Source organism: Klebsiella sp. HMSC16C06, from assembly GCF_001808325.1.
GTDB lineage: Bacteria > Pseudomonadota > Gammaproteobacteria > Enterobacterales > Enterobacteriaceae > Klebsiella > Klebsiella variicola.
The window spans coordinates 1-55,398 of record NZ_KV793000.1; the positions used below are offsets into that span (position 1 = coordinate 1).

Annotated in this window: 59 protein-coding genes and 2 tRNA genes (1 of these 61 only partly in view); 23 read left to right on the forward strand and 38 right to left on the reverse strand. The window is 57.9% G+C overall.

The window, feature by feature from the left end; all coding sequences use genetic code 11:
• Positions 1–234: 234 nt before the first annotated feature.
• Positions 235–606: a winged helix-turn-helix transcriptional regulator gene (locus HMPREF3142_RS11270; RefSeq protein WP_012543100.1), complete on the reverse strand. Its 372-nt coding sequence runs from the start codon at positions 604–606 to the stop codon at positions 235–237.
• 90 nt (positions 607–696) lie between these two features.
• Here HMPREF3142_RS11270 and HMPREF3142_RS11275 point away from each other — a divergent pair, with 90 nt between their 5' ends.
• The 4 genes from HMPREF3142_RS11275 (at position 697) to ytfE (ending at position 4,240) form a co-directional block, all read left to right on the forward strand.
• Positions 697–1,545: an SDR family oxidoreductase gene (locus HMPREF3142_RS11275; RefSeq protein WP_008807166.1), complete on the forward strand. Its 849-nt coding sequence runs from the start codon at positions 697–699 to the stop codon at positions 1,543–1,545.
• Between the two features lie 77 nt (positions 1,546–1,622).
• Positions 1,623–2,447, forward strand: coding sequence for an AraC family transcriptional regulator (locus HMPREF3142_RS11280; protein ID WP_012543102.1), 825 nt, complete (start codon positions 1,623–1,625; stop codon positions 2,445–2,447).
• A gap of 76 nt (positions 2,448–2,523) precedes the next feature.
• A complete protein-coding gene (locus tag HMPREF3142_RS11285) occupies positions 2,524–3,495 on the forward strand; it encodes a DMT family transporter (protein WP_032741379.1) in 972 nt (323 codons plus the stop codon).
• 82 nt (positions 3,496–3,577) lie between these two features.
• On the forward strand, positions 3,578–4,240 hold the full coding sequence (gene ytfE, locus HMPREF3142_RS11290; protein ID WP_012543104.1) for an iron-sulfur cluster repair protein YtfE: 663 nt from the start codon (positions 3,578–3,580) through the stop codon (positions 4,238–4,240).
• Between the two features lie 63 nt (positions 4,241–4,303).
• On the opposite strand, the gene cycA is transcribed toward ytfE, so the two are convergent.
• The gene (gene cycA, locus HMPREF3142_RS11295) at positions 4,304–5,707 is read right to left on the reverse strand and encodes a D-serine/D-alanine/glycine transporter (RefSeq protein WP_016160155.1); all 1,404 of its coding nucleotides are present in this window, start codon (positions 5,705–5,707) and stop codon (positions 4,304–4,306) included.
• Positions 5,708–6,012: 305 nt separating this feature from the next.
• Complete coding sequence (gene fklB / locus HMPREF3142_RS11300) at positions 6,013–6,633, reverse strand: FKBP-type peptidyl-prolyl cis-trans isomerase (protein WP_002886687.1); 621 nt, start codon at positions 6,631–6,633, stop codon at positions 6,013–6,015.
• Positions 6,634–6,851: 218 nt separating this feature from the next.
• Between fklB and HMPREF3142_RS11305 the strand changes: the two genes are divergently transcribed.
• Entirely contained in the window at positions 6,852–7,523 is a 672-nt protein-coding gene (locus HMPREF3142_RS11305) for a LysM-like peptidoglycan-binding domain-containing protein (RefSeq protein ID WP_012543105.1), read from the forward strand.
• Between the two features lie 108 nt (positions 7,524–7,631).
• Here HMPREF3142_RS11305 and rplI read toward each other — a convergent pair whose 3' ends face one another.
• The 4 genes from rplI to rpsF are packed head-to-tail and all read right to left on the reverse strand — an operon-like array spanning position 7,632 to position 9,070.
• A complete protein-coding gene (rplI, locus tag HMPREF3142_RS11310) occupies positions 7,632–8,081 on the reverse strand; it encodes a 50S ribosomal protein L9 (RefSeq protein WP_008807173.1) in 450 nt (149 codons plus the stop codon).
• Between the two features lie 41 nt (positions 8,082–8,122).
• A complete protein-coding gene (gene rpsR, locus HMPREF3142_RS11315; RefSeq protein WP_000135199.1) occupies positions 8,123–8,350 on the reverse strand; it encodes a 30S ribosomal protein S18 in 228 nt (75 codons plus the stop codon).
• A 4-nt stretch (positions 8,351–8,354) separates the two neighbouring features.
• On the reverse strand, positions 8,355–8,669 hold the full coding sequence (gene priB / locus HMPREF3142_RS11320) for a primosomal replication protein N (protein WP_002885722.1): 315 nt from the start codon (positions 8,667–8,669) through the stop codon (positions 8,355–8,357).
• 5 nt (positions 8,670–8,674) lie between these two features.
• A complete protein-coding gene (gene rpsF / locus HMPREF3142_RS11325) occupies positions 8,675–9,070 on the reverse strand; it encodes a 30S ribosomal protein S6 (RefSeq protein WP_008807174.1) in 396 nt (131 codons plus the stop codon).
• A gap of 341 nt (positions 9,071–9,411) precedes the next feature.
• On the opposite strand from rpsF, the gene HMPREF3142_RS11330 reads away from it, so the two are divergent.
• Both HMPREF3142_RS11330 and HMPREF3142_RS11335 read left to right on the forward strand, forming a co-directional pair.
• Positions 9,412–9,687 carry a YdgH/BhsA/McbA family protein gene (locus tag HMPREF3142_RS11330; protein WP_002885689.1) on the forward strand — a complete coding sequence of 92 codons (276 nt, stop codon included), beginning with the start codon at positions 9,412–9,414 and terminating at the stop codon, positions 9,685–9,687.
• 149 nt (positions 9,688–9,836) lie between these two features.
• Positions 9,837–11,030 (forward strand): MFS transporter, encoded by a 1,194-nt coding sequence (locus tag HMPREF3142_RS11335; RefSeq protein ID WP_008807176.1) that lies wholly within the window; start codon positions 9,837–9,839, stop codon positions 11,028–11,030.
• Between the two features lie 65 nt (positions 11,031–11,095).
• Here the strand turns inward: HMPREF3142_RS11335 and HMPREF3142_RS11340 are convergent, their stop codons facing one another.
• The 6 genes from HMPREF3142_RS11340 to ulaA are packed head-to-tail and all read right to left on the reverse strand — an operon-like array spanning position 11,096 to position 15,505.
• The gene (locus tag HMPREF3142_RS11340; protein ID WP_012969108.1) at positions 11,096–11,782 is read right to left on the reverse strand and encodes an L-ribulose-5-phosphate 4-epimerase; all 687 of its coding nucleotides are present in this window, start codon (positions 11,780–11,782) and stop codon (positions 11,096–11,098) included.
• Positions 11,782–12,636 carry an L-ribulose-5-phosphate 3-epimerase gene (locus HMPREF3142_RS11345; RefSeq protein ID WP_008807178.1) on the reverse strand — a complete coding sequence of 285 codons (855 nt, stop codon included), beginning with the start codon at positions 12,634–12,636 and terminating at the stop codon, positions 11,782–11,784. The genes HMPREF3142_RS11340 and HMPREF3142_RS11345 overlap by 1 nt, the downstream gene beginning before the upstream one ends.
• A 9-nt stretch (positions 12,637–12,645) precedes the next feature.
• Positions 12,646–13,296 carry a 3-keto-L-gulonate-6-phosphate decarboxylase UlaD gene (gene ulaD, locus HMPREF3142_RS11350; protein ID WP_008807179.1) on the reverse strand — a complete coding sequence of 217 codons (651 nt, stop codon included), beginning with the start codon at positions 13,294–13,296 and terminating at the stop codon, positions 12,646–12,648.
• 13 nt (positions 13,297–13,309) lie between these two features.
• Positions 13,310–13,777, reverse strand: coding sequence for a PTS ascorbate transporter subunit IIA (ulaC, locus tag HMPREF3142_RS11355; protein ID WP_008807180.1), 468 nt, complete (start codon positions 13,775–13,777; stop codon positions 13,310–13,312).
• Between the two features lie 9 nt (positions 13,778–13,786).
• Positions 13,787–14,092, reverse strand: coding sequence for a PTS ascorbate transporter subunit IIB (gene ulaB, locus HMPREF3142_RS11360; protein ID WP_002885682.1), 306 nt, complete (start codon positions 14,090–14,092; stop codon positions 13,787–13,789).
• A gap of 12 nt (positions 14,093–14,104) precedes the next feature.
• Positions 14,105–15,505, reverse strand: a complete 1,401-nt coding sequence (gene ulaA, locus HMPREF3142_RS11365) for a PTS ascorbate transporter subunit IIC (protein WP_012543107.1) — start codon at positions 15,503–15,505, stop codon at positions 14,105–14,107.
• Between the two features lie 366 nt (positions 15,506–15,871).
• Between ulaA and ulaG the strand changes: the two genes are divergently transcribed.
• Both ulaG and ulaR read left to right on the forward strand, forming a co-directional pair.
• Positions 15,872–16,936, forward strand: a complete 1,065-nt coding sequence (gene ulaG / locus HMPREF3142_RS11370) for an L-ascorbate 6-phosphate lactonase (RefSeq protein ID WP_049164731.1) — start codon at positions 15,872–15,874, stop codon at positions 16,934–16,936.
• A 107-nt stretch (positions 16,937–17,043) separates the two neighbouring features.
• Complete coding sequence (ulaR, locus tag HMPREF3142_RS11375; protein WP_008807183.1) at positions 17,044–17,799, forward strand: HTH-type transcriptional regulator UlaR; 756 nt, start codon at positions 17,044–17,046, stop codon at positions 17,797–17,799.
• On the opposite strand, the gene yjfP is transcribed toward ulaR, so the two are convergent.
• Complete coding sequence (gene yjfP / locus HMPREF3142_RS11380) at positions 17,796–18,512, reverse strand: esterase (RefSeq protein WP_016160153.1); 717 nt, start codon at positions 18,510–18,512, stop codon at positions 17,796–17,798. The two genes, ulaR and yjfP, sit on opposite strands and share 4 nt — an antisense overlap.
• Before the next feature lie 209 nt (positions 18,513–18,721).
• On the opposite strand from yjfP, the gene bsmA reads away from it, so the two are divergent.
• Positions 18,722–19,030, forward strand: a complete 309-nt coding sequence (gene bsmA / locus HMPREF3142_RS11385) for a biofilm peroxide resistance protein BsmA (RefSeq protein ID WP_008807185.1) — start codon at positions 18,722–18,724, stop codon at positions 19,028–19,030.
• 137 nt (positions 19,031–19,167) lie between these two features.
• Positions 19,168–19,443 carry a DUF1471 family protease activator YjfN gene (gene yjfN / locus HMPREF3142_RS11390; RefSeq protein ID WP_008807186.1) on the forward strand — a complete coding sequence of 92 codons (276 nt, stop codon included), beginning with the start codon at positions 19,168–19,170 and terminating at the stop codon, positions 19,441–19,443.
• Here the strand turns inward: yjfN and HMPREF3142_RS11395 are convergent.
• From HMPREF3142_RS11395 to HMPREF3142_RS11420, 6 genes are all read right to left on the reverse strand, one after another.
• Positions 19,434–21,071 carry an isovaleryl-CoA dehydrogenase gene (locus HMPREF3142_RS11395; RefSeq protein ID WP_016160152.1) on the reverse strand — a complete coding sequence of 546 codons (1,638 nt, stop codon included), beginning with the start codon at positions 21,069–21,071 and terminating at the stop codon, positions 19,434–19,436. The two genes, yjfN and HMPREF3142_RS11395, sit on opposite strands and share 10 nt — an antisense overlap.
• A 125-nt stretch (positions 21,072–21,196) precedes the next feature.
• Complete coding sequence (gene rlmB, locus HMPREF3142_RS11400; protein ID WP_023323505.1) at positions 21,197–21,928, reverse strand: 23S rRNA (guanosine(2251)-2'-O)-methyltransferase RlmB; 732 nt, start codon at positions 21,926–21,928, stop codon at positions 21,197–21,199.
• 82 nt (positions 21,929–22,010) lie between these two features.
• Positions 22,011–24,449, reverse strand: a complete 2,439-nt coding sequence (gene rnr / locus HMPREF3142_RS11405; RefSeq protein WP_008807189.1) for a ribonuclease R — start codon at positions 24,447–24,449, stop codon at positions 22,011–22,013.
• Between the two features lie 36 nt (positions 24,450–24,485).
• Positions 24,486–24,911, reverse strand: a complete 426-nt coding sequence (gene nsrR, locus HMPREF3142_RS11410) for a nitric oxide-sensing transcriptional repressor NsrR (protein WP_002885667.1) — start codon at positions 24,909–24,911, stop codon at positions 24,486–24,488.
• Between the two features lie 150 nt (positions 24,912–25,061).
• The gene (locus tag HMPREF3142_RS11415; protein ID WP_012543110.1) at positions 25,062–26,360 is read right to left on the reverse strand and encodes an adenylosuccinate synthase; all 1,299 of its coding nucleotides are present in this window, start codon (positions 26,358–26,360) and stop codon (positions 25,062–25,064) included.
• Positions 26,361–26,462: 102 nt separating this feature from the next.
• Positions 26,463–26,660, reverse strand: a complete 198-nt coding sequence (locus HMPREF3142_RS11420; protein ID WP_002885664.1) for a DUF2065 domain-containing protein — start codon at positions 26,658–26,660, stop codon at positions 26,463–26,465.
• 223 nt (positions 26,661–26,883) lie between these two features.
• Between HMPREF3142_RS11420 and HMPREF3142_RS11425 the strand changes: the two genes are divergently transcribed.
• Positions 26,884–27,174, forward strand: coding sequence for a hypothetical protein (locus HMPREF3142_RS11425; protein ID WP_008807192.1), 291 nt, complete (start codon positions 26,884–26,886; stop codon positions 27,172–27,174).
• A gap of 82 nt (positions 27,175–27,256) precedes the next feature.
• Here HMPREF3142_RS11425 and hflC read toward each other — a convergent pair whose 3' ends face one another.
• The 9 genes from hflC to nnr form a co-directional block, all read right to left on the reverse strand.
• Positions 27,257–28,261: a protease modulator HflC gene (gene hflC / locus HMPREF3142_RS11430; protein WP_002885662.1), complete on the reverse strand. Its 1,005-nt coding sequence runs from the start codon at positions 28,259–28,261 to the stop codon at positions 27,257–27,259.
• 2 nt (positions 28,262–28,263) lie between these two features.
• A complete protein-coding gene (gene hflK / locus HMPREF3142_RS11435; protein WP_012543112.1) occupies positions 28,264–29,526 on the reverse strand; it encodes an FtsH protease activity modulator HflK in 1,263 nt (420 codons plus the stop codon).
• A 65-nt stretch (positions 29,527–29,591) separates the two neighbouring features.
• Positions 29,592–30,872 (reverse strand): ribosome rescue GTPase HflX, encoded by a 1,281-nt coding sequence (gene hflX / locus HMPREF3142_RS11440; RefSeq protein ID WP_004146725.1) that lies wholly within the window; start codon positions 30,870–30,872, stop codon positions 29,592–29,594.
• 75 nt (positions 30,873–30,947) lie between these two features.
• Positions 30,948–31,256 (reverse strand): RNA chaperone Hfq, encoded by a 309-nt coding sequence (gene hfq / locus HMPREF3142_RS11445; RefSeq protein WP_002885659.1) that lies wholly within the window; start codon positions 31,254–31,256, stop codon positions 30,948–30,950.
• Between the two features lie 92 nt (positions 31,257–31,348).
• A complete protein-coding gene (gene miaA, locus HMPREF3142_RS11450; RefSeq protein ID WP_002885652.1) occupies positions 31,349–32,299 on the reverse strand; it encodes a tRNA (adenosine(37)-N6)-dimethylallyltransferase MiaA in 951 nt (316 codons plus the stop codon).
• Positions 32,292–34,151, reverse strand: coding sequence for a DNA mismatch repair endonuclease MutL (gene mutL / locus HMPREF3142_RS11455; RefSeq protein ID WP_023339446.1), 1,860 nt, complete (start codon positions 34,149–34,151; stop codon positions 32,292–32,294). The genes miaA and mutL overlap by 8 nt, the downstream gene beginning before the upstream one ends.
• 10 nt (positions 34,152–34,161) lie before the next feature.
• Positions 34,162–35,517 (reverse strand): N-acetylmuramoyl-L-alanine amidase AmiB, encoded by a 1,356-nt coding sequence (amiB, locus tag HMPREF3142_RS11460; protein ID WP_008807196.1) that lies wholly within the window; start codon positions 35,515–35,517, stop codon positions 34,162–34,164.
• A gap of 16 nt (positions 35,518–35,533) precedes the next feature.
• Entirely contained in the window at positions 35,534–35,995 is a 462-nt protein-coding gene (gene tsaE, locus HMPREF3142_RS11465; RefSeq protein WP_012543113.1) for a tRNA (adenosine(37)-N6)-threonylcarbamoyltransferase complex ATPase subunit type 1 TsaE, read from the reverse strand.
• On the reverse strand, positions 35,988–37,499 hold the full coding sequence (gene nnr, locus HMPREF3142_RS11470) for a bifunctional ADP-dependent NAD(P)H-hydrate dehydratase/NAD(P)H-hydrate epimerase (RefSeq protein WP_176747612.1): 1,512 nt from the start codon (positions 37,497–37,499) through the stop codon (positions 35,988–35,990). Before nnr ends, tsaE begins: the two co-directional genes overlap by 8 nt.
• A 13-nt stretch (positions 37,500–37,512) precedes the next feature.
• On the opposite strand from nnr, the gene queG reads away from it, so the two are divergent.
• Positions 37,513–38,652, forward strand: coding sequence for a tRNA epoxyqueuosine(34) reductase QueG (gene queG, locus HMPREF3142_RS11475; RefSeq protein WP_064171747.1), 1,140 nt, complete (start codon positions 37,513–37,515; stop codon positions 38,650–38,652).
• A gap of 270 nt (positions 38,653–38,922) precedes the next feature.
• Here queG and HMPREF3142_RS11480 read toward each other — a convergent pair.
• Both HMPREF3142_RS11480 and HMPREF3142_RS11485 read right to left on the reverse strand, forming a co-directional pair.
• Positions 38,923–38,998, reverse strand: a tRNA-Gly gene (locus HMPREF3142_RS11480).
• Between the two features lie 68 nt (positions 38,999–39,066).
• Positions 39,067–39,142: transfer RNA gene (locus tag HMPREF3142_RS11485), tRNA-Gly, on the reverse strand.
• 294 nt (positions 39,143–39,436) lie between these two features.
• Between HMPREF3142_RS11485 and HMPREF3142_RS11490 the strand changes: the two genes are divergently transcribed.
• Positions 39,437–40,168 carry a transporter substrate-binding domain-containing protein gene (locus tag HMPREF3142_RS11490; RefSeq protein ID WP_016160145.1) on the forward strand — a complete coding sequence of 244 codons (732 nt, stop codon included), beginning with the start codon at positions 39,437–39,439 and terminating at the stop codon, positions 40,166–40,168.
• Between the two features lie 40 nt (positions 40,169–40,208).
• Here HMPREF3142_RS11490 and orn read toward each other — a convergent pair whose 3' ends face one another.
• Positions 40,209–40,754 (reverse strand): oligoribonuclease, encoded by a 546-nt coding sequence (orn, locus tag HMPREF3142_RS11495; RefSeq protein WP_004206435.1) that lies wholly within the window; start codon positions 40,752–40,754, stop codon positions 40,209–40,211.
• A gap of 94 nt (positions 40,755–40,848) precedes the next feature.
• Here orn and rsgA point away from each other — a divergent pair, with 94 nt between their 5' ends.
• From rsgA to mscM, 3 genes are all read left to right on the forward strand, one after another.
• On the forward strand, positions 40,849–41,910 hold the full coding sequence (gene rsgA, locus HMPREF3142_RS11500) for a small ribosomal subunit biogenesis GTPase RsgA (protein WP_008807202.1): 1,062 nt from the start codon (positions 40,849–40,851) through the stop codon (positions 41,908–41,910).
• Between the two features lie 160 nt (positions 41,911–42,070).
• Positions 42,071–43,033: an archaetidylserine decarboxylase gene (gene asd / locus HMPREF3142_RS11505; RefSeq protein WP_012969117.1), complete on the forward strand. Its 963-nt coding sequence runs from the start codon at positions 42,071–42,073 to the stop codon at positions 43,031–43,033.
• A 24-nt stretch (positions 43,034–43,057) separates the two neighbouring features.
• Positions 43,058–46,387, forward strand: a complete 3,330-nt coding sequence (mscM, locus tag HMPREF3142_RS11510; RefSeq protein WP_032701134.1) for a miniconductance mechanosensitive channel MscM — start codon at positions 43,058–43,060, stop codon at positions 46,385–46,387.
• A gap of 37 nt (positions 46,388–46,424) precedes the next feature.
• Here the strand turns inward: mscM and yjeM are convergent, their stop codons facing one another.
• Both yjeM and epmA read right to left on the reverse strand, forming a co-directional pair.
• The gene (yjeM, locus tag HMPREF3142_RS11515) at positions 46,425–47,927 is read right to left on the reverse strand and encodes a glutamate/gamma-aminobutyrate family transporter YjeM (RefSeq protein ID WP_012969119.1); all 1,503 of its coding nucleotides are present in this window, start codon (positions 47,925–47,927) and stop codon (positions 46,425–46,427) included.
• A gap of 188 nt (positions 47,928–48,115) precedes the next feature.
• Positions 48,116–49,093, reverse strand: coding sequence for an elongation factor P--(R)-beta-lysine ligase (gene epmA / locus HMPREF3142_RS11520; protein WP_008807206.1), 978 nt, complete (start codon positions 49,091–49,093; stop codon positions 48,116–48,118).
• 275 nt (positions 49,094–49,368) lie between these two features.
• Between epmA and frdA the strand changes: the two genes are divergently transcribed.
• The 5 genes from frdA to HMPREF3142_RS11545 all read left to right on the forward strand — a co-directional run bounded on the left by frdA (position 49,369) and on the right by HMPREF3142_RS11545 (position 53,309).
• Positions 49,369–51,159, forward strand: coding sequence for a fumarate reductase (quinol) flavoprotein subunit (gene frdA, locus HMPREF3142_RS11525; RefSeq protein ID WP_008807207.1), 1,791 nt, complete (start codon positions 49,369–49,371; stop codon positions 51,157–51,159).
• Positions 51,152–51,886 (forward strand): fumarate reductase iron-sulfur protein, encoded by a 735-nt coding sequence (frdB, locus tag HMPREF3142_RS11530; protein ID WP_004177729.1) that lies wholly within the window; start codon positions 51,152–51,154, stop codon positions 51,884–51,886. Before frdA ends, frdB begins: the two co-directional genes overlap by 8 nt.
• Before the next feature lie 10 nt (positions 51,887–51,896).
• Positions 51,897–52,292, forward strand: coding sequence for a fumarate reductase subunit FrdC (gene frdC, locus HMPREF3142_RS11535; protein WP_002885530.1), 396 nt, complete (start codon positions 51,897–51,899; stop codon positions 52,290–52,292).
• A 10-nt stretch (positions 52,293–52,302) separates the two neighbouring features.
• On the forward strand, positions 52,303–52,662 hold the full coding sequence (frdD, locus tag HMPREF3142_RS11540; protein ID WP_002885526.1) for a fumarate reductase subunit FrdD: 360 nt from the start codon (positions 52,303–52,305) through the stop codon (positions 52,660–52,662).
• A gap of 113 nt (positions 52,663–52,775) precedes the next feature.
• Entirely contained in the window at positions 52,776–53,309 is a 534-nt protein-coding gene (locus tag HMPREF3142_RS11545) for a lipocalin family protein (protein WP_012969121.1), read from the forward strand.
• Here HMPREF3142_RS11545 and sugE read toward each other — a convergent pair.
• From sugE to efp, 4 genes are all read right to left on the reverse strand, one after another.
• Positions 53,306–53,623 (reverse strand): quaternary ammonium compound efflux SMR transporter SugE, encoded by a 318-nt coding sequence (sugE, locus tag HMPREF3142_RS11550; RefSeq protein WP_008807209.1) that lies wholly within the window; start codon positions 53,621–53,623, stop codon positions 53,306–53,308. The genes HMPREF3142_RS11545 and sugE overlap by 4 nt on opposite strands.
• Positions 53,624–53,765: 142 nt before the next feature.
• Positions 53,766–53,912 (reverse strand): lipoprotein toxin entericidin B, encoded by a 147-nt coding sequence (gene ecnB / locus HMPREF3142_RS11555; RefSeq protein WP_004206423.1) that lies wholly within the window; start codon positions 53,910–53,912, stop codon positions 53,766–53,768.
• A gap of 158 nt (positions 53,913–54,070) precedes the next feature.
• Positions 54,071–54,202, reverse strand: a complete 132-nt coding sequence (locus HMPREF3142_RS11560; RefSeq protein ID WP_002885511.1) for an entericidin A/B family lipoprotein — start codon at positions 54,200–54,202, stop codon at positions 54,071–54,073.
• A gap of 73 nt (positions 54,203–54,275) precedes the next feature.
• A complete protein-coding gene (gene efp, locus HMPREF3142_RS11565; RefSeq protein WP_002885506.1) occupies positions 54,276–54,842 on the reverse strand; it encodes an elongation factor P in 567 nt (188 codons plus the stop codon).
• A gap of 41 nt (positions 54,843–54,883) precedes the next feature.
• Here efp and epmB point away from each other — a divergent pair, with 41 nt between their 5' ends.
• Positions 54,884–55,398 carry the 5' portion of an EF-P beta-lysylation protein EpmB gene (epmB, locus tag HMPREF3142_RS11570; RefSeq protein ID WP_008807210.1) on the forward strand. 514 nt of this gene lie beyond the right edge of the window, so only the first 515 of its 1,029 coding nucleotides appear in the window; its start codon is at positions 54,884–54,886; its stop codon lies off the right edge, out of view.

A 55,398-nucleotide genomic window follows, 5' to 3' on the forward strand; every position in this document is an offset into this window, starting at 1 on the left:
GGTAGCCCGGATAAGACGCCAGCCGCTATCCGGGTACATCTCCCCGGTGGCGTTGCGCTTACCGGGGCTGGCTGGTAGCCCGGATAAGACGCCAGCCGCTATCCGGGTACATCTCCCCGGCGGCGCTGCGCTTACCGGGGCTACAAACCGGGGCTGGCTGGTAGCCCGGATAAGACGCCAGCCGCTATCCGGGAATATCTCCCCGGTGGCGGGGCTACAGGGAGTGATACATTTTCACTCCCCGTGGTTAGCCAACACCGCAGGCAGATTGCTCTCGATCCAGTCCGCCAGCGCCGCCACTTTCTCGCTCACCTGCAGGCCGAGCGGCGTCAGGCTATATTCAACGTGTGGCGGTACCACCGGATAAGAGACGCGGTCAATAAAACCATCCTGCTCCAGGGCCTGCAGCGACTGCGCCAGCATCTTTTCGCTGACCCCGCCCATTTTGCGGCGCAGATCGCTGAAGCGATGGGTCCCCTCGCGCAGCGCCACCAGAATCAACACGCCCCAGCGACTGGTGACATGTTTAAGCACATCGCGCGACGGGCACTGTTCCGCAAACAGGTTGCCGTTGCGCAGTTTCTCGCTCAGCGTCGGTTCGGCCATTTTCACACTTACCTTTTTGTACGTACTTACTAAAAGTTAGTTAAGGTGTTAGCTTACCACAACTGCCACTAAACACGAAGGAGAAGACCCATGATCGCCCTTACCGGTGCCACCGGCCAGCTTGGCCACTACGTTCTGCAAGACCTGTTAAAAACCGTCCCTGCCAGCCAGATTGTGGCAATTGTCCGCAACCCGGCCAAAGCCCAGTCCCTCAGCCAGCAGGGCGTCGTTGTCCGTCAGGCCGACTATAGCGACGAAGCGGCACTGACCGCCGCGCTGCAGGGCGTGGATAAACTGCTGTTAATCTCCTCCAGCGAAGTCGGTCAGCGCGCCGTTCAGCACCGCAACGTCATCAACGCCGCCAAAGCCGCTGGGGTGACATTCATCGCCTACACCAGCCTGCTGCACGCCGACACCTCACCGCTGGGCCTGGCCGCAGAGCATATTGAAACCGAGCAGATGCTGGCCGACTCTGGTATCGCTTACGCCCTGCTGCGCAATGGCTGGTATACCGAAAACTATCTGGCCAGCGCACCGCCGGCGCTGGAGCATGGCGTGTTTATCGGCGCCGCCGGCGAGGGTAAAATTGCCTCCGCCACCCGCGCGGATTATGCCGCCGCTGCCGCCCGCGTTATCGCCGGTGAAGGCCATGAAGGGAAGATTTACGAACTGGCGGGTGATAACGCCTGGACGCTGAGCGACCTGGCTGCTGAGCTGAGCACGCAAAGCGGAAAAAACGTGGTCTACCAGAACCTCAGCGAAGCCGATTTCGCCGCCGCGCTGAAAAGCGTCGGTCTGCCGGCGGGTCTGGCGGATATGCTGGCGGATTCCGATGTCGGCGCGTCGAAAGGCGGGCTGTTTGACGACAGCCGCACCCTGAGTACGCTGATCGGCCGTCCGACCACCTCCCTTGCTGAAAGCGTGAAAGGCATTCTGTAACCACCCCTGTCAGCTTTTGCGGTTGCGTCCCGGCGGTTCCTCTCTCATATTGAAGGGATAACCGTCGGGAGGCAGGCATGCAGGGCGTACCACCCCAATTTAGTGATGAAAAAGACCGCGCGCGCTTTCGCCATCTCGAACAGCTGCCCGGGGTGGAGCTTTACCACGCCCATATCTCTCGCTACGCCTTTGAACCCCATACCCACGAAGCCTTCGGCATCGGTGTGATTGAGCAAGGCGCTGAACGCTTTCGCTACCGCGGCAGCCAGCATATCGCCGCCGCGAACGCCATTGTCACCATGAATCCCGACGAGCTGCATACCGGCGAAGCGGAAACCGCTGACGGCTGGCGCTACCGGATGATTTATCTGGAGCCGGACCGTCTGGAAGCCATCACCGGGGTGCGCGACTGGTGGTTCAGCGAGGTGGTCCGCGAGGATCCCCTGCGTTCCCGACAGATTGGCCAGCTGATTTATGGCCTGTGGCATAGCGACGATCCGCTGGCCCAGCAGGGACTGCTGCTCGACCTCATCGACGCCTTCCGCCCTCTGGCCCACCATGCCTCTGCGCAGGGTGAGGCCGGGCATCGCTTCGACCGGGTGCGCGACTACCTGCACGATAACTATATGCGCCCCATCACCCTCGACGAGCTAGCGCAGGTGGCGGCGCTTAGCCCATACCACTTTCAGCGCCAGTTTAAAGCCCACTATCACGTGACGCCCCATCAGATGCTGATGGCCATTCGTCTGTGGCGCGCCAAAGCGTTTCTCACCCACGGTATGCCCGCCGCCGAAGTGGCGATAGCCGTCGGCCTCACCGACCAGTCCCACCTGACCCGCGCCTTCACCCTGCGTTACGGCATTACGCCGGTGCGCTATCAGAAGCAGGTCGCCAGGCGCTAATGCGCAATCTCATACAATATTCCTGCCCGGCCCCCTTCTACACTGCAGACCAACAGTGATGAAAACGGATGCAATGATGATTAGTGGTGTGCTGTACGCCCTGCTGGCGGGGCTGATGTGGGGATTAATTTTTGTCGGGCCTCTGCTGGTGCCAGAGTACCCGGCGATGCTGCAGTCGATGGGGCGCTATCTGGCGCTGGGCCTGATCGCCCTGCCGCTGGCGTGGCTCGGGCGCGCGCGTTTGCGCCAGCTGAGCCGCAACGACTGGTGGACTGCGCTGGGCCTGACGATGATGGGAAATCTTATCTATTACGCCTGCCTGGCCAGCGCCATTCAGCGCACCGGGGCGCCGGTCTCCACCATGATTATCGGCACGCTGCCGGTGGTCTTGCCGGTCTTCGCCAATCTGCTCTACAGCCAGCGCGACGGAAAGCTGCCGTGGCGGCGTCTGTTTCCGGCGCTGGTCTGCATCGCCGTGGGCCTGATCTGCGTTAACGTCGCAGAACTGCGCCAGGGGGTGCCTGATTTTAGCCCGTGGCGCTACGGCTCCGGCATCGCGCTGGCGCTGGGATCGGTGGCCTGCTGGGCCTGGTATGCCCTGCGCAACGCCCGCTGGTTGCGGGAAAATCCGCATCAGCCGCCGATGATGTGGGCTACCGCTCAGGCACTGGTCACGCTTCCGGTTTCGCTGGCCGGCTATCTCGCCGCCTGCGCCTGGCTGCACGGCCAGCAGGCCGGGTTTCCCCTGCCCTTCGGCCCGCGCCCGGCGGTGTTCATTACGCTGATGCTGGCCATCGCGGTGCTCTGCTCATGGGTCGGCGCGCTGTGCTGGAATATCGCCAGCCAGCGGCTGCCGACGGTGATCCTCGGGCCGCTGATCGTCTTCGAAACTCTGGCCGGGCTGCTGTATACCTTCCTGCTGCGGCAAAGTTTACCGCCGCTGCTGACCCTGAGCGGGATCCTGTTGCTGGTGCTCGGCGTGGTCTCCGCCGTACGCGCCAGACCGGAAAAACCGATGCTGCAGCCGCTGACGGACGAAAAAAAGTAGCCAGGCCTCCTTAAGGGGTATTCCCTCGCCAAAAAGATGCATTTAAAATACATCTTATATTCCTGATGACGAGGTAACTGCTATGGCTTTCCGTGACCAACCTTTAGGCGAGCTGGCGCTGACCATCCCGCGCGCCTCCGCCCTGTTCCGTCAATACGATATGGATTACTGCTGCGGCGGCAAACAGACCCTGGCGCGCGCTGCATCGCGGAAAGCGCTGGATGTCGCGGTGATTGAAGCCGAGCTGGCGAAACTGGCCGAGCAGCCCCTCTCCCGCGACTGGCGCGCGGCGCCCCTCCCGGAGATTATCGACCATATCATCGTCCGCTATCACGACCGGCACCGCGAACAGCTGCCGGAGCTGATCCTGCAGGCCACCAAGGTTGAACGTGTGCATGCCGATAAACCGAACGTGCCGAAAGGGCTGACCAAATACCTGACCATGCTGCATCAGGAACTCTCCAGCCACATGATGAAAGAGGAGCAGATCCTGTTCCCGATGATCAAACAGGGGATGGGCGCCCAGGCCGGGGGTCCGATCAGCGTAATGGAAAGCGAGCACGATGAAGCGGGTGAACTGCTGGAGGTCATTAAGCACATCACCCATAACGTGACGCCGCCGCCGGAAGCCTGCACCACCTGGAAGGCGATGTATAACGGTATCAACGAGATGATTGACGATCTGATGGAGCACATCAGTCTGGAAAATAACGTACTGTTCCCGCGCGCCCTTGCCGGAAAATAAAAAGGCGCCCGCAGGCGCCCTCGACATTGTCCGTCTTACTTTGGCCACTCCGGGTGGCCTTTTTTATTTCGACAGACGTTTTTTGCCGGCAAACAGCCAGCCCGCGCCCAGCAGAACAAACCACAGCGGGGTGACCATCAGCGCTTCACGGGTATCATCTTCCAGGGTCAACAGCACCAGTACGAAGACGAAGAAGGCCATGCACACCCAGCACATGAATTTGCCCAGCGGCATCTTGTATTTGGACTTTTCATGCAGCTGCGGGCGCTTTTTACGGTAGACCAGATAAGAGCAGAGGATAATCGTCCAGACGAACATAAACAGGATCGCCGACACCGTGGTGATCATGGTGAACGCGGCAATCACGCTCGGGTTGACCATCAGCATGACCACACCGCCCAGCAGGCACATGCAGGAGAAGGTTAAACCCTTCGCCGGCACCGCACGCTTCGACAGCTTGGCGAACATCTTCGGCGCCTGACCATCCTGCGCCAGACCGAACAACATACGGCTGGTAGAGAACACGCCGCTGTTGGCCGAGGAGGCTGCGGAAGTCAGCACCACAAAGTTGATCAGGCTCGCCGCCGCCGGCAGGCCGACCAGCACGAACAGCTCAACGAACGGGCTCTTGCTCGGCACCACGGAGCTCCACGGCGTCACCGACATAATCACAATCAGCGCGAAGACGTAGAACATAATGATACGCAGCGGGATGGAGTTAATCGCCCGTGGCAGGGATTTCTCCGGGTCTTTGGTTTCGGCGGCGGTGGTCCCCACCAGCTCAATCCCCACGAAGGCGAACACCGCAATCTGGAAGCCGGCAAAGAAGCCGCTCAGCCCTTTCGGGAACCAGCCGCCGTCATTCCACAGATGGGCGAAAGAGGCTTCGACGCCGGTCGGCGATTTGAAATGCATCATGACCATCACCAGGCCGACGACGATTAGCGCCACAATGGCGACGATTTTGATCATCGCGAACCAGAACTCCATTTCGCCAAACATTTTGACGGTGGCCAGGTTCAGGCCCAGCAGCAGCAGGATCACCGCCAGCGAGGCGACCCAGTCGGAGAGTCCGGGAAACCAGAACTGCGCGTAGGCGGTGATCGCCACTACGTCCGCCATTCCGGTGACGACCCAACAGAACCAATAGGTCCAGCCGGTAAAGTAACCCGCCCACGGCCCCAGCAGATCGGCCGCAAAATCGCTGAAGGATTTATATTCGAGGTTCGACAGCAGTAATTCGCCCATGGCTCGCATAACGAAAAACAGCATAAAACCGATAATCATATAAACAAAAATAATAGATGGCCCGGCAAGGCTGATAGTTTTGCCAGAACCCATAAATAACCCAGTGCCGATCGCCCCGCCAATCGCAATCAGCTGAATATGTCGGTTTGTGAGATTTCGCCGTAGCGATTGTTCAGTCGGCTCCTGCTCAATAGCAGCGACTTTAACCTGATCTACCATGTGATTTCTTCCTGTTGTACCTGTCTGTGTTGTTCAGGCTCTGATGGCCCGTCGTCTGTCATTAACCCCAGCAAGGGCTAGTCGATATTAGGTAAGAATCGGAGGGATGAATACTATGATTTAGATATAATGTTAATTTTATGTTTAAAGTGAGTGTTATATCACTCATCCACCGCGAAATAGCTCACAAAAATACACCCATACGCGATGAATGCAAAACATAATTCTAATTAATTTTTAACTTAAGGATTTTACGCTATTTTTGCGGCTTCCCCCACCTCAGGGGAAGAGGAAGCCTCTGCTGTTTAGATAATATCCAGCAGTTCAACTTCGAAGATCAGGGTGCTGAACGGAGGAATCGACGCGCCAGCGCCGCGTTCGCCGTAGGCCAGGTTGTGCGGGATCGTCAGTTCCCATTTAGAACCGACCGGCATCAGGGTCAGCGCTTCAATCCAGCCGCCGATCACGCCGGTCACCGGGAATTCAGCTGGCTCACCACGGGCGACGGAGCTGTCGAAGACGGTGCCGTCGATCAGTTTGCCGGTGTAGTGCACGCGTACGCGGTCGGTACGTGCCGGGATCGGGCCTTCGCCCTGGGTCAGTACGCGGAACTGCAGACCAGATTCGGTGCTATTCACACCCTCTTTCTCGCGGTTTTCATCGAGGTATTTCTGGCCGTCGGCGGCCATGGCCTGGAAACGTTCGCGGCGTACGGCGTCAGCACGCTCGTGGATTTCACGCAGCGCACGGTGAACGGCTTCTACCGGCACCTGCGGCTGGTTACCTTCCAGCGCATCAGCGATACCCGCTACCAGCGCTTCCGGCAGCAGCCCCTGCAGGCCGGATTCGCTCAGCTGTTGTCCAACCTGCAAGCCGATACCGTAACTTGCCTGCGCTTCGATAGTGTCAAAAGTTGGGGTTGCCATCGTTGTTCCTTTTTGGGTGATAAACATCAAGAGAAAAGCGTGCGAAAGCATAACAGCCATAGCGAAATGGGTAAAACTTTGTCGGCGGATGATGACAAATCTCAGCGAAAAAGAAACAATAGGCGGCATCAGGTTAACTTCACTTTGTTCCGGTCATCAGGACGTTAGCCATCTATACTCATATGCAGGATAAAAATATGCGGAGCAGGAGGAAAGCCATGCCCGGGCGCGTTGAACTGACATCTATTCTGGCGAAAATCTGGCACGCTCCGGATGATTTTCGCCTCCTGGACCCGCTGCCTCCGATGCACCGCCGGGGTATCATCGCTGGCTTCCTGTTAGTCATTATCGGTATTCTGCTCCCCGCCGACGATAACCAAAGCCCGGCCTCCACCAGCCGTGAAGCGAATCTGAACCTGCAGTCACAGTCCCAGCCGCAAGCTGGCGGCAATCAGGCCGTTCCGCTCCCGCCGATCACCAATACGCCGACCGTAAGCGATGCCGATCAGATGGCGCCCGTCGCCCCGGAGCCGATTCAGGACGAGCAGCCAGATCAGGCGCAGACGCAGCAGCCTGCTTCCCAACCGTATCAATCCTCGCAGCAGCAGTCCGCACCGGGCATTGAGCAGCAGTGGCGGACCTATCGCATCGAGTCAGGCAAAACCCTGGCCCAGCTGTTCCGCGATCATGGGCTGCCGGCCACCGACGTCTACGCGATGGCGCAGGTTGAAGGCGCTGGCAAACCATTAAGCACGTTGCAGAGCGGACAGACGGTGCAAATTCGGCAGAACGCCAACGGCGTAGTCACCGGCCTCACTATCGATACCGGCAACGGCCAGCAGGTGTTGTTTACCCGCCAGTCGAACGGCAGCTTTGTGCGTGCGCGATAGCGGAGAAGACGACAGCAAGCGTTACGCCGCCGCAAAATGAAAGGCGCTAAAAAGCAAAACGCCGGCACAAGGCCGGCGATTTGTTGTTACCAGAACGTCAGAGGCCGATTACTCAGCAACCACGTTGATGATAACTTTAGCGAATACTTCGCTGTGAACCTGGAAGTCCACTTCGTGCTCGCCAACGTTACGCAGAACGCCGTTCGGCAGGCGAACTTCGCTCTTAGCAACTTTAACGCCTGCTGCAGTAACAGCGTCAGCGATGTCGCGAGTACCGATGGAACCGAACAGTTTACCTTCGTCGCCAGCTTTGGACGCGATGGTTACGGATTCCAGGGCGTTGATCTGCGCAGCACGAGCTTCAGCAGCTGACAGAACGTCAGCCAGTTTGGCTTCCAGTTCAGCGCGACGTGCTTCGAAGAATTCAACGTTTTTCTTGGTAGCAGGAACAGCTTTACCCTGCGGGACCAGGAAGTTACGAGCGTAGCCCGCTTTAACGTTAACCTGATCACCCAGGCTACCCAGGTTTGCTACTTTATCAAGCAGAATAACTTGCATTACCTTATCCTCTCAAAGTCGTATTAATGGACCGTGACCGATTACTGATGACGATCAGTGTACGGCAGCAGGGACAGGTAGCGAGCGCGTTTGATAGCGCGAGCCAGCTGACGCTGGTATTTTGCACGGGTACCGGTGATACGGCTCGGGACAATCTTACCGCTTTCGGTGATGTAGTTTTTCAGCGTAGCGATATCTTTATAGTCGATCTCTTGAACGCCTTCCGCGGTGAAACGGCAGAACTTGCGACGACGGAAATAACGTGCCATATGGCTAGTCTCCAGAATCTATCAATTCAATCTGCTCGGCATGCAGAACCATTTTGCTCAAGCCGTTCTTTGCCTTATGGCAAGAGATGAACCCTCGAACGGTTACTGCGCTACCGACCGTTATACTGTGAGTAATGGCCTGGTTTTCGTGACCGCTAATAATAACGGGCATTTGACACCATGCCTGCCGGTGAAAACCGGCTTCCTCCTGCACTGAACGATGCTCAAGCACGAACTGGCAGTGAGGAATTCCTGACGGGCTGACCTTACGAAGTGGAGTCCTGCAAATAATGCCGGACAGCTCCAGACGGTTGGTCATCAGGATTACTCTTCAGAATCCCCAGCTTCAGAATCATCTGCGGTTTCGTTGGCGAAATCTTCGCGACGCTCACGGCGCTCGTCTTTCGCTTTAACCATCGGAGATGCTTCGGTAACAGCGTGCTTAGTACGCATTACCATGCTGCGGATAACGGCGTCGTTGAAGCGGAAGTTAGTTTCCAGCTCATCGATCGCTTCCTGCGGCGCTTCAACGTTCAGCAGAACGTAGTGAGCTTTGTGCAGTTTGTTGATCGGATAAGCCAGCTGACGGCGGCCCCAGTCTTCCAGACGGTGGATCGTACCTGCTGCTGCAGTGATTGCACCAGTGTAACGTTCGATCATGCCCGGAACCTGTTCGCTCTGGTCAGGATGGACCATAAAAACGATTTCGTAATGACGCATCGAATTGCTCCTTACGGATTATTCAGCCTCCTGTCTGGGTCAGCCGCGGCCCATGGAGGCAAGGAACGTGTTAAAGGGCGGCTGAAAAATTGACGCGTCATTCTAATGGCGCCCCCCCAGGAACACAAGCGGATTTGCACAAATAATTCGCACTAAGCGCCAAGTGGCGCTAAGTGGGTGATTTAAAATTAACCAATAAAGGAAGCGGCATTTTTTTGAACGACTGCATCAGAAAAGGTCGCCATGCGACGAACGCGCAGCGATTACACTTATATCAGAGCCAAACGACCACAGGAGAGCCCCCGAGTCAGCGTCAGGACTGTCAGTCAGGAGCGTAGTATATGAAACTGAAAATCATCGCCATGATGGCTGCGCTTTTCTTCAGCGCCAACGCGCTGGCAGCTATCCAAATCACCGAACGTCAGGCCCGCAACATGGACGACGTGCAGAGCCTCGGCGTTATCTATATCAATCACAATATGGCCACTGAGCACGAGGCCGAGCAGGCCCTTAGCCAGATGAGCGATGCGCAGGGGGCGAAATACTTTCAGCCTATCCTGATGCACGAACCCGAAACCAACGGCCCGCTTCGCGCCAGCGCGGTGATATACCGTTAGCGCCAGGCCGACTCTTCGCCTCTCTTCGCGAGGGGCGAAGCGAGGTTTTCACCTAAACGCAATTGAGAATTATTTTACAAACCGACTTATCAGCGCCATCGCAACCTGATTTAATCAGCCACTCGCCATTTGATAATCAGGAGTGATTGATGGTTCCGCGTTTCGCCACCTTAGGCCGTATCCCCAAAGGCGTTTGGGTACTCGGCGGCGTCAGCCTGCTGATGGATGTCTCCTCCGAGATGATCCACAGCCTCTTACCGTTGTTTATGGCCACCACCCTCGGCGCCAGCGTGATAATTATCGGTCTTATCGAGGGACTGGCGGAAGCCACCGCCCTGATCCTGAAAGTCTTCTCCGGCGTGATCAGCGACTATGTCGGCAAGCGCAAAGGACTGGCGCTGCTGGGATACGGCCTGGGCGCGCTCAGTAAGCCGCTGTTTGCCATCGCCCCCACCGCCGGAGTGGTGTTTAGCGCCCGCATGATTGACCGCGTAGGCAAAGGTATTCGCGGCGCGCCGCGCGATGCGCTGGTTGCCGACGTCACCCCGCCGGAGATCCGCGGCGCCGCCTACGGGCTTCGCCAGGCGCTGGATACCGTCGGCGCCTTTCTCGGCCCGCTGCTGGCGGTGCTGCTGATGTTTATCTGGGCCAACGATTTTCACGCTATTTTCTGGGTGGCGGTCATTCCCGCCGTGCTCTCCATTCTCCTGCTCGGGTTTGGCCTGCAGGAGCCAAAATCCGCCATCGCACACAAACGCAGCAATCCGCTGAAGCGCGAAAACCTGAAAAAGCTCTCCGCCGCCTACTGGTGGGTAGTCGCCATCGGCAGCATCTTCACCCTCGCCCGCTTCAGCGAAGCCTTTCTGGTGCTGCGCGCCCAGCAGATGGAGATCCCGCTGTTTACCATCCCGCTGGTGATGGTGGCGATGAACCTGGTCTACAGCCTCACGGCTTACCCGTTCGGTAAACTCTCAGACAGCATGAGCCACAGCAAACTGCTGCAGTGGGGACTGCTGGTGCTGATCCTCGCCGATATCGTGCTGGCGCTCAGCGGCCACTGGAGTACGCTGCTGCTCGGCGTCGCGCTGTGGGGGATTCATATGGGAATGACCCAGGGCCTGCTGGCAGCGATGGTTGCGCATACCGCGCCGCCGGAACTACGCGGTACGGCATTCGGTATGTTCAACCTGATGAGCGGCCTGGCGCTGCTGCTGGCCAGTACCGGCGCAGGGGTACTGTGGGAAACCTTCGGCGCCGCCTCGACGTTTTACGCCGGCGCGATAATTTGTATGGTCACGCTCATCGGCATGCGCGTGATGCCGTCGGCCTATCGTCAGGGCTAAAAAAACGGCTCCGGGGCCAGACCAGTTGCTTCACCGTGAGGGGTGAAAGCCCCGGAGCGCGCTATCTACTTTTGCCCATAGTAGGCGTTTGGCCCATGCTTACGCTGAAAATGCTTATTCATCAGCCAGCTATCGATGGGCTGCAACTGCGGATTAATCCCGCGGGCAATCCACGCCATGCGCGCCACTTCTTCCATCACCACCGCGTTGTGTACCGCCTCGTGGGCGTCTTTGCCCCAGGCAAACGGCCCGTGCTGATAGACGACGATCCCAGGCGTATGCAGCGGATTCGACGCGCCCAGCGTTTCGATAATCACCTGCCCGGTGTTCAGCTCGTAAGCCTCGTCCACCTCCTGTGCGCTAAGCGCCCGGGTACAGGGGATATCACCGAAGAAGTAGTCCGCATGGGTGGTGCCAAGCGCCGGGATCGCCAGCCCCGCCTGCGCCCAGGCGGTGGCATGCGTCGAGTGGGTATGCACCACTCCGCCAAGGTCGGGATAACGACGATAGAGCGCCAGATGGGTGGCGGTATCAGAGGAGGGGCGATACAGCCCTTCCACCACGTTGCCCTCAAGATCCACGACAACCATATCGTCCGCCTTCATGGTCTCATAGGCGACGCCGCTGGGCTTGATCGCCACCAGCCCGCGCTGCCGGTCAATGGCGCTGACATTGCCCCAGGTGAAGGTCACCAGACCGTAGCGCGGCAGATCCATATTGGCCTCGAACACCTGCTGTTTCAGCTGTTGCATTACGCCGCCTCCATCAGGCCCGCGCGGGCCATCCGCGCCTTCACCCAGTCACGTGCCTTCGCCACCTCCGCCAGCGGATCAGCGCTGGTTTCGCTCCACATCTCAATCAGATACGGTCCGCAGTAGCCGGTCTGCTTGAGCGTTTCGAAGCAGCGTTCAAAATCGACCACCCCTTCGCCAAACGGCACGTTTTTAAAGACGCCAGGTTTCGTGTCTTTGACGTGTACCGCCACGATATGCCCGCTCCCCGCCTTCAGTTCCATCTGGACGTCGTTATCCCACGCTGACAGATTGCCGATATCAGGGTAAAGCTGGAACCACGGATTATTCAGGTAATGGGCGTAGCCTAAGGCCTTACTGATCGAGTTCATCAGCGGGTAATCCATGATCTCCATCGCCAGCGTGACCTGGGCACGGCTGGCCATTTCGACGCTCTGTTTCAGGCCGTCGCGAAAGCGGCGGCGCGTCTCATCGTTCGCCTGCTGGTAATAGACGTCGTAGCCTGCCAGCTGGATCACCCGGATCCCCACATCCTGCGCCAGCTGGATGGCTTTACGCATAATTTCCAGCCCCTGATGACGCACCGCGTCGTCTTCACTACCCAGCGGAAAACGGCGATGGGCGCTAAGGCACATCGATGGTACCCGGACGCCGGTGTCAGCCACCGCCTTGACCAGCGCCAGACGCTGCTCGGGGCTCCAGTCCAGTCGCGCAAGGCGCACGTCCGTTTCATCGAGAGACATTTCCACAAAATCAAAGCCCAGCGCCTTCGCCAGCTGCAGCCGCTCCAGCCAGCACTCCCCGGCGGGGAGCGCTTTTTCATAGATGCCGAGCGGAATGGATTTCGCCAACATAACCGCTCCTTAACCCCACAGCTGGGCGATAGAGCGTTTAAACTGGCGCGCCGCTTCCACCGGCGAGGCGGCATCGCGGATGCTGCGCCCGGCAATAAAGACGTGAATAGGGATACCCGCGAACAGCGGCAGGTCTTCCAGCGCCAGACCGCCGGTGACAGTCACTTTGAAGCCCATATCGGACAAACGTTTAATCGCGCTGATATCCGCCTCGCTCCACGCCACGCCTGCCGCCTGTGCGTCGCGGCTGCGGTGATAGACCACCTGCTGAATACCCGCCTCGCGCCATGCCTGCGCCTGTTCCCAGGTCCAGAAGCCGGTCAGCTCAATTTGCACATCGCCGTTAAATTCTTTGGCGACGTCCAGCGCCCCTTTGGCGGTATTGATATCGGCACAGCAGATCACCGTGACCCAGTCGGCGTTGGCTTCAAAGCACATCCGCGACAGGATCTTGCCGGCGTCGGCAATTTTGGCGTCCGCCAGCACGATTTTATGCGGATACAGCGCCTTCAGATCGCGCACCGCACGCACCCCTTCGCCGACGCAAAGAATAGTACCGACTTCAATGATATCCACCTCTTCGGCGATCAGGCGGGTCGTTTCATAGGCACTGGCCAGCGTTTGGTTGTCCAGAGCGACCTGTAACATAGGTAATGACATGATGGTGTTCCTTTTAAACAGCCGCCGCGGTGGCGTTTTTGATTAAATCCAGCACTTCCTGCTCGCTACGGCAGGCGCGTAAACGGTCGAAATTGGCTTCATCGTCAAACAGGTTAACGATCTGCATGATGCCCACCTCCTGGTGGGTGGTGGCGTCAACCGCCGCCATGGTGATCAGAATGTCGACCGGGTCGTTATCTTCATGGTTGAAAATCAGCGGTTTTTTTAGCGTCACCAGCGCAAAGCCGGTTTTCTTAACGCCCTCTTCCGGCCGCCCGTGCGGCATCGCCAGCCCCGGCGCGATAACAAAATAGGGGCCATGTTGCGCGACGCCGTCGAGGATCGCCTGGTAGTAACGCGGTTCCACGACGTCGGCGGCCACCAGCAGATCGACGCCGATTTTCACCGCCTCCTGCCAGGTTTCCGCTTCCGCCTGCAGGCGAATGGAGTGGTTCTGCGCCAGTGAGTCATGCAGTTTCATGGCCGCTCCTTATTTCACGTCCTGCGGGAAGTGAGCTTTGATCACCTCCAGCAGTTTTGGGCCGAAATCCGCCGGCGACAGCATATTGCGTACGCCCACCACGTGTTTATTGCCGGAGACGGTAATCTCCCCCGCGATATGGGTTGAAGCGATGATGATATCCGCGCCGTTCAGTTCGCTTTTGTATTCACCTACCGCGCAGCTGTTTACCGTGTGGTCGATGTTGGATTGCGTCAGGAACTGATCCACCTTCATTTTCATGATCATGGAACTGCCTTGCCCGTTGCCACACACAGCCAGAATACGTACGGTCATAATCAGAACTCCTTATTGGGCAGAGGCCTCTGCCAGTTGTTTTTCCGCGTCTTCCTCGGCACGCAGCGCGCGGCCGGCGAAGAACATATAAGCCAGTGCAATCAGGATGATGACGGCCATAAACGCCAGCCCGATGGAGGCGAAGCCCTGCATCATCGGCGGCGCCAGAATCGACCAGTCCGCCATCCCCATCCAGGCGCTCATACCGGTGAGCTTCACCGCCCATACGCAGCCGAAAATTTCAACCATGCCCATCACCAGGCAGATCTTGAGCGCCGCACGCCAGCCGCCGAAATGGTTGGCAAAAACGCCAATCGTCGCGTTGGAGAAGAACATCGGGATAAAGCCTGGAATAATCAGAATTGAAGAGCCGATGCCGACCAGAATGCCGACGGCAATCAGCTGGCCGATGGTGCCCCACATAAAGCCCCACACCACCGCATTCGGCGCAAAGCTGTAGATCGCGGCGCAGTCAATCGCCAGCACCGCGCCGGGGATCAGGCGTTGCGAGATGCCGTTGAAGGCTTCGGACAGTTCGGCGACGAACATCCGCACGCCCTGGGTAATGATGAAAATGGCCACCGCGAAGGAGAAACCGGTCTGCAGGATATAGACCGTCCAGTGGGTTTTGCCCGCCATCGCCTGCACCACATCAATACCGAAGGAAAGCAGGATCGCGCCAAAGAAAATGGTCATCACAATCGCGGTAGAGACGATGTTGTCGTGGAAGATATTCAGCCAGCCGGGCAGCTTGAGGTCTTCGACGCTCTCCTCTTTTTTCCCCAGATACGGCGCCACTTTGTAGGCAATCCACGAGGCAAACTGCTGCTGGTGACCGATGGAAAAACCGCAGCCGTCGGTGACCAGTTGGGTAGGCTTGAACATCATGTTGGAGGTGATCCCCCAGTACAGAGAGACCAGTACCGCGGTGCAGATAATGGTCGTCCACATCCCGTAACCAAAGATGAAGAACGAGACCGCAATCAGCCCCGCCTGCTGAAACATGATATGGCCAGTCAGCATGATGGTGCGGATACCGGTAATGCGGCGCAGCAGGACGTAACAGATGTTCAGCGCCAGTGCCAGGAGCACCGCATACCCTACCCAGCTGTAGGCCTCGCCCATCCGGTCGATGGTCGCCATCATCGAGGCGTAAGTATCGGAAATCGCGCCATTGATGCCATAGACCTCTGACATTTTCGCCACCACCGGCTTAAAGGTGCTGGTGAGGATGCCGGAACCGGCTTGTAACAGCATGAAACCAATGATGGTTTTGATCGTACCTTTGATAATCACGCTGACGCTTTTACGCAACAGGATATAGCCAAGGCAGGTCACGATACCCAGCAGCAGCGGGGCATTGGTCATGACCTGATTAAAGAAGACGGTAAAGATGTTGTAGAGGATCTCCATAACACACTCCAGAAGAGGAAGGCTTTGAACGCGCATGTCGCTCAGCAGTTGTCGTCGCCCTCACTCTAATAATCAAAAATAATCACAACAAGATTGAATTTGATTAAATGTGACGTACGCCGCAATAATCCTCACTTTCACTCTGGTCATTACCAATTATGTACGTAGACACACAAATAAACATTTTTAAATCATATAGATAAAACAACATCTAACGTCAATTTGAGCGGATGGAGCCCGGAAATTATGCGCGACGCCTCGCAAAAATGCAGGAAAACGAGATTGCAATCTTGAAAACACAGTGACAACATAAATCAAAACCAATCAAATACTGATCACTTTTGAAAATGCATGAGGAAGACCGCGATGAGTAAAGTCCAAACCATCACCCGAGAATCATGGATCCTGAACACTTTTCCGGAATGGGGTAGCTGGCTGAATGAAGAGATTGAACAAGAGCAGGTTGCGCCAGGCACCTTCGCCATGTGGTGGCTGGGCTGTACCGGCATCTGGTTAAAATCCGAGGGTGGGGCTAACGTCTGCGTCGATTTCTGGTGCGGCACCGGTAAACAGAGCCACGGCAATCCGCTGATGAAAACCGGCCATCAAATGCAACGGATGGCGGGGGTGAAGAAACTGCAGCCGAACCTGCGCACCACGCCGTTCGTGCTCGATCCGTTCGCCATTCGCCAGATTGACGCCGTACTGGCGACCCACGATCATAACGATCATATTGACGTCAACGTCGCCGCCGCCGTGATGCAGAACTGCCCGGCCGATGTGCCCTTTATTGGGCCGAAAACCTGCGTCGACCTGTGGATCGGCTGGGGCGTACCGAAAGCGCGCTGTATCATCATGAAGCCCGGTGATGTGGTGAAGATCAAAGACATTGAGATCCACGCGCTCGACGCGTTCGATCGCACGGCGCTGATCACCCTCCCGGCGGATCAAAAAGCCGCCGGCGTGCTGCCGGACGGCATGGACCAGCGCGCAGTCAACTATCTGTTTAAAACACCGGGCGGCAATCTTTACCACAGCGGCGATTCCCACTACTCCAACTACTACGCGAAGCACGGCAACGAGCATCAAATTGACGTCGCCCTCGGCTCGTATGGCGAGAACCCGCGCGGCATCACCGACAAAATGACCAGCGCCGATATCCTGCGTATGGCAGAGTCGCTCAACGCCAAAGTGGTGATCCCGTTCCACCATGATATCTGGTCAAACTTTCAGGCCGATCCGCAGGAGATCCGCGTCCTGTGGGAGATGAAAAAGGATCGTCTGAAGTACGGCTTCAAGCCGTTTATCTGGCAGGTCGGCGGCAAATTTACCTGGCCGCTGGATAAAGACAATTTCGAATATCACTACCCGCGCGGCTTCGATGACTGCTTCACCATTGAGCCGGACCTGCCGTTCAAATCCTTCCTGTAAGCCGCCTCCGGCAGGCACTGCCTGCCGGAAATACCCCGCCGCAGGGTTAGTATTTTCACATGATTTCAAATATCATCTTTGCCGTTCACTTTTAATCGGATTCGCTCATGACGGAAGCGCAAAGGCACCAAATTCTGCTGGATCTGCTCGCCCAAACGGGGTTTGTTACCGTAGAGCAGGTGATGTCGCGGCTCGGGATCTCACCCGCAACCGCCCGACGTGATATCAACAAGCTGGATGAAAGCGGCAAACTGAAAAAGGTTCGCAATGGCGCGGAAGCCATTAGTGAGCAGCGCCCCCGCTGGACGCCGATGAATATCCATCAGGCGCAAAACCTGGATGAAAAAGTGCGTATCGCACGCGCCGCTTCGCAGCTGATCGCGCCGGGGGAAAGTATCGTCATTAACTGCGGCTCCACCGCCTTTCTGCTGGGGCGGGAACTGTGCGGTAAACCGGTGCAGATCATCACTAACTATCTGCCGCTGGCTAATTACCTGATCGACCAGGAGCACGACAGCGTGATTATCATGGGTGGACAGTACAACCGTAGCCACGCCATCACGCTCAGCCCCCACGGTAGCGAAAACAGCCTGTATGCCGGACACTGGATGTTCACCAGCGGCAAAGGACTCACCGCCGAAGGGCTCTACAAAACCGATATGTTGACCGCCATGGCCGAGCAGAAAATGCTCAACGTGGTCGGCAAACTGGCGGTGCTGGTCGACAGCAGCAAGGTCGGCGAGCGCGCCGGGATGTTATTCAGCCAGGCCGGGCAAATTGACGTGGTGATCACCGGGAAACAGGCTGATGCCGCAATCCTCAAACAGCTTGAGGATCAGGGCGTCAGCGTGATCCGCGTTTAAAGATGCTGGCGGAAAAAGGCGACCGTCGCAGCCAGCGCCTCTGGCGTAATGCGATGGCGGACGCCCTTTTGCCAGACGCAGGTCAGCCTGGCGGTAAGATCGCCTTGCCGCAGCGCCTGCTCAAGACGGAAGGTCTCTTCCGGCGGCACCACATCGTCAGCGTCCCCATGCCAGAGCAACAGCGGTCGCCGGGCAAGGGACGCCAGCTGATGGCTGACATCCCATTCGCGGAGACTGTCAGCATCAAAGCCAGGCGAGGGAAACAGGGTTTGCGACAGCGAACGAAAATAGCCCGACCCCATCAGACAAGCGACGCTGTTCAGTTCGGGATGGTGCGTCATGATGCCCAGCGCCGTCATCCCTCCCATCGAGGCGCCAGCCACCGCCAGCCGCTCTCCCTCCAGCCATCCCTCGGCGATAATCGCCTCGCGCAGCGCGGGAAACTCCCTGAAATTCTGCTGCAGGATCGGCCAGAAGCGCTGCATCCGCCCGGCCTCGTCGCCCTGATAACGCGCCCCATGCTCCGGCGCATCCGGCATGATCACCCGGAAGCCCGCCTCGGCCAACGCCACCGCAAAGTAGCTGTAAACCAGCTTCGAGGAGGTAAAGCCATGATAAAAGACGATACAGGGCAAGGGTTTATCCAGACTCTCCTGCGGGCAGGCATGCAAAATTTCACCGCCGCCGAGGTTGCGCATTTCTAGTGCAATCATTTATCGTCTCCCTTCTCTATCGTGGTAAGGCGTCATGGGAAAATTCATTCACCGGGCAACCCAGTTTGCTACGATTCATAATGTTGAGAACCCGGTTACGCTTTCACAACATTTTCATTCGAAAATCGCGTCAGAGATAACAGTTCGGGAACATTCCCCGGCAATCCTGTTAAGGCTACCACTACACTATCACTATCAGGAAACGAGATATGGTTATGCGCAGGTTTTCACCGTGGTTACTGGCTATCGTCCTCAGCGGGTGTAGTGCCCTGCAGGGAACGCCGGAAGCCCCGCCGCCCGCCACCGACCATCCGCAGGAGATCCAGCGTAACCAGACGGCTGGCCTGCAGAAAATGGCCACGGTGAGTGTGCTGATGTACGGTTCGCCGATGGATGTCGAAGCGGCGCTGAAGGCCAAAGCAGAAGCGGCCAAAGCCGATTACTACGTCATCATCATGATCGATGACACCATGGTACCCGGCCAGTGGTATTCGCAGGCGATCCTCTATCGTCGATGACGAGGCGGCGTCTTTAAATCTGCTTTACACAGCTTTGCGTCCATTCACGTTCTCCTGTGCATAATAACGTTCGGCCAGCCACCTGGCAGGACGTTAGCAACGGACTGCCCTTGGGACTACGTGAAATGGAGCTGACGATGAAACGATCTTTTACCCTACCCAGCCTGCTGTTTACCGCTGCGACGGCCAATACGTCCGCGCAGTCAGCCGAATTCGCCAGCGCGGATTGCGTCACTGGCCTGAATGAAATCGGTCTGATCTCCGTCACTAATCTTTCCGGCAGCCAACAGGATGTGGAGCACGCCATTGCCCGCAAAGCGGACGAGCAAGGCGCCTCCTGGTATCGCATTATTCAGATGTACGAAGAACAACAGCCGGACAGCTGGCGCGTTCAGGCCATTCTCTACGCCTGAGGCGCCTGGCGCCCGCGCCCCATGGCCCGCAGCAGCAGGTCGTCGAGGGTCGGCGCATCAAGACGCATGCCGCCGCGGGTGTCGAGCATCATCCGACACCAGGCTTCAGCCAGCGGCGGCGAAGCGTGGCGCAGCATCTGCGCCCCCGCGCCAAGACGATAGACCAGCCGGGCAATCTCTCTCCCCTGCTCTTCGGCGGGCCGTCTCAGCAGCTGCTGCAGTTGACGCCACGCGCGGTCGAGATGGCGATTCTGTCCTTTCACCTCCGCGCACTCTGCCGCCAGCAGCTCCATCGCCGCCGGCTGCTTGCTGAGCACCCGCATGACATCGAGACACATAATGTTGCCGGAACCTTCCCAGATGCTGTTGACCGGCATCTCACGGTAGAGGCGCGGGAGTTCGCTCTCCTCGCAATAGCCGATGCCGCCGAGCACTTCCATCGCCTCGGCGACAAACGGGATGCCGGCCTTACAGATGGCAAACTTGGCCGCCGGCGTAAACAGGCGCGCCCATGCGCTTTCCCGGGCATCCTCCCGACGGTCCCAGGCGCGAGCCAGGCGAAACAGAAACGCGGTTTGCCCCTCCAGACGCAGCGCCATTTGCCCCAGCAGCTGGCGCATCATTGGCTGATCGACCAGGTTTTTGCCAAACGCCTGACGCTGTAGCGCGTGATACAGCGCCACCGAGAAGGCGCGACGCATCAGGGCATGGCTGCCCAGCGCGCAGTCAAAGCGGGTCAGGCCGCCCATCCTGAGGATCTGCCGCACGCCGTCGCCCTCTTCGCCCACCAGCCAGCCGCAGGCATCATAAAACTCCACTTCACTGCTGGCGTTGGAGCGGTTGCCGAGCTTCTCTTTTAAGCGTTCAAGACGCACGCCGTTGCGCTGCCCGTCGGGCAGCAGACGCGGCACAAAGAAGCACGACAGTCCCGCGGGGGCCTGGGCCAGCACCAGGTGGGCATCGCTCTGCGGCACTGAGAAGAACCACTTGTGTCCCACCAGCCGGTAAAACCCTTCCGCCGTTTTCTCCGCGCGGGTGGTATTGCTCAGCACATCGGAGCCCCCTTGCTTCTCGGTCATCCCCATGCCGATCAGCAGGCCGCGCTTCTGGCCGCCAGGCGCGAGGTGGGGATCGTAACGGTCGCTCAGCAGCGGCGACAGCCAGTCGCGAAAGGGCGCGGGCAGGGCGTGCTGCAGCAGGGGCGTCGCGGCGAAGGTCATGGTAATCGGGCACAGCGTCCCGGCCTCCACCTGGGCATGAAGCAGAAAGCGGGCGGCACGCGCCACAAACGCGCTTTCGCGGGCATCCTCCTGCCAGGCGAGGTTATGCACCCGGTTCGCGCACAGCCCCTGCATCAGCAGGTGCCAGGCGGGATGGAAGCGTACGTCGTCCAGCCGGGCGCCAGTGGCGTCATAGCGCAGCAGCTCCGGTGGGTTACTGTTGGCCAGGCGTCCCAGCTCCAGCGATTCGGCGGTCCCCAGCTGCTGGCCAATGCTGGCGAGCAGATCGCCATCCCAGCCGGCGCCTTCGCGGACCACCGCTTCACGCAAGGCGGTATCGGACAGGAAAAGATTGCTGTTATTCAGCGGAGTCGGTTGATTAAAAACGGTGTGCGTTTGCCAGTGCATCGTGTCTCCCTCCATCAATGGCGATAGCCATAAGTATGGTTTTCCAGGGGGATTCTCGCCCGCGAAAGCGGTCACAAAAAAGCCATCCCGGAGGATGGCTTTTTTGGATTCGTCGACGGTTCAGCTTAGCTGCGCTGGCGCACCGCTTCAAACAGGCAGATGCCGGTGGCCACCGAGACGTTCAGCGAGGAGACGCTACCCGCCATCGGGATGCTGATCAGCTCATCGCAGTGCTCGCGGGTCAGACGACGCATACCTTCACCTTCAGCGCCCATCACCAGCGCCATTGGGCCGGTCATTTTGCTCTGGAACAGCGTATGGTCGGCTTCGCCAGCGGTCCCGACGATCCAGACGTTCTCTTCCTGCAGCAGACGCATGGTACGCGCCAGGTTGGTCACGCGGATCAGCGGGACGTTCTCCGCCGCGCCGCAGGCCACTTTCTTCGCCGTCGCATTCAGCTGAGCGGAACGATCTTTTGGCACGATCACCGCATGCACACCAGCGGCATCAGCGCTACGCAGGCAGGCGCCGAGGTTGTGCGGATCGGTTACGCCGTCGAGGATCAGCAGGAACGGCTGATCGTGCTGCGCCAGCAGATCCGGCAGATCGTTCTCCTGATACTGACGTCCTGGCTTCACGCGGGCAATGATCCCCTGATGCACCGCGCCTTCGCTCTTCTCATCGAGGAACTGGCGGTTGGCCACCTGAATCACCACGCCCTGCGCTTCCAGGGCATGGATCAGCGGCAGCAGGCGCTTATCCTCACGGCCTTTCAGAATATAAACTTCCTGAAAACGCTCAGGTGCGCGTTCCAGCAGTGCCTGCACCGCATGGATGCCGTAAATCATTTCACTCATTGATGTACTCGTTTTAGGTTCTGTTATCCGTCCCCTTCACCCCGTTCTGCGCCAGCAGACTTCTGGAGTGAAGGGACGTCAATCACTCGGCGATTTTCTTCTTTGCCGCGCGCTTGGCTTTGGTCGCGGCGGCGATTTTCTGTGTTTTCGCCGACGGTTTTTTCGCTTTCTTCTCGCCTTTGGGCTTCGCTTTAGCCTGGTCTTTTTCTTTGCGGAACGCGCTATCCGGCTCGAAGTTCACCTGTTTACCCACCTGGCGGCGACGGCCACCCGGTTTGCCAGAGGTGCTCTTTTTCGCTTTCTCACGGGCGGTTTTGCCAACATTACGCGGCGCACGCTCGCTGGAAATCAGGCTGAAATCAATCTTACGCTCATCCATGTTGACGGCTTCCACGCGGACTTCCACGCGGTCGCCCAGACGATAAGTCTGGCCGCCGGACTCGCCGATCAGCCGCTGGCCAACCTGGTCAAAACGGTAATAGTCGTTATCCAGGGAGGAGACATGCACCAGACCATCGATAAACAGATCGTTCAGGCGGACAAAGAAGCCAAAGCCGGTCACGCTGGCGATGACACCGGAGAAGGTGTTGCCCACCTGATCCTGCATGAAGTCGCACTTCAGCCAGTCGGACACTTCACGCGTCGCTTCGTCGGCGCGGCGCTCGGTCATCGAACAGTGCTGGCCCAGCTGGAGCATCTCTTCCATGCTGTAGTGCCAGCCGCCGGTCTCGGTGCTATTCCCTTTATGTCCCTGCTCTTTTGCCAGCAGATACTTGATGGCGCGGTGGAGCGACAGATCCGGGTAGCGGCGAATCGGCGAGGTGAAGTGGGCGTATGACTGCAGTGCCAGGCCAAAGTGGCCACGGTTTTCCGGATCGTAGACCGCCTGCTTCATGGAGCGCAGGAGCATCGTTTGCAGCATTTCGGCATCCGGACGATCGGCAATGGAGGTCAACAGTTCGGCGTAATCGCGCGGCTCCGGCTTGTTGCCGCCCGGCAGCTCCAGTCCCAGCTCAGCCAGCACGGTACGGAACGAGGTAATCGCTTCGGTGCTTGGCTTATCGTGGATACGGAACAGTGCCGGCTCCTGCGCTTTCTCAACGAAACGCGCGGCGGAGATGTTCGCCAGGATCATACACTCTTCAATCAGCTTATGCGCATCGTTACGCTGAGTCTGTTCGATACGCTCAATACGGCGTTCGGCATTGAAGATGAATTTAGCTTCTTCACTTTCAAATGAGATACCGCCGCGCTCTTCGCGGGCGCTCTCCAGCACTTTGTAGAGGTTATGCAGCTCTTCAATATGCTTCACCAGCGGCGCGTAGTGTTCGCGCAGCTCCTGATCGCCCTGCAGCATATGCCACACTTTGGTGTAGGTCAGGCGAGCATGTGAACTCATCACCGCTTCATAGAACTTAAAGCCGGTCAGGCGGCCTTTTGACGAAATCGTCATCTCGCACACCATACACAGGCGATCTACCTGCGGGTTCAGCGAGCACAGGCCATTCGACAGCACTTCCGGCAGCATCGGCACCACCTGCGACGGGAAGTAGACCGACGTCCCGCGGCTACGCGCTTCACCGTCCAGCGGCGTACCGGGGCGCACATAGTAGCTCACGTCGGCGATAGCCACCCACAGACGCCAGCCGCCGCCGCGTTTCTTCTCGCAGTACACCGCGTCATCGAAGTCGCGGGCATCTTCGCCATCAATAGTGACCAGCGGCAGAGAGCGCAGATCGACGCGTCCGGCTTTCGCCTCTTCCGGCACCTGCTCTTTGAGGCCGGAAACTTGTTTTTCCACCGCCGGCGGCCAGACGTAAGGAATTTCATGGGTACGCAGCGCCATATCGACGGCCATGCCGGTGCCCATGTTGTCGCCCAGCACTTCGACGATTTTCCCGACCGCTTTGGTGCGGCGGGTTGGGCGCTGGGTCAGTTCGACCACCACCACGTAGCCCATCCGCGCGCCCATAATATCTTCAGGCGGGATCAGGATATCGAAGCTCAGGCGACTGTCGTCCGGGACGACGAAGCCGACGCCAGCGTCGGTGAAGTAGCGGCCAACAATCTGGCTGGTTTTCGGTACCAGCACACGAACGATGCGCGCCTCGCGGCGGCCCTTACGGTCCGCACCCAGCGGCTGGGCCAGCACCTGGTCACCGTGAATACAGGTTTTCATCTGCTCTGACGACAGATACAGATCGTCCTTGCGCCCTTCAACGCGCAGGAATCCATAGCCATCACGGTGGCCAATAACGGTACCTTTGAGGAGATCAAGACGCTCCGGCAGCGCATAGCACTGGCGGCGTGTGAAGACCAGCTGACCGTCGCGCTCCATCGCGCGCAGGCGGCGGCGCAGCGCTTCTATTTGTTCTTCGCCCTCAATATTCAACTCGATGGCCAGCTCATCGCGGCTGGCAGGCTTTTCCCGTTTGGTTAAATGTTCGAGGATAAATTCCCGGCTCGGGATGGGATTCGCGTACTTCTCAGCTTCGCGTTCCTGGAATGGATCTTGTGACATATCGGTTCCTCCGTTGTCATCTCCGGCAGAGTGGCGTCACTCCACCAGTAATAATTTATAAAGCGGTTGATTCTTCTCAACCAAATCAGCCAGCGTATAGTTATCCAGCTCCTTGAGAAAACTCTGCGCGGCTTCAGCTAGCGCCTGTTTCAGACGACAGGCTGGTGTAATGTGGCAAAATTCGCTGCTGCAGTTGACCAGCGATAAGGGTTCAAGGTCGCGCACCACGTCGCCCACGCGGATCTGCCCTGCTGGTTTACCGAGGCGAATGCCCCCATTCTTCCCCCGCACGGCAGTCACGTAGCCCATGCGGCTTAACTGATTGATTATTTTAACCATATGATTACGGGAGACGCCATAGACCTCGGTCACTTCCGAGATGCTGGTCATGCGTCCTTCCGGCAGCGACGCCATATAAATCAGCGCGCGTAATCCGTAATCGGTGAAACTCGTTAACTGCACATAAACCTCAGGGAAAAGAAAACAGGGTATGTCGAGCGACATCATTATTATTGATGATAAACCAGCCAGCGCTCAGGCCGCTAATTTATTTGAAATGGGGCGGGCGAACAGCAAAAACAAGGGCGCCCGAACGGCGCCCCTTGAGAGTGATTACGCGTCGAACGGGTCGCGCAGAATCATGGTCTCGGTACGGTCTGGACCAGTAGAAATGATATCCACCGGCACGCCGGTCAGCTCTTCAATACGCTGAATGTAGTTCAGCGCTGCCTGCGGCAGACCGCTGCGCTCTTTCACGCCGAAGGTGGTTTCGGACCAGCCCGGCATGGTTTCGTAGATAGGCTCGATACCTTCCCAGTTGTCGGCAGCCAGCGGAGTGGTGGTCACTTCACGGCCGTCCGGCATACGGTAGCCGACGCAGATTTTCACTTCTTTCAGGCCGTCCAGGACGTCCAGTTTAGTCAGGCAGAAGCCGGACAGCGAGTTAATCTGCACCGCGCGGCGTACTGCAACCGCGTCCAGCCAGCCGGTACGACGACGACGACCGGTGGTGGCGCCGAATTCGTTACCCTGCTTGCAGAGGAACTCGCCAGTTTCATCAAACAGCTCGGTCGGGAACGGACCCGCGCCTACGCGAGTCGAGTAAGCTTTGATGATACCCAGTACGTAATCCACATAACGCGGACCCAGGCCAGAACCGGTCGCCACGCCACCCGCGGTGGTGTTAGAGGAAGTTACGTACGGATAGGTACCGTGGTCGATATCCAGCAGGGTACCCTGCGCGCCTTCGAACATCACGAAGTCGCCGCGCTTACGCGCCTGATCCAGCAGATCGGAAACATCAACGACCATGCCGGTGAGGATGTCGGCAATCGCCATGACATCGTCCAGCACTTTCTGGTAGTCAACCGCTTCTGCTTTGTAGAAGTTCACCAACTGGAAGTTGTGATATTCCATCACTTCTTTCAGTTTGTCAGCGAAGGTGGCTTTATCAAACAGGTCGCCAACGCGCAGACCGCGACGAGCAACTTTATCTTCGTAAGCCGGGCCGATACCGCGACCGGTCGTACCGATAGCTTTCGCACCGCGTGCTTTCTCACGTGCGACGTCCAGCGCCACGTGATAGTCGAGGATAAGCGGGCAGGCTTCGGACAGCAGCAGACGCTCACGAACAGGGATACCACGGTCTTCCAGACCTTTCATCTCTTTCATCAGCGCAGCCGGAGACAGCACAACACCGTTACCGATGATGCTGGTTACATTCTCACGGAGAATACCTGATGGAATAAGATGGAGGACGGTTTTTTCACCGTTGATTACGAGAGTATGGCCTGCGTTATGGCCACCCTGGTAGCGCACAACATATTTAGCCCGTTCTGTCAGGAGATCGACGATCTTCCCTTTACCTTCGTCACCCCATTGGGTGCCCAGTACGACGACGTTGTTACCCATTTTTCAAAATCACCGTTTGCTTAAAAATGGATTCTACCATCGCTTTTTCAGAGTTACAGCACTTTTTGCATCCAAAATAAGGCAAATCCGACCACTTTTTGATCAGCCAATCGATTTCCTCAACATGTAGTAGATCACAATCCCTGCAACCACAAGTCCGCCGCCAAAGCGGCGCAATAAATTATCCGGTAACTGGCTCAGGCTGGCGACCATTTTGCGCCAGGCGCGAGGATAGAGCAGCGGGCCGAGCCCTTCGAGTACTAAAACCAGCGCCAGCGCCAGCCAAATGGTGGAGTTCATTATCAACCCTAATTGAAAAGTATTATCGTCGCCCTCGCGGGCGTCATCGGCCAGCATGGTGAATTCATTCACTCATTTCACATTGTCCCGTATTTCATCTTCATTATGAACTGGCAAGGTGAAACAAAATTCACAACTAATTGTATTGCTGCATATTTTTTAAATTGTAACTATGCCGTCGCGTACTACAACCCGGTACGTCTACATAATCAGGAAGATTATCATGAGAGAATTAACCGCGTTTGAAATCGAAAATGTGAGCGGCGCAGGCTGGTTACAGGATGGCCTGGCTTCTTTAGGCAGCAAGGTCGGCGCCGCCGCATGGACGATGGGTACCGATGCCCTGAGCATCAACCTGCCGCTGATTGGCACCCTCAATCTGGCCGACCTGGCGCCAGACCTGGGCAAAACCCTGGGCGAAAGCGTTGGGTCGACTATCGGTGGCACCATCGAAAGTGCGCTGGCGAGCCTGCCGGTGATCGGTGGCCTGCTGAACAAACTGCTCGGCAACTAATTCACGCCCCCGCAGTATGAAAAAAGGCGCCTGAAACAGGCGCCTTTTCGCGTTAGCACTTCAGGCTTACACCCTCTGCGGCTTATTTACGCGCCGAATCCGGTGAACGCATATAGCGGAAGAAATCACTGTCCGGGCTCAGGACCATCACATCCTGGTTGCTCTGGAAGCTCTTCTCATAGGCACGCAGGCTACGGATAAAGGAGTAGAAGCCTGGATCCTGGCTGAACGCGTCGGCAAACAGTTTTGCCGATTCCGCATCGCCTTCACCACGCAGGATACGACCCTGGCGCTCGGCTTCCGCCAGCGTCTTGGTGACTTCGTAGTCTGCGGTCGCGCGCAGTTTCTCAGCTTCTTCCTGACCCTGTGAACGGTGGCGACGAGCAACCGCTTCACGCTCCGCGCGCATACGGTTATAAATCGCTTCCGACACTTCTGCCGGCAGGTTGATCTGTTTGATACGCACGTCGACAACTTCGATACCCAGCGCCGCCATACTGTTCGGGTTGATCACCTGCACTTTGCCGTTGGTTTCCGCTTCCACCCGCTCAGCGGCTTTGGCGATAGCGTCATCAGCCGCCGGGGTGCTGACCTCGTCTTCCGTGCCAGCAGAACCCGAGTTCAGCGCATCGCGCACTTCCAGCGTCAGGCGGCCACGGGAGTCGGTGACGATGTCTTTCACATCCAGACGACCAATTTCAGAACGCAGACGGTCAGAGAATTTACGCTTCAGCAGCACCTCGGCCTGGGAGACGTCGCCGCCGCCGGTTGCCAGGTAGTAACGGCTGAAGTCACTGATGCGCCACTTGATATAGGAGTCGACGATCAGGTCTTTTTTCTCTTTGGTCACAAAACGGTCAGCCTGGTTGTCCATGGTCTGGATACGCGCATCCAGCATCTTCACCGATTCGATAAACGGGATCTTGAAGTGCAGGCCCGGCGCATACACCAGCGGCTTGTTTTCGTCGTCGCGCAGAACTTTACCGAAACGCAGCGTAATCCCGCGCTCGCCTTCCTTTACGACAAAGACTGACATGTAGAGCACTACCAGCACGATGACAATGATCGCGATAACAGATTTACGCATCGTTATTCCCCCTGACGCTGGTAGTCGTTACGCTGCGCGTTAGCGCGGCGTTGGTCCATAATGCTACCCCCGGTTGAGCTCGAGGTTGATGAGGTGCTGGCGCTGCCTGTGCTGGATGCAGGTGGCAGACGCAGCAGATCGCTGGCGTCACTGCTATCGCTCTTTGCTGCCGGCGCGGCGGCGCCTTTCAGCATCTGGTCAAGCGGCAGAACCATCAGATTGCCGTTTTTGCTGTCATTGACCAGCACTTTACGGGTGTGGCTCAGCACTTTTTCCATGGTTTCGATATACAGACGCTCGCGGGTAATTTCCGGCGCGGCTTTGTATTCCGGCAGGAGCTTAGCAAAGCGAGCCACTTCACCCTGGGCTTCCAGGACGGTCTGGGTCTTGTAGGCACGCGCCTCTTCAAGGATACGCTGCGCCTGGCCATTCGCCCGCGGCTGTACTTCGTTGGTATAAGCTTCCGCTTCACGGATGTACTGCTGCTCGTTCTCACGCGCGGCAATGGCATCGTCAAACGCCGCCTTCACCTCTTCCGGCGGACGTGCCGTCTGGAAGTTGACGTCAAGCAGGGTGATCCCCATGTTGTACGGGCGGATAGTCTCTTCCAGTTCGCGCTGGGTATCGCTACGGATCACAGTACGACCTTCGGTCAGAATGCGATCCATAGTGTATTTGCCGATCACGCCGCGCAGCGCGCTGTCAGTCGCCTGACGCAGACTGTCATCCGCGCTGGTAACGCTAAACAGATAGCGTTCCGGATCGGTGACGCGGTACTGCACGTTCATCTCAACGCGCACGACGTTTTCGTCAGAGGTCAGCATGACGCCGGAAGCGGCCAGTTCACGTACCGACTCCACGTTTACCGCCTGAACGTTATCGATAAAGGTCGGTTTCCAGTTCAGGCCTGGCTCAACCAGATGGCTGAACTTACCAAAACGGGTCACGACGCCGCGTTCGGCTTCTTTAATGGTATAAAAACCGCTGGCCGCCCAGATAATCACTGCCGCCGCGGCAACGATGCCGACAATACGCCCGCCCATCGGTCCGCGAGGGGTCTGCGCGTTATTACCACCGCCCAGTCCGCCCTTGCCGCCGCCGAGCCCGCCAAGTTTTTTACTTAACTTGCGGAAGATATCATCCAGATCCGGCGGCCCCTGCTCGCGACCACCTTTGTTGCCATTTCCCTCAGAGTTGCCGCCAGGTTTGCTGCTCCCCCACGGGTCGCGGTCCTGTCCGTTATTACCGGGCTGATTCCACGCCATGTATATGCTCCATATTTGTTTTTGATATCCCCACAGGGGTCAATATCTTCAGGCAAGCTGCAAGGTTAAACCACATAGTCAACAAGCGTTGGCTCTTGCTTACAGAGGCGCCGCCAGTCAACGATCGGCATGCGCACCTGCAGACTCACGCTGCCGTCATCCTCCATCCACTCTTTTTCTATCGCCTGAAGCTGATAGAAACGGCTTCTCAGTCGCCCTTCTTTCGGCGGTAAGCGCAGCGTATGCTGGGCCACTTCACCGGAAAGACGTTCCGTTAATGCCTGAAAAAGCAGTGGTACGCCAACCCCGGTCTGGGCTGAAAGCCAGACCCGAATCGGTTTATTTTCATCGTCGCGATCGATGCGCGGTTCAAAATCGTCAAGCATGTCGATTTTGTTCATCACCAGCAGCGCGGGGATCTCATCGGCTTCAATCTCAGCGAGAACCGTATTTACCGCATCAATGTTTTCCTGCACACGGACATCCGCCGCGTCAATCACATGCAGCAGCAGCGTCGCCTGACGCGTCTCCTGCAACGTCGCTTTAAACGCGGCTACCAGATCGTGCGGCAGATGGCGAATAAAGCCGACGGTATCGGCCAGTACCGTTTCGCCGACGTCAGGGACGTCAATGCGGCGCAGCGTCGGGTCCAGGGTGGCGAACAGCTGGTTCGCGGCATAGACCTCGGCAGCGGTGATCTGGTTAAAGAGCGTTGATTTTCCGGCGTTGGTGTAGCCCACCAACGACACGGTTGGAATATCGGCTTTCGCGCGCGACCGCCGCCCCTGCTCACGCTGTTTCTCAACTTTTTCCAGTCGCGACAGGATCTGCATGATGCGGTTACGCAATAAACGACGGTCGGTTTCGAGCTGGGTTTCACCCGGGCCACGCAAACCAATCCCGCCTTTCTGTCTTTCAAGGTGGGTCCAGCCGCGGACGAGACGGGTTGCCATATGGCGCAACTGCGCCAGCTCAACCTGCAGTTTCCCTTCATGGGTGCGCGCGCGCTGGGCGAAAATATCTAAAATAAGACCGGTGCGATCGATAACCCGGCATTCGCACAGACGTTCCAGGTTGCGTTCTTGCGCCGGACTCAGGGCATGATCGAAGAGCACGACCGACGCGCCGGTCGCTTTAACGGCTTCCGCAATTTCGACTGCCTTACCTTCACCAACAAAATACTTCGGGTGCGGTGCTTTACGGCTACCGGTAATCACCTGCATTGCTTCGACACCGGCGGAAGAGGCCAGAGTTTCAAACTCCTGGAGATCTTCCATATCTTTGTCTTGCGAAAAATAGATGTGTACCAGTACCGCCTGCTCACCGGCGTCATAACGGTCAAACAAGCGTAAACCCCTTATAAAATACCAGCGGGGAACACAGAAAACCTGGCTCCCCGGCGTGGAAAAACAGCACTGGCCTTATTCGGCGTCGTCGCTGTCTTGTTGCGGCGCAGAAGAGCCCTGCGCGCTACCACCGTGGTGATAGTTACTGGAACCGCCGCCAGCATTATTGCTGTGGTGAGACACCGGGCGAGACGGGACAACAGTAGAAATTGCGTGCTTATAGACCATCTGGCTGACCGTGTTCTTCAACAGGATCACGAACTGATCGAAAGACTCAATTTGCCCTTGCAGCTTGATACCATTCACCAAATAAATAGAAACCGGAACGCGTTCCCGACGCAAAGCGTTCAGGAACGGATCTTGTAAAGATTGCCCCTTAGCCATTCTCTCTTTTCCTTATATGTATGCTTGTTTTGTACTCAGAACCTTACGATTCTTAAAAAAAATTACGCACGATACCGTTCAATTGTACACGTTCAGTTCTGGCTCGCACCAACAACCTGTAATACTTTGTTGAGCGCTTGTTCAGGTTGTTCACTGTCTAACCAGTGCACACCTTCCCAACCGCGCAGCCAGGTGACCTGACGTTTGGCTAACTGTCTCGTGGCGCAAACACCTCGATAAACCATCTCATCATAAGGGATCTCGCCATTGAGGTATGACCACATCTGGCGGTATCCAACACAACGGATGGAAGGCATATCCGTATGCAAATCTCCGCGGGCAAAAAGCGCCCGTACTTCTGCTTCAAAACCTGAAGCTAACATCTGATGAAAACGCTGTTCTATGCGTTGATGGAGCAGTTCACGGCTCGCCGGGGCGATGGCGAACTGATGCACCTGATATGGCAGAGCGTCTCCTGACGTTTGCGTCAGTTCCGTTAAAGTTTTACCCGAAATGAAAAAAACTTCCAGTGCCCGGGAAAGCCTTTGCGGATCATTTGGATGAATACGCGCAGCAGCCACGGGATCAATTTCCTGTAATTGCTGATGTAACGCGTTCCACCCCTGCTCTGCGGCCTGCTGCTCAATCCGCGCTCTGACCTCTGGGTCAGCCGACGGTAAGGGCGACAATCCTTCCAGCAACGCTTTGAAATACAACATCGTTCCGCCGACTAACAGCGGAATACGCCCGGCGGCGACAATATCGGCCATCGCCGCCAGCGCGTCGCGGCGAAAATCAGCCGCGGAATAGGCTTCTGCGGGATCCAAAATATCCAGCAGCCGGTGCGGCGCAGCGCTAAGCTCCGCGGCATCCGGTTTGGCAGTGCCAATATCCATTCCCCGATAAATGAGGGCGGAATCAACACTAATCAACTCTACTGGCAAAACTTTACGTAAGGCTATCGCCAGCGCGGTTTTACCTGAGGCCGTCGGGCCCATTAAAAAAATTGCCTTGGGCAGGCTCGCCTCGGTTACATCATTCATCTTTCAGGGCATTCATCGCCGAATGGAGATCTACAGGTTGTAACAGGCCGCCCGGCGGCGTTTTCACCAGCTGCGGGCAAAGACGTTCGACGTCCGCCAGCAGCGCAATCGCCTGCGCCATATTCCATGACGCCTGTTCGCTCGTCAGATTACGCGCCATCCATTGGGCGATGTTGCCGACGTCGAATGCGTTTTGCTGCGCCAGGTAGCCTATCAGTTCAGGAATCAAGATTTGTAAATTTTGTTGTCTTAAGGGTAAAGGGACCGCGCGCACCGTCACGTGCAGGGCATCGGTATGAAGCTCGATCCCCAACTGCGTCAGCGCCGACTGCGCAGCGGCCAGCGCCCGCTTCTCCCCTTCCGTGACTTTTAACCGCAACGGGATCAGCAGCGGCTGGGCACATACCGCTTCCGTACCCGGCGTCAACTGCGCCTGGCGCAGCCAGCGCTCGGCAACGGTCAACGACAGCAGCGCCAGACTGCCCTCGCGCTCCAGCAGCGCGCAATCGCCGCCGACAATCGTCAGCACTCTGCCAAAACTCTGACTGTGACCAGCCAGTTCCGCCGGGGCGGCGGACGGCTGCGCGGGTCGCGGAGCGGCGGGCGTGTCGAGCAACTGACGATAAAGCGCGCCCTGCTGCTTCTGGTAACCGGGCTGCGCATGCGGCCAGCTCGCGCCGCCAGAACTGCCGCCGGAGGCAGCCGGCTCACGCGACGATGTGATGCTGAATCGGGTTGCCGGTTCACGCGCTTCCGACGGCCGAGCAAACTGGTTGCCGCCTGCGGCGATGCGGTTCTCCGGCATCTGGCGCGGCGTCGGCGGGTCGTCTTTTTCCGCCAGCGGCGCATCAAGCTGCTGCTGCAGCACGCTCAGTACGCCCTGGTAGATAAAGTCATGCACCAGGCGAGACTGATGGAAACGCACCTCATGCTTGGCCGGATGGACGTTCACATCCACCTGATGGGGATCGATCTCCAGATACAGCACAAACGCCGGCTGCTGATCGGCGCCCAGCTTGTCTTCACAGGCCTGGCGGATAGCATGATTGATCAGCCGGTCGCGCATCATCCGGCCGTTGACGTAACAGTACTGAATTTCCGCCAGCGCCGGGGTGGTATGGAGCGGATCGGCAACCCAGCCGCGCAGGGTCAGATCGCCATGCTGCCACTCGATCGCCAGCGCATGTTCGAGAAAAGCGGCGCCGCAAATGGTTCCCAGCCGCCGCTCCCGCTGGCCATCCTGCGCCACTGCCCGATACTGTCGTATCACCTTACCGTTATGGTTGAGGTTAATGGTGACGTCGAAGCGCGCCAGCGCAATGCGGCGCACCACCTCGTCAATGTGGCCGAACTCGGTTTTTTCGGTGCGCATAAATTTGCGCCGCGCCGGCGTGTTGTAGAACAGATCGAGGACTTCCAGGGTGGTGCCGACCGGGTGCGCCGCCGGCTTCACCGTTACCGCCTGATCGCGGCCTTCGGCATAAGCCTGCCAGGCTTCCTGCTGCTCCGCCGTGCGCGAAGTCAGCGTTAAGCGCGCCACCGAACTGATACTGGCCAGCGCTTCGCCGCGAAAGCCGAGGCTGATAATCGCCTCCAGATCGTCAAGCGAGGCGATCTTACTGGTCGCATGACGAGCCAGGGCCAACGCCAGCTCGTCTTTTTTGATGCCGCTGCCGTTATCGCGGATGCGAATGAGCTTCGCGCCGCCGCGTTCGATATCAATGTCAATCCGCGTAGCGCCAGCATCAAGACTGTTCTCAACCAGCTCTTTTACCACCGACGCGGGCCGCTCCACCACTTCGCCGGCGGCAATCTGGTTGGCGAGCTGCGGCGGCAGAACCTGAATCGGCATCCCCTGCTCCTTAGTTAATCAACATCCCGCCTGGCGCTGCGGCGCTGGCGGTCTGCGCCGCCTCGCCGCGAGGCGCCGACTGCAGCGGATGCTGCATAAAGTAGTTGCGCAGGCCGTTATAAATCGCCTCCGCAATCTGCTCCTGGTAATCATCGCTCCCCAGCAGCCGCTCTTCACCGTTGTTACTGATAAAGCCCGTTTCCACAAGGATCGACGGGATATCCGGCGAGCGCAATACACCGAGGCTGGCATGCTCCGGGCGGCGTTTGTGCAGGTTGCCAATGCGCTGCAGCTGGCTCAGCACGTTGGTCGCCACATCGTAGCCGACGCGCTGGGAATGACCGAACTGCAGATCCAGCACCGCCTGGCTCAGGTAGGGGTCGGCCTGGCTGTTCGCCAGCACGTCGCCTGCCCCGCCGAGCAGTTCAGACTGCTTCTCATGCTGCTCGAGCCAACCGGCCATTTCGCTGTTGGCGCGACGGTTCGAGAGCACCCACACCGAGGCGCCGGTCGCATCGCGGTTTGGCGCGGCATCAGCATGGATAGAGACGAGGAAGTTGGCGTTTTGCTTACGCGCTACGTCAGAGCGGCCCATCACCGAAATAAAGTAATCTCCGTCGCGGGTCAGCACCGGCTTAAACTGCGGATCGGCGTTCAGTAACGCCCGCAGCTTGCGCGCGATAGCGATAGTGACGTTCTTCTCTTTGGTGCCATTCGGACCAATTGCGCCAGGATCCTGACCGCCGTGTCCGGCATCGATGGCGATAATCACCTTATCATCCGCCGACACCGTACGGGCCGCCGGGCGAGTCACGGTCTGATTGTTGGTCATCGCCGGCTGGGAGGAGGTCATCGCCGTCTGCCGTTCATGACCCGACGAGCTGAACGGGTTACGCCCTGACGTCGCCGTCCGGGAAGGCATCACTGGCGGCGGATCAGCCCGTTTCACCACCACAGGCGGCGGTGGCGGTGGCGGCGGTGCGTCGGCGTTGATGGTAAAGACCACCGTGTAATTCGCCCCGTTCTGCTGCTTCACCGCTCGCGTTTTACCATCTTCCGTCAAATCCACCAGCAGACGCAGCGTCTGCGTATCCTGCGGCGTACCGGCGCGAATACTCTTCACCAGGTTGCTGCCGCTAAACTGCAGCGGTAGTCCCTGCAATACGCCGGTCTGCTTGATATCCAGCGCGACCAGACGTTTACCCTGTGGGGTAAAGGAGTACTCCGGCTCACCGACAAAACTTAGGGTAATACGGGCCTGCTGGTCTCCGTTGGAGACCTGGATATCGGATAAACTCGCCGCAGTGGCGTGAAGACTCGAGAGCATTAGCGCAGCGGCAAGCCAGGTGGTTATGCGATACTTCATCCCGTCATCCTTCAGGCTAAATGGCTAAACGCGCCAGTAAAGATTCACCCCGTGAGGAGATCGCGGTAATACGCGCCTCACGCCCTTGTGCCTGGTAATCAAGGTGAATTTCAACATCCGGGTCAGGCAGGACACCTGCGCCTTGCTGCGGCCATTCAACCAGGCAGATGGCATCGTCGGCAAAATAATCACGGATCCCCATAAATTCGAGCTCCTCAGGATCCGCCAGTCGGTAGAGATCGAAGTGATATACCATCAGATTCTCGAGGGTATACGGCTCCACCAGGGTATAGGTTGGGCTTTTGACATTGCCGCGGTGACCGAGCGCCTGCAAAAAGCCGCGGCTGAAGGTCGTTTTCCCCGCGCCTAAATCACCATACAGATAAATCACGGTGGCGCCGGTACAGGCCTGCGCGATGCGGTCGCCAAGGGCCAGCGTGGCCTGCTCATCGGGTAAAGGAATCACTCGGTTAATCATGGTCTACGTCAATCACATCCGGGTTAACAACACGCCTGAGCGTGGAAAAGAGATCGGTCGCCAGCATGCCGCGGGTGCCCTCGCGGGCGGCCAGTCGGTCGGCGGCGTCGCCATGAGCGACGCACCCGGCACAGGCTGCATCATACGGCGTCAGGTGCTGTCCTAACAATGCGGCAATAATGCCGGTAAGCACATCGCCCATCCCGCCGCTGGCCATCCCGGCATTGCCGGCATCGATAATGCCCATCGCCCCGCTTTCACTGGCCACCACCGTGCCCGCGCCTTTCAGCACAACCACGCCACCATACCGTTTTACCAGACGCTGCGCAGAAAGTAAGCGATCGCTTTCAATTTCTGCCACGCTGACGTTCAGCAGACGGGCCGCTTCGCCGGGGTGCGGCGTTAACACGCGATTGTGACGTTTATCGGGATTGAATGCCAGCAGGTTCAGCGCGTCGGCGTCCCAGACCATCGGTTTGTTAAAACTTTCCACCGTGCGCAGGGCGCTGCGCCCCCATTCGCGCTGCCCCAGACCCGGGCCAATCGCCACCACATCAGCCCATTCCAGCGCGGCTTTCAGGGTCTGGGGCGTCAGTTCATCTACCATTAATTCCGGCCGCACGGTGACAATGGGCGCCACGTTCTCCGGGTGAGTAAGCACTCGCACCAGCCCTGCACCGCTGCGTAGGGCCGCTTCACCGCACATACGAATAGCGCCTGCTGTGCCGCGATCGCCGCCGACAATCACCAGCTTGCCGTGATCGCCCTTATGGGAGGTGGCCCGCCGCGGCGGCAGCCAGTCGGCGAGGTGGGCGGCGCAAAACCGCGTCAGGGGAGTACTTTGCCCGGCGAGCCAGCGCTCGAGCCCAAGGGCATGATGATGGAGATGCCCGACGACATCCCGCGCCTTGCCGGTCAGCAGCCCGGGGTTGAGGGCGATAAAGGTCAGGGTGTGGTCGGCCTGAACCACTGCACCTGGGGTCGCGCCGGTCTGCGCATTCAGGCCGGAAGGGATATCCAGCGCCACCACCGGCGCCGGGTGGTGGTTAGCGTGGTGGATGAGCGCCGCGACGGGATCGCGCGGCGCACTGCGCAGACCGGTGCCGAGCAGGCCATCAATAATCAGTGAGATATCGTCGGGCCACGGGATAGTCGCCGCATGGATCACGCCGCCGGCGTTAAGCCACGCCTCCCGCGCCGCCTGCGCCTCTTCCGGCAGCGGGCTGTCACTCTCTACCGCCAGCAGCGTCACCCGCCGCCCCGCGGCCTGTGCCAGACGCGCGACAACATATCCGTCGCCGCCGTTGTTGCCATGTCCGCAGAGGATCAGCCAGTGCGCGCTGGCGGGATAAGCGCGGCTGGCCAGCTGAAAGGCCGCCTCGCCCGCGCGCTGCATCAGTTCGAACAGCGTCAGCCCCAGGCTGTCCGCCGCCTCTCGTTCGGCCAGGCGCAGCGCCTCCGCAGGCCAAATGTTGTATGGTATACTGTCAGGGTTTTTCGTCATTGTATGGTCCATCATGTCACAGCCCCTCGATCTCGTTCAGTTAGCGCAACAAATCAAACAGTGGGGCACAGAGCTCGGGTTCCAGCAGGTGGGTATCGCCGATACCGACCTCAGCGCCAGTGAACCCAAACTGCAGGCATGGCTGGATAAACAATACCACGGCGAAATGGAGTGGATGGCCCGTCACGGTATGATGCGCGCCCGTCCCCACGAACTGCTGCCCGGTACGTTACGCGTTATCAGCGTGCGGATGAACTATCTGCCCGCCAACGCCGCCTTTGCCCGCACCCTGAAAGATCCCGCACTGGGTTACGTCAGCCGTTATGCCCTCGGGCGTGATTATCATAAGCTGCTACGTAATCGCCTGAAAAAACTGGGGGAGAAGATTCAGGAACAGTGTGCTTTGCTCAATTTTAGACCTTTTGTCGATTCCGCGCCTATCCTGGAGCGGCCAATCGCAGAAAAAGCGGGCCTTGGCTGGACAGGTAAGCACTCACTTATCTTAAGCCGCGACGCGGGGTCATTCTTTTTCCTCGGCGAACTGCTGATCGATCTGCCTCTACCGGTCGACAGCCCGGTTGCGGAGGAGTGCGGACGCTGCGTCGCCTGCATGACCATCTGCCCCACCGGCGCCATCGTTGAGCCCTACACCGTCGACGCCCGGCGCTGCATCTCCTATCTCACCATTGAACTGGAAGGCGCTATCCCGGAGGAGTTCCGTCCGCTTATCGGCAACCGTATTTACGGTTGTGATGATTGTCAGTTGATCTGTCCGTGGAACCGTTTCTCACAGCTCACCGATGAAGAGGATTTCAGTCCACGCAAAGCGTTGCATGCGCCACCGCTGGTGGAGCTGTTCGCCTGGAGCGAAGCGTGGTTTCTGAAGGTAACCGAAGGGTCGGCGATTCGTCGCATTGGCCACCTGCGCTGGCTGCGCAATATCGCCGTCGCGCTGGGCAATGCGCCCTGGGATGAAGCCCATCTTCGCGCGCTGGAGAGTCGCCGGGGTGAGCACCCGCTTCTCGACGAGCACATCGAATGGGCTATCGCTGAGCAAATAAACAAGCGGAACGCCGACGCCGTCGAAGTACAACTGCCGAAAAAATTACGTCTGGTCAGGGTGGTAGAGAAAGGCTTGCCGCGCGACGCCTGATTCATTCACAGGCTGTGAATAAAATCTAAAACACATTGCGTTTCAAGGCGCAGACCGAGGTCAAGTGATCGGATTAACATTTTGAAATGAAATTTAATTGTTAAATTTCAATGATATATAAAGATACTATTTACAAAGCGAAGCATTTACGCCGTCAAAGACGGAACGACAACCTGTGGATAACTCTGTTCACAGTATTTCTGGATATCAAATGAAAATCATCCCCGGCGCTGGATTGCACTGTGGATAAATAAGAGATGGAAGAAAATTTGGAGCGGGAAACGAGACTCGAACTCGCGACCCCGACCTTGGCAAGGTCGTGCTCTACCAACTGAGCTATTCCCGCTTAATCTTCGGCTTTCGCCTCGCATCTGCGAGTTGAAACCCTGTGATCAGGATGGTGCTTTCAAATTTTGGAGCGGGAAACGAGACTCGAACTCGCGACCCCGACCTTGGCAAGGTCGTGCTCTACCAACTGAGCTATTCCCGCGTTACTGCTTTTTTTGCCATATTTTGATGGCGTCGTAATTTGCATTTCTGCGTCGTTACGGGAGGCGCATTATACGAGAATTCGATGCCCCTGCAACCCCCTGACGATCACTTTTTTGCGTTTTTTGTTTAAATGAACATTTTCTCGCCACCTACGCCGCTGAATTGTATAAATAAGCGTCATAACGGGCAAAATTGCTTTTTCCGCCCGGCTGAATGACGCAAAATCGCTCGCATCATAGTGCGGTGGCGCGACGTATAACGTGGCCACCACGACGCCAAACAGGGAATTAGCATGAGAAAAGTCCTCACCGTCCTGCTGCTGAGCACGCTGGCCATCGGAACCGCGTCAGCCGAGACGCTCCATTTTGGCACTACCACGGCCAATCCGCCGTTTGTCACCGCCAACGGCAAAAATCAGCCCGTCGGCTTCGATATCGATCTCGCTCACGCCCTGTGCCAGCAGATGCAGGCGCAGTGCCAGTTTACGGCGCAGCGTTTCGATACCCTGATCCCGGCATTGCGCTTTAAGAAGTTTGATGCGGTGATAGCCGGTATGGAAGTGATCCCAATGCGCGAGAAGCAGGTCGCCTTTAGCCGCCCCTATCGCCAGGCCCTCTCCGGGGTGGTGATCGTCAATAAAGATGTCGCCCATACCTTTGCCGATCTGAAAGCCAAAAAAATCGGCGTGGTGAAAGGCACGCTGCACCAGCACTATCTGCGCGATAAGCAGAAGGCCGTGCAGGCGATCCCTTACGACGACGTCGCCAGCGCTTTAGCCGCGCTGAAAGCCGGCGAAATAACCGGCGTCATGAGCGACTTCGCCACCCTTGACGCCTGGCAACAAGAGAACCCTGACTACGCCATCATGGATGAGCGGGCCACCGACCCGGCTTATTACGGTAAGCAGTATGCGATTGCGGTGCGCAAAGACGATCCGGAGTTGCTGAATGCCATCAACGATGCCCTGACCGCGGTCATGGCGACGCCTGACTTCCAGCAGATGCAGCAAAAGTGGTTTAAATAATCAGAAAGATGTACCGGGCCGCACCAGGCCCGGTATTGGTTTACAGCTTAATGAAATGCTCGCGATAGTAGGCCAGCTCGGCAACCGACTCGCGGATATCGTCCATCGCCTGATGGGTGCCCTGCTTTTTAAAGCCGTCGAGAATTTCCGGCTTCCAGCGGCGAGCCAGCTCTTTCAGCGTGCTGACGTCCAGATAGCGGTAGTGGAAATAGGCTTCCAGTTGCGGCATGTACTTAAACAGGAAGCGACGATCCTGGCCGATGCTGTTGCCGCAGATCGGCGACTTGCCTGCCGGCACCCACTGCTTAAGAAACTCAATGGTCGCCAGTTCGGCATCGTGCTCGCTGACGGCGCTGGCCTTCACGCGATCCACCAGTCCGCTGCCGGTATGCGTCCGCACATTCCACTCGTCCATTAATGCCAGCTGAGCATCCGACTGATGCACGGCGATAGTCGGCCCTTCAGCCAAAATGTTCAGGTTGGCATCGGTCACCAGGGTGGCGATTTCGATAATGCGATCGCGCTCCGGATCCAGCCCTGTCATCTCAAGATCGATCCAAATGAGGTTGTTTTCATTTGCACTCATGCTATTTTCCACCCTTCTTGCGTGACTATATTCATCTAAAATAGCGTGTATCATAGAGGTTTTGCCCCATCAGGGCGACCAGGAGCCAGTTCGATTGAGTAAAAATAAACTCTCCAAAGGCCAGCAGCGCCGCGTCAACGCCAACCACCAGCGCCGCCTGAAAACCACTGCGGAGAAGGCCGACTACGATGACAACCTGTTTGGCGAAACGTCGGAAGGCATTGTCATCAGTCGCTTTGGTATGCATGCCGACGTCGAATCCGCTGACGGTAGCGTCCATCGCTGCAACATTCGCCGGACAATCCGTTCGCTGGTCACCGGCGACCGCGTGGTCTGGCGGCCGGGTAAAGACGCCGCCGACGGCGTAAACGTCAAAGGGATCGTCGAAGCGGTGCACGAGCGCGCCTCCGTCCTGACGCGTCCGGATTTTTACGACGGCGTGAAGCCTATCGCCGCCAATATCGATCAGATCGTGGTGGTTTCCGCGATCCTGCCTGAACTGTCGCTGAATATTATCGATCGCTATCTGGTGGCCTGCGAGGCGCAGGATATCGAGCCGTTGATCGTCCTGAATAAAATCGATCTGCTGGATGACGATGGCCTGCGCTTCGTCAATGAGCAGATGGACATCTACCGCAATATCGGCTACCGCGTGCTCATGGTCTCCAGCCGGACTCAGGACGGTCTCAAGCCGCTGGAAGCGGCCCTGACCGACCGCATCAGCATTTTCGCCGGGCAGTCCGGGGTCGGTAAATCGAGTCTGCTGAACGCCCTGCTGGGGCTGAATGAGGATCAAATCCTCACCAATGATGTCTCGGACGTTTCCGGCTTAGGCCAGCACACCACCACCGCGGCGCGCCTCTACCACTTCCCGCACGGCGGCGATGTGATTGATTCGCCGGGCGTTCGTGAATTTGGCCTCTGGCATCTGGAAGCGGAACAAATCACCCATGGCTTTGTCGAATTCCATGATTATTTAGGCCATTGCAAATACCGCGACTGTAAACACGATAACGATCCTGGTTGTGCGCTTCGCGAAGCGGTAGAGAACGGCAAGATCGCCGAAAGCCGTTTTGAGAACTACCACCGCATCCTCGAAAGCATGGAGCAGGTACAGGTAAAAACGCGTAAAAACTTTTCCTCGTCCGATGACTGATCATTAAGCTGAGCATCACGTCAGGCTCTGCCAGGACGCGGTCAAACTGCGACTAACGCGGATGCCATTTGGCGAGGTTTACGTATAGAATCGTCCCCTTTTTTCAGGACCCCGCCCACAGGTGGGGTCAGGAACGACATATCATGGCCTGGAGGCTACTTTGTTAAACGATCTTAAACTTTCACTGCAATACATTCTGCCTAAACTGTGGCTCACCCGCCTCGCAGGCTGGGGTGCGAGCAAACGCGCAGGTTGGCTGACGAAGCTGGTCATCGATCTGTTCGTGAAATACTACAAGGTCGATATGAAAGAGGCGCAGAAGCCGGATACCGCGGCTTATCGCACCTTCAACGATTTCTTTGTGCGTCCGCTGCGCGACGACGTTCGCCCGCTGAATACCGATCCCAACGTGCTGGTGATGCCGGCAGACGGCGTGATCAGCCAGCTTGGCGCCATTGAAGACGATAAAATCCTGCAGGCCAAAGGTCATGACTACAGCCTGGAAGCCCTGCTGGCCGGCAACTATCAAATGGCCGACCTGTTCCGTAACGGCAGCTTCGCCACCACCTATCTGTCGCCGCGCGACTATCACCGCGTGCACATGCCGTGCAACGGCATCCTGCGCGAAATGATCTACGTCCCTGGCGACCTGTTCTCGGTTAACCATCTGACGGCGCAGAATGTGCCTAACCTGTTCGCCCGTAACGAGCGCGTCATCTGCCTGTTTGATACTGAGTTTGGCCCGATGGCGCAAATTCTGGTGGGCGCGACTATCGTCGGCAGCATCGAGACCGTGTGGTCCGGCACCGTGACCCCACCGCGCGAAGGCATTATTAAACGCTGGACCTGGCCCGCTGGCGACAGCGAAGGCTCCGTCGCCCTGCTGAAAGGCCAGGAGATGGGCCGCTTCAAACTGGGTTCCACCGTGATCAACCTGTTTGCCCCGGGCCAGGTGAAGCTGGTCGACTCGCTGCAAAGCCTGTCCGTGACTAAAATCGGCCAACCGCTGGCGACCGCCGTGGAAGCCAGCACCGCTGCTGAACCCGCGCCGTTACCGGAAGAAGAGATCCGCGCCGAACACCGCGCCAGCCCGCTGGTTGACGATACACAAGACCAAGGTTAATTCTTCAGCAAAAAGGGTTATGCCGTGCGCCTGATATACACTTTCCTGTTGGCCTTGAGCCTCAGTTTCGGGGCGTACGCTGCGACAGCCCCGGATGCTAAACAGATAACCCAGGAACTGGAACAGGCGAAGGCGGCAAAGCCCGCCCAGCCTGAAACCGTTGAAGTTCTGCAGTCCGCGCTGAACGCGCTTGAGGAGCAAAAATCGTCCCTCGAGCGCGCCCGTCAGTATCAGGACGTTATCGATAATTTCCCCAAACTGTTTCAAAGCCTGCGCTCCCAGCTCAACAATCTGAGCGAAGAACCGCGCCAGGTGCCAACCGGCCTGACCGCCGATGCGCTGAACCAGGAGATCCTGCAGGTCAGCAGCCAGCTGCTGGAATCGAGCCGCCAGGCGCAGCAGGAGCAGGATCGCGCGCGTGAAATCGCCGACTCCCTGAACCAGCTGCCGCAACAGCAAACCGATGCCCGTCGTCAGCTCAATGAGGTTGAGCGCCGCATCGGCACGCAAACCGGCAACAATGCTCTCGCCCAGGCGCAAAATCTTGCCCTGCAGGCGGAATCGGCGCGCCTGAAGGCGCTGGTGGATGAACTCGACCTCGCCCAGCTTTCCGCCAACAACCGCCAGGAGCTGTCGCGCGCCCGTTCCGAGCTGGCGCAAAAGCAGAGCGAACAACTGGATGCCTATCTGCAGGCGCTGCGCAATTTACAGAACAGCCAGCGCCAGCGGGAGGCGGAAAAGGCGCTGGAGAGCACCGAACTGCTGGCGGAGAACAGTGAAAACCTGCCGCCGGACATCACCGCGCAGTTCAAGGTCAACCGGGAGCTCTCCCAGGCGCTGAACCAGCAGGCGCAGCGCATGGATCTGGTGGCCTCCCAGCAGCGGCAGGCGACGAATCAAACGCTGCAGGTGCGCCAGGCGTTAAACACCCTGCGCGAGCAATCGCAGTGGCTGGGCTCTTCCAACCTGCTGGGTGAAGCCTTACGCGCCCAGGTGGCGCGACTGCCGGAACGCCCTCGCCCACAGCAGCTGGATACGGAAATGGCACAGTTGCGCGTGCAGCGTCTGCGCTTTGAAGATTTACTCAGTAAGCAACCACAGCTGCGGCAGATCCGTCAGGCCGACGGCCAACCGCTGACCAGCGAGCAGAACAAGATCCTGCAGGCGCAGCTGCGCACGCAGAACGAGCTGCTGAACTCGCTGCTGCGCGGCGGCGATACTCTGATGCTGGAGCTCACTAAGCTGAAGGTCGCCAACGGCCAGCTGGAAGACGCGCTGAAAGAGATCAACGAAGCGACCCACCGCTATCTGTTCTGGACTTCGGACGTCAGCCCCATCGGCTTCTCCTGGCCGCTGGAGATTGTCCAGGATCTACGGCGTCTGATCTCCCTGGATACCATCAGCGAGCTGGGCAAAGCCAGCGCGATGATGCTCACCAGCAAAGAGACCTTGCTGCCGCTGTTTGCCGCCCTGCTGCTGGTTGGCTTTAGCATCAGCTCCCGACGCCATTTCACCCGCTTCCTTGAGCGCTCCAGCGCCCGGGTGGGGAAAGTCACCCAGGATCACTTCTGGCTGACGCTGCGCACGGTCTTCTGGTCGATACTGGTGGCCTCGCCGCTGCCGGTGCTGTGGATGACGCTCGGCTATGGCCTGCAGTCCGCCTGGCCCTTCCCGCTGGCGGTGGCGATAGGCGATGGGGTCACGGCGACCGTGCCTTTGCTGTGGGTGGTGATGATCTGCGCCACCTTCGCCCGGCCAAACGGGCTGTTTATCGCCCACTTCGGCTGGCCGCGTAGCCGCGTGGCGAAGGCGATGCGCTACTACCTGATGAGCATCGGGCTAATTGTGCCGCTGATCATGGCGCTGATCATGTTTGATAATCTTAACGACCGCGAGTTCTCCGCTTCGTTGGGCCGTCTGTGCTTCCTGTTGATCTGCGGCGCGCTGGCGGTGGTCACGCTGAGCCTTAAGCACGCCGGTATTCCGCTCTATCTGGATAAAGAGGGGAATGGCGACAATATGGTGAACCGCCTGCTGTGGAACCTGATGCTTGGCGCCCCGCTGGTGGCCATGCTGGCGGCCGCCGTCGGCTACCTCGCCACCGCTCAGGCGCTGCTTGCGCGTCTGGAAACCTCGGTCGCCATCTGGTTCTTGCTGCTGGTGGTCTATCACATCATCCGCCGCTGGATGCTGATCCAGCGCCGCCGGCTGGCCTTCGACCGGGCCCGCCACCGTCGCGCGGAAATTCTCGCCCAGCGCGCCCGCGGCGAAGATGAGCCCGTTCACGTCAGCAGTCCGGAGGGGTCGGTGGAGACGGAGGTCAGCGAGGTCGATCTCGATGCCATCAGTACCCAGTCGCTGCGGCTTGTGCGTTCCCTGCTGATGCTGATCGCGCTGCTGTCGGTCATCGTGCTGTGGTCGGAAATTCATTCGGCGTTTGGCTTCCTTGAGAATATCTCGCTGTGGGACGTGACCTCGACGGTACAAGGGGTGGAAAGCCTTGAGCCGATCACGCTTGGCGCGGTGTTGATTGCCATTCTGGTGCTGATCATCACCACTCAGCTGGTGCGCAACCTGCCCGCGCTGCTGGAACTGGCGATCCTCCAGCATCTCGATTTAACGCCCGGCACCGGCTACGCCATCACCACCATCACCAAATATCTGCTGATGCTCGTCGGCGGGCTGGTGGGCTTCTCGATGATCGGTATTGAGTGGTCGAAGCTGCAGTGGCTGGTCGCCGCGCTGGGTGTGGGTCTCGGGTTTGGCCTGCAGGAGATCTTCGCCAACTTTATCTCCGGCCTGATTATCCTGTTTGAGAAGCCGATCCGCATCGGCGATACAGTCACCATTCGCGACCTGACGGGCAGCGTCACCCGCATTAATACCCGTGCGACCACCATCAGTGACTGGGACCGGAAAGAGATTATCGTGCCGAACAAGGCGTTCATCACCGAACAGTTTATCAACTGGTCGCTGTCAGACTCAGTCACCCGCGTGGTGCTGACGGTGCCGGCACCCGTGGATGCCGATACCGACGAGGTCACGAAAATTCTCATTGCCGCGGCGCATCGCTGCTCGCTGGTCATCGATACCCCGGCGCCGGAAGCGTTTCTCGTCGACCTGCAGCAGGGGATCCAGATTTTCGAGCTGCGTATTTTTGCCGCGGAGATGGGGCATCGCATGCCGCTGCGCCATGAGATGCATCAGCTGATCCTGGCGGGCTTCCGCGAGCATGGCATTGATATGCCGTTCCCTCCGTTCCAGATGCGTTTGGAAAGTATCGACGGCAGGCAAAGCAGTAAAACCATGACCTCGGCCGGAAAAACCAGCCGCCGTACGGCTGGTAGCCTGTAAACCATCCCCTGCCCGGCGGCACCGCCGGGCAGGTTCTTTAACTCTCCATCACCAGCGCGCCGGACGCCATGCGCCGACGGTAGCTTTCGTAGATCCCCAGCGCCAGCAGTGAGAAGAAGATCGGCCCACCGACCATCCACAGGGTACTGTTCCAGTCCCCGCTGTCGATGACGGGTTGGATAATGGTGAAGATATTGGCGAAGGTCACCACCAGCAGCACCACGCCGGTCGCCAGCAGCGTCGACGAACGGTTTTTGAAGATCACGAACGGCCGGTCAAGATGCATTTTCGCCTTGAAGAACGGGAAGGCGATGGTCAGGAATAGATAGGGCAAGGTCATGGAGACATTGGCCATCAGCGTCAGCTTGTTATAAAACGCGGAAGCGCTATCCCCACCGAACGATACCAGTACGATAAACACCCCGACCAGCAGACACTGCAGCCACATCGCCGCGGCGGGCATGCCGTTGACGTTGAGACGGGTCATCACCGACGGCCAGAGCGCTTTTGGCGTGCCCTGGATAATCGCTTTCAGGGGAGAATAGCTGAGGGTGAAGAACGCGCCGGTGTAAGCGAGAAACATCGACAGGCCCGTAATACGGGCGAACCAGACTCCGGTCAGGGCCGCCGACTCTGGCGTCAGGTGCAGAGCCTGGCCGAGCGTCGTCCCAAGGCTGGTCATCAGCACATAGGTGATGTTGCCGAGGTTGGTCGAACGCGCGCCAAGCACCTGCTGCCAGTTGGCGCTCACGCCCCACAGCACAATCGCCAGCGAGTAACCGACCGAGATAACGATCGCCGCGATGATAATACCTTTGGCAAAGTTCTTTTCCGGCTTATCAGTCTTATCCACTAAGCCGCCGACCGCCTCAATTCCGCCATAGGCAAAGATGGCAAATACCACAAACGACAGCATCGCCATGCCCGACTGATACCCGGGATTAGGTGAAAGGGTGAAGTTTAACGGTTGGGCGAAATGGCCGCCGTTGAGCAGGAGGATCGCCCCACTCACCAGCAGTAGCACCAGGTTAAGCCCCATCACCGCGATGCCGCCGACGGCGGTGATTTTGGCGATTTTATTGATCCCTTTGACGGCAATAAAGGTCACGACACCCATCCAGCAGGCTGCCAGAATGCCCACCGTCTGCGTCGGGGTCAGGCTAGCCAGCGCCCAGGTCTGGGTTTTGTCCGCGCCAAACAAAAAGGTGGATAACGGCACCCAAATTTTAGCCGCCGTACTCACCATCCACACCACGTACGACGCAAACCACATAAAGGTGCCGATGAAAGCAAAGCGCGGCCCGACGCTGTGGTTCATCCAGGAATAGATCCCGCCCTCTTCGCGACGATAAGCCGATCCCATCTCCGCCATCATCAGCGCGAACGGAATAAAGAAAAAGAGGGCGGAAAAAAGATAAAACGGCATCGCGCTGTAGCCCATCAGATAAAACGCCGACGGGCTGTTGGCAAAGCCAAACACCGAAGTGAAGATCATCAGAATCAGCCCAATCAGGCTCATCTTCTTGAATTGTTGATGCATAAATCTATCCAAACGTGGGCATCACCCAACAGGCAACGCCTGGCCTCAAAAAATGAGCGCGGATAGTAGCAAAAGCACGGAAGGAGATTGTGGGTATTCGGGCGAAAACCGGGATAGCGTGAGGGAGGATCGGTCAGGGCGGGTCTGTCACCTCCCCCGCTCTAAGGCGGCAGGAGGTGACAGCGCCATCAGGCGCGGTCGACCGTAAAGGCGATCACCTCGCCGATGCTTTCGGCACCCAGCGCCAGCATCACCACACGGTCAACGCCCAGCGCCACGCCGGAGCAGTCCGGCAGGCCCGCCTCTAGTGCCGCCAGCAGGTTGTTATCGATAGGCTGCTGCGGAAGGCCGCGCGCGGCGCGTTTGCGGTTGTCCTGCTCGAATCGCAGACGCTGTTCGCGGGCATCGGTCAGCTCGTGGAAACCATTCGCCAGCTCAATACCTTTGTAGTAAACCTCGAAGCGCTCAGCGACCCGATGATCTTCCGGGCTGATCTGCGCTAACGAGGCCTGGGTGGCCGGGAAATGATAGATAAACGTCGGCCGATCTTTGCCGATGTGCGGCTCCACGCCCATGGTGAACAACAGTTGCAGCAGCGTGTCGCGATCTTCTTCAGTATCGGCGATATTGCTTAAATCCAGCTTCGCCGCGACTTCACGCAACTGCGTTTTATCAGCAGAGAGCGGATCAATATCCAGATGACGCTGGAACGCCTGCTGATAGGAGAGGCTTTCCGCTGGCTGACACTCCAGAACCTGCTGCAGCAGGTCGTCCACCTCGTTGATCAGGCGATACATGTCATAGCACGGACGATACCACTCCAGCATGGTGAATTCCGGGTTGTGATGCCGGCCCATCTCTTCATTACGAAAGCTGCGACACAACTGGAAAACCGGACCGCAGCCCGCCGCCAGCAGGCGCTTCATATGGTATTCCGGACTGGTCATCAGGTACAAATTGAGTCCCTGTGAATGGCCCGGGCCGACGAAACGGGTTTCGAACGGGAACAAATGAATATCCGTTACCGTCGCCTGACTCATGCAAGGCGTCTCCACCTCCAGCACGCCGCGATCGGTAAAGAAACGGCGGATTTCCGCCATCACCGCCGCGCGTTTCAACAGATTGGGAATGGGTGCGCTCGGCTGCCAGGTTGCCGTCTCGCTCATGGTACTTTCTCCGATTGCAAATTAAGGGCACGAAGTCTACTCGCAACCGGCGAGTGAAACAAATTTTGTGCAATCCCCGGCAGATTACATGCCATTAATCTATCGTTAACCTGAATGCATAAATATCACTGATAAATAACCGCACATATCGATAAAAAAATCGAACACGTCAATTTTCCTTACTGACCCTACGGCTATACTCCTGTACCTATAAAGGAGCAGTGATACTTTTTCGCCAGCCCGGCGGCGAAATACACTAAAACTGGAGGAATGTCGTGCAAACTTTTCAAGCCGATCTCGCCGTAATTGGTGCTGGCGGAGCAGGCCTACGCGCCGCTATCGCCGCCGCCCAGGCCAACCCCAATGCCAAAATCGCCCTGATTTCTAAAGTCTATCCGATGCGCAGCCATACGGTCGCTGCAGAAGGGGGGTCCGCAGCCGTTGCCCAGGATCACGATAGCTTTGAGTATCATTTTCACGACACCGTCGCCGGAGGCGACTGGCTGTGCGAGCAGGATGTCGTCGACTATTTCGTTCATCACTGCCCAACGGAAATGACCCAGCTGGAACAGTGGGGATGCCCGTGGAGCCGCCGCCCCGACGGCAGCGTCAACGTCCGGCGCTTCGGTGGGATGAAAATCGAACGCACCTGGTTTGCCGCCGATAAAACCGGCTTCCACATGCTGCATACTCTCTTCCAGACCTCCCTTCAGTTTCCCCAAATTCAGCGCTTTGATGAACATTTCGTCCTTGACCTGCTGGTCGATGACGGGCAGGCCCGCGGCCTGGTGGCGATGAATATGATGGAAGGCACCCTGGTGCAGATCCGCGCTAACGCGGTCGTGCTGGCTACCGGCGGCGCCGGGCGCGTCTATCGTTACAACACCAACGGCGGCATCGTTACTGGTGATGGTATGGGTATGGCGCTGGGCCATGGCGTGCCGCTGCGCGATATGGAATTTGTTCAGTATCACCCGACCGGCCTGCCGGGCTCCGGGATCCTGATGACCGAAGGCTGCCGCGGTGAAGGCGGGATTCTGGTCAACAAAAACGGCTATCGCTACCTGCAGGATTACGGCATGGGCCCGGAAACCCCGCTCGGCGAACCGAAGAACAAATATATGGAGCTGGGTCCACGCGACAAAGTGTCCCAGGCCTTCTGGCACGAATGGCGGAAAGGGAACACCATCCCGACGCCGCGCGGCGACGTGGTCTACCTCGATCTCCGCCACCTCGGCGAGAAAAAACTGCTGGAGCGTCTGCCGTTTATCTGTGAACTGGCGAAAGCCTACGTCGGCGTCGACCCGGTGAAAGAGCCGATCCCGGTGCGCCCGACCGCGCACTACACCATGGGCGGTATCGAAACCGATCAGCAGTGCGAAACCCGGATCAAAGGGCTGTTTGCCGTGGGCGAATGCTCGTCCGTCGGTCTGCACGGCGCCAACCGTCTGGGTTCCAACTCGCTGGCCGAGCTGGTGGTCTTCGGCCGCCTGGCCGGGGAACAGGCTATGCAGCGCGCCGCACAGACGACTGAGGCAAATAGTGCCGCACTGGATGCACAGGCCGCCGATGTAGAGCAACGGCTGAAAAATCTCGTTAACCAGGAAGGTAACGAAAACTGGGCGAAAATCCGCGACGAAATGGGGCTGTCGATGGAGGAAGGCTGCGGCATCTACCGTACGCCGGAGCTGATGCAGAAAACTATCGATAAGCTGGCTGAGCTGCAGGAGCGCTTCAAGCGCGTGCGCATTACCGACAACTCCAGCGTGTTCAACACCGACCTGCTGTACACCATTGAACTGGGACACGGCCTGAACGTTGCCGAATGTATGGCGCACTCGGCCATCGCCCGAAAAGAATCGCGCGGTGCGCACCAGCGTCTGGATGAGGGCTGTACCGAGCGCGACGACGTCAACTTCCTCAAGCACACCCTCGCCTTCCGCGAGGCCGATGGCACCACCCGTCTGGAATATGGCGACGTGAAGATCACCACGCTGCCACCGGCAAAACGTGTCTATGGCGCCGAAGCGGAAGCGGCTGAGAAGAAGGAGACCACCCATGGCTGAGATGAAAAACCTGAAAGTCGAAGTGGTGCGCTACAACCCGGAGGTCGACACCGCACCGCATAGCGCATTCTATGACGTGCCCTATGATGAGCAGACCTCGCTGCTGGACGCCCTGGGCTACATCAAAGACAACCTGGCGCCAGACCTGAGCTACCGCTGGTCCTGCCGGATGGCGATCTGCGGCTCCTGCGGCATGATGGTCAACAAGGTGCCGAAGCTGGCCTGCAAAACGTTCCTGCGCGATTACACCAAAGGCATCAAAGTTGAGGCGCTGGCCAACTTCCCGATCGAACGCGATCTGGTGGTGGATATGACCCACTTTATCGAAAGTCTGGAGGCCATTAAGCCGTATATCATCGGCAATAACCGCACGCCGGACCAGGGGCCAAACAAGCAGACGCCAGCCCAGATGGCCAAATACCATCAGTTCTCCGGCTGCATCAACTGCGGGCTGTGCTATGCCGCCTGCCCGCAGTTCGGCCTGAATCCGGAATTTATCGGCCCGGCGGCGATCACCCTCGCCCACCGCTACAACGAAGACAGCCGCGACCACGGCAAAAAGGAACGTATGGCGCAGCTTAACGGCCAGAACGGCGTCTGGACCTGTACTTTCGTGGGCTACTGCTCGGAAGTGTGTCCGAAGCACGTCGACCCGGCGGCCGCGATCCAGCAGGGCAAGGTGGAAAGCTCGAAAGACTTTCTTATCGCCACCCTGAAACCACGCTAAGGAGTGCATTATGACGACGAAACGCAAACCCTACGTGCGGCCAATGACCTCCACCTGGTGGAAAAAGCTGCCGTTTTATCGCTTCTACATGGTGCGGGAAGGGACAGCGGTACCGACAGTATGGTTTAGCATTGTGCTGATTTACGGGCTGTTTGCCCTCAAGCACGGCGCCGAAAGCTGGGCGGGATATATCGGATTCCTGCAAAACCCGGTGGTGGTGATCCTCAATCTGATTACCCTGGCGGCGGCGCTGCTGCACACCAAAACCTGGTTTGAGCTGGCGCCGAAAGCCGCCAACGTCATCATCAAAGGCGAAAAAATGGGGCCAGAGCCGGTCATTAAAGGGCTCTGGGTGGTAACGGCGGTGGTCACTGTGGTGATCCTGTTTGTGGCCCTGTTCTGGTAAGGAGGCTGAGATGATTAATCCCAATCCGAAACGTTCCGATGAACCCGTATTCTGGGGGCTGTTTGGCGCAGGCGGCATGTGGGGCGCGATCGTCGCGCCGGTGATGGTGCTGCTGGTCGGCATCTTGCTGCCGCTGGGGCTCGCCCCGGCAGACGCCTTCAGCTATGAGCGCGTGCTGGCTTTTGCCCAAAGCTTTATCGGCCGCGCATTCATCTTTCTGATGATTGTTCTGCCGCTGTGGTGCGGTCTACACCGTATTCACCACGCCATGCACGACCTGAAAATCCATGTACCCAACGGTAAGTGGGTCTTCTACGGCCTGGCGGCAATCCTCAGCGTCATCACCCTCGTTGGCGTACTGTTTATCTGATCCTGCAAGAGCCCGGTCGCATTTCTGCTACCGGGCTCGCTTCATGTAAAAATCTTGCCGCCTTTTCCCTGCTGGACTCTACACTTAGCTTAAAAGCCAGCAAGGAGCATGCCATGCGTATCCTGCCGATAATCACCGCGATTGCCGTCTCGTTCCTGTCTGTCGCCTGCAGCACGCCCACCCCGCCGCCGGGCATCACCGTGGTCAGTCCCTTCGACGTTCAGCGCTATCTGGGTACCTGGTATGAAATCGCCCGCTTTGACCACCCTTTTGAAAGCGGTCTGGAAAAGGTCACGATCGCCTGGCACCCACGCGATGACGGCGGCCTGGACGTGGTCAATAAAGGCTATAACCCCGACCGCGGTATGTGGCAGAAAACGGACGGAGTGGCGTACTTTACCGGGGAGCCCAGCCGCGCCGCGTTGAAGATCTCCTTCTTCGGCCCTTTCTACGGCAGCTATAACGTCATTGCGCTGGATAAGGAGTATCGTTACGCGCTGGTCTGCGGACCCGATCGCGACTATCTCTGGTTACTGGCGCGGGCACCCACCATCGCTCCGGAGGTCAGGCAGCAGATGCTGGATATTGCTACCCGGCAGGGCTTTGATGTCAGCAAACTGATCTGGGTCAATCAGCGCTACAACTAGTGCGCGCTAATCTTCAGGCCAATGATGCCGACCACGATGCAGGCGAGACTGGCGATACGCATAGCGCTGGCGGATTCACCCAACAGCACAATACCGGTCACGGCGGCGCCCACAGCGCCGATTCCGGTCCAGACGGCGTAAGCAGTTCCCACCGGCAGGGTTTTCATCGCCCACGAAAGCAGCGCCATGCTGACGACCATCGCCACGATGGTGATGACGCTGGGAACCAGCCGGCTAAAGCCATGGGTATATTTCAGGCCGACGGCCCATACCACTTCCAGCAGACCAGCGATAAATAAGACTATCCAGGACATAAGGCTCCTTTGCTGGGGCCGTCCCCGGATGAGAAACGCTTACGGGTCGTCCCGTAAGGTGGATGAAAAGTCGCAGTGAGTATATCCAACAGGATGGGGGAAGTGAAGAACGGTACGGCGTAAAACCGTACCGTCGACGGCGTTATTGCTGAGCTTTGGTTGCCGCACCAGAGATTGCGCTGCCGCCTTCTGAAATATCCTGACCCACTCCGCGCGTAGTGTTACAAGCAGTCAGTGCTGAAGAGAGGACCAAAACCGTAAAGAACGCTGCAATCGTTTTTTTCACCATAATGTCATCCTTAGTGTCAGTTTTGTTTTCATGCCCTATAAGCATAGACAAACCGTCCACAGATGAAGGGATCTTTGCGATTTTTAAGAGAAAAGGAATATTCGTGGAGGAAGCTGGCGCGCCAGGAGGCAACCGCCACTAGCAAAACGGAAGGAAATTTAGCTCACGGCGTGAGAGATGGCGTGGCCCAGGCCCTGAATATCTTCACCCACTCCGCGGGCGGTGTTGCAGCCAGCCAGTAACGCGCTGCTCAGAAACAGTAACACCAGAAGTTTTACGCTGCGCTTCATGTCTCGTGTTCGTCGTACCTGTGCGTAAAGAGCGGCGCAGCACGGAGGCTGCGCCAGTCATCATGACGCGAAATTATTTCACACGGGATACGTATTCGCCAGAGCGAGTATCCACTTTGATCACTTCGCCAATCTGGACGAACAGCGGAACTTTAACCACGGCGCCAGTAGACAGGGTCGCTGGTTTACCGCCGGTACCCGCGGTGTCGCCTTTCAGACCTGGATCGGTTTCAATGATTTCCAGCTCAACGAAGTTCGGCGGGGTGACCGCGATCGGTTGGCCGTTCCACAGGGTCACGATGCACTCAGCCTGATCCAGCAGCCATTTAGCGTTGTCACCGATCGCTTTCGCGTCAGCAGACAGCTGTTCGAAAGTTTCGTTGTTCATGAAGTGCCAGAACTCACCGTCGTTGTACAGGTAAGTCAGGTTCATATCGACAACGTCCGCGCCTTCTGCCGAATCGGTAGATTTGAAGGTTTTCTCAACACGGGTGCCAGTCAGCAGGCGGCGCAGTTTAACGCGCGCAAACGCCTGGCCTTTACCTGGTTTAACGAATTCGCTGGCTTCTACCGCATAAGGTTCGCCATCTAACATGATTTTAAGACCAGCACGAAAATCGTTGCTATAGTAAGTCGCCATAAGGCCCTCTGAAATTGTTTAACTGGTAGCTAAGCCACAAAATGGCGCATATTGTAACCCTAAATACCCCATCCAGAGAAGATTGGATAACGCAACTTGCCAATGTTGTGACCAGTCCTGATGAACTGCTGCGTCTTTTAAATGTAGACGCTGATGAAAAACTGCTGGCCGGACGCGAGGCCAGACGCCTGTTCCCGCTGCGCGTCCCGCGCGCGTTTATCGCCCGCATGGAGAAAGGCAACCCTAACGATCCGCTGCTTCGTCAGGTACTTACCGCCGAGGAAGAGTTTATCGTCGCCCCCGGATACTCCACCGATCCGCTGGAAGAACAGCACAGCGTGGTGCCCGGCTTGTTGCACAAATATCACAACCGGGCACTGCTACTGGTGAAAGGCGGTTGTGCGGTAAATTGTCGTTACTGCTTCCGCCGCCACTTCCCATACGCCGAAAATCAGGGCACCAGGCGCAACTGGCAGACGGCAATGGACTACATCGCAGCGCATCCGCAGCTTGATGAAATCATCTTCTCCGGCGGCGACCCGCTGATGGCAAAGGA

Coding starts and splice junctions, on each gene's coding strand:
- HMPREF3142_RS11270 (WP_012543100.1), bottom strand. CDS start 606: ATGGCCGAACCGACGCTGAGCGAGAAACTGCGCAACGGCAACCTGTTT.
- HMPREF3142_RS11275 (WP_008807166.1), top strand. CDS start 697: ATGATCGCCCTTACCGGTGCCACCGGCCAGCTTGGCCACTACGTTCTG.
- HMPREF3142_RS11280 (WP_012543102.1), top strand. CDS start 1,623: ATGCAGGGCGTACCACCCCAATTTAGTGATGAAAAAGACCGCGCGCGC.
- HMPREF3142_RS11285 (WP_032741379.1), top strand. CDS start 2,524: ATGATTAGTGGTGTGCTGTACGCCCTGCTGGCGGGGCTGATGTGGGGA.
- ytfE (WP_012543104.1), top strand. CDS start 3,578: ATGGCTTTCCGTGACCAACCTTTAGGCGAGCTGGCGCTGACCATCCCG.
- cycA (WP_016160155.1), bottom strand. CDS start 5,707: ATGGTAGATCAGGTTAAAGTCGCTGCTATTGAGCAGGAGCCGACTGAA.
- fklB (WP_002886687.1), bottom strand. CDS start 6,633: ATGGCAACCCCAACTTTTGACACTATCGAAGCGCAGGCAAGTTACGGT.
- HMPREF3142_RS11305 (WP_012543105.1), top strand. CDS start 6,852: ATGCCCGGGCGCGTTGAACTGACATCTATTCTGGCGAAAATCTGGCAC.
- rplI (WP_008807173.1), bottom strand. CDS start 8,081: ATGCAAGTTATTCTGCTTGATAAAGTAGCAAACCTGGGTAGCCTGGGT.
- rpsR (WP_000135199.1), bottom strand. CDS start 8,350: ATGGCACGTTATTTCCGTCGTCGCAAGTTCTGCCGTTTCACCGCGGAA.
- priB (WP_002885722.1), bottom strand. CDS start 8,669: ATGACCAACCGTCTGGAGCTGTCCGGCATTATTTGCAGGACTCCACTT.
- rpsF (WP_008807174.1), bottom strand. CDS start 9,070: ATGCGTCATTACGAAATCGTTTTTATGGTCCATCCTGACCAGAGCGAA.
- HMPREF3142_RS11330 (WP_002885689.1), top strand. CDS start 9,412: ATGAAACTGAAAATCATCGCCATGATGGCTGCGCTTTTCTTCAGCGCC.
- HMPREF3142_RS11335 (WP_008807176.1), top strand. CDS start 9,837: ATGGTTCCGCGTTTCGCCACCTTAGGCCGTATCCCCAAAGGCGTTTGG.
- HMPREF3142_RS11340 (WP_012969108.1), bottom strand. CDS start 11,782: ATGCAACAGCTGAAACAGCAGGTGTTCGAGGCCAATATGGATCTGCCG.
- HMPREF3142_RS11345 (WP_008807178.1), bottom strand. CDS start 12,636: ATGTTGGCGAAATCCATTCCGCTCGGCATCTATGAAAAAGCGCTCCCC.
- ulaD (WP_008807179.1), bottom strand. CDS start 13,296: ATGTCATTACCTATGTTACAGGTCGCTCTGGACAACCAAACGCTGGCC.
- ulaC (WP_008807180.1), bottom strand. CDS start 13,777: ATGAAACTGCATGACTCACTGGCGCAGAACCACTCCATTCGCCTGCAG.
- ulaB (WP_002885682.1), bottom strand. CDS start 14,092: ATGACCGTACGTATTCTGGCTGTGTGTGGCAACGGGCAAGGCAGTTCC.
- ulaA (WP_012543107.1), bottom strand. CDS start 15,505: ATGGAGATCCTCTACAACATCTTTACCGTCTTCTTTAATCAGGTCATG.
- ulaG (WP_049164731.1), top strand. CDS start 15,872: ATGAGTAAAGTCCAAACCATCACCCGAGAATCATGGATCCTGAACACT.
- ulaR (WP_008807183.1), top strand. CDS start 17,044: ATGACGGAAGCGCAAAGGCACCAAATTCTGCTGGATCTGCTCGCCCAA.
- yjfP (WP_016160153.1), bottom strand. CDS start 18,512: ATGATTGCACTAGAAATGCGCAACCTCGGCGGCGGTGAAATTTTGCAT.
- bsmA (WP_008807185.1), top strand. CDS start 18,722: ATGGTTATGCGCAGGTTTTCACCGTGGTTACTGGCTATCGTCCTCAGC.
- yjfN (WP_008807186.1), top strand. CDS start 19,168: ATGAAACGATCTTTTACCCTACCCAGCCTGCTGTTTACCGCTGCGACG.
- HMPREF3142_RS11395 (WP_016160152.1), bottom strand. CDS start 21,071: ATGCACTGGCAAACGCACACCGTTTTTAATCAACCGACTCCGCTGAAT.
- rlmB (WP_023323505.1), bottom strand. CDS start 21,928: ATGAGTGAAATGATTTACGGCATCCATGCGGTGCAGGCACTGCTGGAA.
- rnr (WP_008807189.1), bottom strand. CDS start 24,449: ATGTCACAAGATCCATTCCAGGAACGCGAAGCTGAGAAGTACGCGAAT.
- HMPREF3142_RS11415 (WP_012543110.1), bottom strand. CDS start 26,360: ATGGGTAACAACGTCGTCGTACTGGGCACCCAATGGGGTGACGAAGGT.
- HMPREF3142_RS11420 (WP_002885664.1), bottom strand. CDS start 26,660: ATGAACTCCACCATTTGGCTGGCGCTGGCGCTGGTTTTAGTACTCGAA.
- HMPREF3142_RS11425 (WP_008807192.1), top strand. CDS start 26,884: ATGAGAGAATTAACCGCGTTTGAAATCGAAAATGTGAGCGGCGCAGGC.
- hflC (WP_002885662.1), bottom strand. CDS start 28,261: ATGCGTAAATCTGTTATCGCGATCATTGTCATCGTGCTGGTAGTGCTC.
- hflK (WP_012543112.1), bottom strand. CDS start 29,526: ATGGCGTGGAATCAGCCCGGTAATAACGGACAGGACCGCGACCCGTGG.
- hfq (WP_002885659.1), bottom strand. CDS start 31,256: ATGGCTAAGGGGCAATCTTTACAAGATCCGTTCCTGAACGCTTTGCGT.
- miaA (WP_002885652.1), bottom strand. CDS start 32,299: ATGAATGATGTAACCGAGGCGAGCCTGCCCAAGGCAATTTTTTTAATG.
- mutL (WP_023339446.1), bottom strand. CDS start 34,151: ATGCCGATTCAGGTTCTGCCGCCGCAGCTCGCCAACCAGATTGCCGCC.
- amiB (WP_008807196.1), bottom strand. CDS start 35,517: ATGAAGTATCGCATAACCACCTGGCTTGCCGCTGCGCTAATGCTCTCG.
- tsaE (WP_012543113.1), bottom strand. CDS start 35,995: ATGATTAACCGAGTGATTCCTTTACCCGATGAGCAGGCCACGCTGGCC.
- nnr (WP_176747612.1), bottom strand. CDS start 37,499: ATGACGAAAAACCCTGACAGTATACCATACAACATTTGGCCTGCGGAG.
- queG (WP_064171747.1), top strand. CDS start 37,513: ATGTCACAGCCCCTCGATCTCGTTCAGTTAGCGCAACAAATCAAACAG.
- HMPREF3142_RS11490 (WP_016160145.1), top strand. CDS start 39,437: ATGAGAAAAGTCCTCACCGTCCTGCTGCTGAGCACGCTGGCCATCGGA.
- orn (WP_004206435.1), bottom strand. CDS start 40,754: ATGAGTGCAAATGAAAACAACCTCATTTGGATCGATCTTGAGATGACA.
- yjeM (WP_012969119.1), bottom strand. CDS start 47,927: ATGCATCAACAATTCAAGAAGATGAGCCTGATTGGGCTGATTCTGATG.
- epmA (WP_008807206.1), bottom strand. CDS start 49,093: ATGAGCGAGACGGCAACCTGGCAGCCGAGCGCACCCATTCCCAATCTG.
- frdB (WP_004177729.1), top strand. CDS start 51,152: ATGGCTGAGATGAAAAACCTGAAAGTCGAAGTGGTGCGCTACAACCCG.
- frdC (WP_002885530.1), top strand. CDS start 51,897: ATGACGACGAAACGCAAACCCTACGTGCGGCCAATGACCTCCACCTGG.
- frdD (WP_002885526.1), top strand. CDS start 52,303: ATGATTAATCCCAATCCGAAACGTTCCGATGAACCCGTATTCTGGGGG.
- HMPREF3142_RS11545 (WP_012969121.1), top strand. CDS start 52,776: ATGCGTATCCTGCCGATAATCACCGCGATTGCCGTCTCGTTCCTGTCT.
- sugE (WP_008807209.1), bottom strand. CDS start 53,623: ATGTCCTGGATAGTCTTATTTATCGCTGGTCTGCTGGAAGTGGTATGG.
- ecnB (WP_004206423.1), bottom strand. CDS start 53,912: ATGGTGAAAAAAACGATTGCAGCGTTCTTTACGGTTTTGGTCCTCTCT.
- HMPREF3142_RS11560 (WP_002885511.1), bottom strand. CDS start 54,202: ATGAAGCGCAGCGTAAAACTTCTGGTGTTACTGTTTCTGAGCAGCGCG.
- efp (WP_002885506.1), bottom strand. CDS start 54,842: ATGGCGACTTACTATAGCAACGATTTTCGTGCTGGTCTTAAAATCATG.